Raw genomic sequence first — 54,436 nt, 5'->3', positions numbered from 1 at the left:
CGACCAGGAAAAGATCGACTGGGTCAAGACGCACAAGACCCACCGCCGTGGCCGCATCGAGGACTATGTCGCCGCGTTCCCCAAGGCGACCTTCGTGGCGGGCAAGACGCCGTGGGGCGTGCCCTGCGACGTGGCGCTGCCTTGCGCGACGCAGAACGAGCTGCTCGGCGACGATGCGCGCGCGCTGATCGCCAATGGCTGCAAGGCCGTGGCCGAGGGCGCGAACATGCCGACCGACCTCGATGGCGTTCATGTGTTCAAGGCGGCGAAGATCCTCTACGCGCCGGGCAAGGCCTCGAACGCGGGCGGCGTTGCCGTCTCCGGCCTCGAGATGAGCCAGAACTCCGAACGTCGCTCGTGGAAGGAGGAGGAACTGCAGCAGATGCTCAAGGACATCATGGCCGGCATCCACAAGTCATGCCTCGCCTATGGCGATCAGGGCGGCGGCTACATCGACTATGTGAAGGGCGCGAACATCGCCGGCTTCAAGAAGGTGGCCGACGCCATGCTGGCCTTCGGCGTGGTCTGAGGCTTCTGATTGGTGGCAGGGGTCCGGCTAGATGCCGGACCCGCCTTGTGATCGTCCAAGGCGCTCTGCTGCCCCACCGATAAGCTTGTGAACGGGGGAAACGTCGACCAGAGCATAGCCCGAGGGACCGTGGCTGACGATCTGGAGATGGGGCTTCAACTTCGTGCGAAGGCCTGAAACGAGCACCTGCAATGACTTGATGCTGATCTGCCGGTGGCTCGACTTGCTGCTCGTGGCCAGTTGCTGGCTGCGCACGGGTGAACCTTTTGCGGATACCAGCATGGCAAGGAGCCGGGCTTCGCGCCCGAGCAATGGCTGTGCGGCGTAATGCTGCAGGTGCAATTCGGCGAGTTCGCCCAGCGTCTCCTCCTGCTGGCGTGTCACGATGCGCCCCAGAATGGCGTGGATGCGGGCGAGGCCCTCTGGCGGGGCGATATCCGCTCCGAACACGTCGTCGAAACCGGTGTTGAGGATCTGCGCACGCGCCGTCGGGCGTGCTTCGCGCACCAGCGCGATCTTCGCCTTGGTCTTGAGCAGATCCCGGTAGATGCGCATGAACTTGCGGATCCGGATCGGATCCGAACCGACCACGAACAGGGCGTTGTAGAACTCGCGGCTGTCATCGATGTAGGCGGTGTAGTCGTCGGATATCCGGAAGAGCTGTCCGGTCGTGACGATTTCGCGGGCCACCACCGCCTCGGGGGGCGGGCCGGCGTTTCCGAAGTAGAGGATGCGCGCGCAAACCGCATTCTTGCGCGCCCTGCCGCTCGTCGTCCGGCTTGCGCTGGCACTGGATTCGGCAGCGTCACCGCGCCTGGCGGAGGACGGCACCCTGGATGGAGGCATGATGCATTAACTTTCGATATATTCTTATTAGTATCTTTATAGATATAGCGACTCGGTTGCAACGGACCTTGATGGTTAACGGCACAAGGTGCGCCTGAGCCGCGCCGATTCGTGCTGCGGCACCGACTGCGTGCCAATTCTGTGGCGTTTCCCGGCCCCGCTGACTGGTCGCCAGGCCGGTCGAGGCAAGCGATGATCAGCGATGTGGACAATCACCGTTGGTCTGAAGCCGAATGAAAACGCATGAGGCATAAGTGGTTGCGGGAACTTGCTTCCGGAATGGCAGGAAATTTTCGTTCCCCCCTTGTTCTCATGGAACACAACGAGTACATAACCCTTGTTGACGGCTCGTGTCAGCCAACTCTAGCAAGGGACAAGAAGCCATGGCGGCTCAGCTCAAGCTCATCGAGGAAGGTAAGATCAAGGACATGGATCGTCAGAAGGCGCTCGACGCGGCCCTTGCACAGATTGACCGTGCGTTCGGCAAGGGATCGGCCATGCGGCTTGGTTCCAAGGAAGCGATGCAGGTGGAGGCGATCTCCACCGGTTCGCTCGGGCTCGACATCGCGCTGGGCGTGGGCGGCTTGCCGCGCGGCCGCGTGATCGAGGTTTACGGACCGGAAAGCTCAGGGAAAACCACGCTCGCGCTGCATGTGATTGCCCAGGCACAGAAGACCGGCGGCACCGCTGCGTTCATCGATGCCGAGCACGCGCTCGATCCGGTCTATGCCAAGAAGCTGGGCGTCGACATCGACAACCTGATCGTCTCGCAGCCCGACACGGGTGAACAGGCGCTCGAGATCACCGACACGCTGGTCCGGTCAAACGCGATCGACGTGCTGGTGGTGGACTCAGTGGCCGCGCTGGTGCCCCGTGCGGAAATCGAGGGCGAGATGGGCGACAGCCACGTCGGCCTGCAGGCCCGCCTGATGAGCCAGTCGCTGCGCAAGCTGACCGGTTCTATCAGCCGCTCGCGCTGCATGGTGATTTTCATCAACCAGCTGCGAATGAAGATCGGCGTGATGTACGGCAATCCCGAGACGACGACGGGCGGCAACGCGCTCAAGTTCTACGCCTCGGTCCGCCTCGACATCCGCCGCACCGGGCAGATCAAGGATCGTGACGAGATCGTTGGCAACGCCACGCGCGTCAAGGTCGTCAAGAACAAGGTCGCCCCGCCGTTCAAGCAGGTCGAGTTCGACATCATGTATGGCGAGGGCATCTCCAAGATCGGCGAGATCCTCGATCTGGGCGTCAAGGCCGGCATCGTCGAGAAGTCGGGCGCGTGGTTCAGCTACGACTCGATCCGCATCGGCCAGGGGCGTGAGAACGCCAAGAACTTCCTGCGCGAGAATCCCGAGATTTGCGACCGGTTGGAAGCTGCGATTCGCGGCCGCACCGATCAGGTTGCCGAAGGTCTGATGGTTGGTCCGGACGCGGACGACGACATCTGATCTTCAAGGCGGCGGGCAGCCTCCACCCACCGGCGCAAGCCGGGCCCGCCAGCCAGACAAAGAGCCCGCGCGTTCCCCGGCAGGATCGCGCGGGCTTTTTGTTTGCGCGTCGGAACTTGCGGATTAACCTTCCGCTTAAACCGTTCGGAGAATCGCCATGGGAATCATTGTCCATCATCTCAACAACAGCCGCTCGCAACGGATTCTCTGGCTGCTCGAGGAACTGGGCGTCGACTACGAGATCCGCCATTACCAGCGCGATGCGGTGACCAATCTTGCACCGCCGGAACTGAAGGCGGTGCACCCCTTGGGCAAATCGCCGCTGCTCGAGATCGACGGGCGCGTGATCGAGGAGTCCGGCGCGATCGTGCAGGTGCTGTGCGAGCGCTATGGCAAGGGCAACTGGCTGCCTGCGGAAGGCTCGGATGACGCGCTGCGCCATCTCGAACTGATGCACTTTGCCGAAGGGTCGGCGATGACGCCGGTTCTGCTGCAGATTTACGCCTCCCGTCTCGGCGAGGCCGCCGCGCCGCTCAAGCCGCGCATCGATGAACAGCTGGCAGCGCACTTCGGCTACATGGAGCAGATCCTGCGCCCCTCGGGCCACTTCATCGGTGATGGCTGGACCGGCGCCGACGTCATGCTCAGCTTCCCCGCCGAGATTGCCGTGATGCAGGGAGCGGGCGCCCACTTCCCCAAGCTCGCGGCCTTTGTCGCGGCCGTTCATGCGCGGCCGGCGTGGCAGCGGGCACGGGCCAAGGGTGGCGACTATTTCGGGATGTGAGCGATGACGGGTGCAAGCGAATGGCAGGGGACCGTCGGACGGAGCTGGGCGGAGGAATGGCGCAGAACCGACGTCAGCTTTTCCGGACTGACGCCGCGGCTGTTACAGGCCATCGGCGCCGAGGCCGGAGAGACGGTCGTCGACATCGGATGCGGCGCGGGGGAGGTGTCCATGGCCGTTGCCCGTGCCAGGCCTGCGGCAACCGTGACCGGCGTCGATATCTCGGCGGACCTTGTCGAAACAGCGCGTGGCCGGAACGACCTGCCGAACCTGTCGTTCGAAGTGGCCGACGCCTCGCAATGGCGACCGGCGACAAAGCCCGACCTCTATGTCTCCCGCCACGGCGTGATGTTCTTTCCCGATCCGCCTGCTGCTTTCGCCCATCTTGCCGCCATCGCCGCGCCCCGCGCCCGGATGGTGTTCTCGTGCTTTCGCAAGGCGGCGGAGAATGACTGGGCGGCGGCGATCGCAGGCCTGCTGCCCCGCTCGGATGGTCCACCACCAACGCCCGGTGCGCCGGGGCCGTTCGCTTTCGCGCTGCCCGATCACGTGCGCCGGTGCCTCAAGGGGTGGCGTGACGTGGAGTTCACGCCGGTCGACTTCCGCTACATTGCAGGTCGAGGGCCCGATGCAGTGGGGGAGGCGATGGCGCTGTTCCGCCGAATCGGCCCGGCGGCGGCTGCGCTGCGCACCCTGCCCGAGACGGAGCGGGATGGCGTGGCACGGCGCCTGCGCGAACTCGTTGAATCGCGGGTAGACGGGGACGAGGTGGCCTTCCCGGCGGCGGCGTGGCTGGTTAGCGCCACGTCCGATCACAATGATGGATGAAACGTGCTTGTAGCGCGCCGAACGCTCGCCTAATCGGCCTTTCATGACTTCGACGAACGAAATCCGCCGCTCCTTCCTCGAATACTTCGGCTCGCAGGGGCACGACGTGGTGCAGTCCGCGCCGCTGGTGCCCTATAACGACCCGACGCTGATGTTCACGAACGCCGGAATGGTGCCGTTCAAGAACGTGTTCACCGGTCTGGAGACGCGCGCGACCCCACGCGCCACCTCGTCGCAGAAGTGCGTCCGTGCGGGCGGCAAGCACAACGATCTCGACAATGTCGGCTACACCGCGCGGCATCACACATTCTTCGAGATGCTCGGCAACTTCTCGTTCGGCGATTACTTCAAGGAGCAGGCGATCACACATGCGTGGACGCTGCTGACGCGCGAATGGGGCCTGCCCAAGGACAAGCTGCTCGCCACGGTCTACCACACCGACGACGAGGCGTTCGAGCTGTGGAAGAAGATTGCGGGCCTGCCGGAAGACCGCATCATCCGGATCGCAACGAAGGACAACTTCTGGGCGATGGGCGATGACGGCCCGTGCGGTCCCTGCTCGGAAATCTTCTTCGACCACGGCGATCACATCTGGGGTGGCCCTCCGGGATCGCCGGAAGAGGATGGCGACCGCTTCATCGAGATCTGGAACCTCGTGTTCATGCAGTTCGAGCAGACTGCGGGCGAGATCACCGGCAGCCTGCCCCGCCCAAGCATCGACACCGGCATGGGCCTTGAGCGTATCGCCGCGGTGCTGCAGGGCGAGCACGACAACTACGACACCGACACCTTCAAGGCGCTGATCGCAGCGTCCGAAAGCCTGACCTCGGTCAAGGCCGAAGGCGAGCAGCGCGCCAGCCATCGCGTGATTGCCGATCACTTGCGGTCGACCAGCTTCCTGCTGGCCGATGGCGTGCTGCCTTCGAACGAAGGGCGCGGCTACGTTCTTCGTCGCATCATGCGCCGCGCGATGCGTCATGCCCACCTGCTCGGCGCGAAGGACCCGCTGATGCACCGCTTGGTGCCCGCGCTGGTTGCCGAGATGGGCGCTGCCTATCCGGAACTCGGCCGTGCGCAGCCGCTGATCGAGGAAACCCTGCTGCGCGAGGAAGTGCAGTTCCGCCGCACGCTGTCGAACGGCATCAAGCTGCTCGACGAAGCGACCGCCGCGCTGGGCGAGGGCGATGCACTGCCGGGCGAGACCGCGTTCAAGCTCTACGACACCTACGGCTTCCCGTACGACCTGACCGAGGACGCCCTGCGCGCGCGCGGCATCGCCGTGGACCGCGAGGGCTTCGATGCGGCGATGGCGCAGCAGAAGGCGGCAGCGCGCGCGGCTTGGAAGGGTTCCGGCCAGGCTGCGGACAGCGAAGTGTGGTTCGACATTGCCGAACGCGTCGGTGCGACCGAGTTCACCGGCTACACTGCCACCACCGGCGAGGCGCAGGTCGTCGCGCTGGTCAAGGATGGCAAGGAAGTCGAGAGTGCCGCTGCGGGCGATGATGTTACCGTGATCGTCAACCAGACGCCGTTCTACGGCGAAAGCGGCGGCCAGACCGGCGACGCAGGGACGATCACCGGTGCCGATGGCCTCAAGCTGGCGGTGAGCGACACCGCCAAGCCGCTTGGCCGCCTGCACGCGCACAATGCCAAGGTCGAGGCCGGGGCGATCAAGGTTGGTGACGTGGTGAAGCTCGATATCGATGTCGAACGCCGCGACGCGATCCGTGCCAATCACTCGGCCACGCACCTGCTGCACGCGGCGCTGCGGAACCGGCTTGGCGGTCACGTGACGCAGAAGGGCTCGCTGGTTGCGGCCGACCGGCTGCGCTTCGACTTCTCGCAGCCGACTGCGCTGACGGCGGAGGACATCGCCGCGATCGAGGCGGAAGTGAACGCCGAAATCCGCGCTAACGAAGCGGTGACGACGCGCCTGATGAGCCCCGACGATGCGATCGAGGCGGGCGCGATGGCGCTGTTCGGCGAGAAGTATGGTGACGAAGTGCGCGTGCTGTCGATGGGCCGCGCGACCGACAAGCACTACTCGGTCGAACTGTGCGGCGGCACCCACGTGCGCGCATTGGGCGATATCGGCGTGTTCCGCATCGTCAGCGAAAGCGCGGTCTCTTCGGGCGTGCGCCGCATCGAGGCGCTGACCGGCGAGGGTGCGCGGCAGTGGTTCGTGGCGCGCGAAGAAGCGCTCAAGCACACTGCAGCGATCCTGCGCACGACGCCGGAAGACGTCGAGGCACGTGTCTCAGCGCTGATGGAAGAGCGCAAGAAGCTCGAACGCGAACTGGCCGAGGCGAAGAAGGCGCTGGCGCTCGGCGGCGGTGGGGCAAAGGCCGAGAACGCCGACGAGGAAGTCGGCGGCGTGAAGTTCTCAGGGCAAGTGCTCGACGGGCTGGATCCCAAGGAACTGCGCGGGCTGCTCGATCAGGCCAAGCAGCGTCTCGGTTCGGGCGTGGCGGTGATCGTGGCGGTGAACGAAGGCAAGGCCTCGATTGCCGCGGCGGTGACCGAGGATCTGGCCGGAAAGGTCAGCGCGGTCGATCTGGTGCGCGCGGGCGTCGAAGCGCTGGGCGGCAAGGGTGGCGGTGGCCGTCCGGACATGGCGCAGGGGGGAGGTCCGGACGGCGCCAAGGCTGCCGATGCCATTGCTGCGGCGAAGGCCGTCCTCGCCGCCTGACGCTTACTGCCTGCGACCGCTCGTGCCGCGCGTTTCCGGTTCGGAGCCGCGCGGCAGGTCCTTTTCGCGCATTGTCGCGTCGGTTTGTTGCGGCTTGCTGATCGGACCCTTGTTCGGCTGATCGTCCTGCGTGGCCGGGTTAAGATCGGGCTTGTTGGTGCGGTGGGTCATCGTTGCTCTCCTTGGCGGCTTAACGCCGGAGAGACCGCGCCGTTGCGGCCTGTCAGGCAGAGCGTTCGCGCAATGAGCCGGACTTCAGGCGCGGTTTTTCCTCGAGGCCACCTTCTTCCATGATCTGTTCGCGGAACTCGTCGCGCTTTTCGTGGATCGAGGCGATGACGAGACCCATCGGGAAGCCGAGATCGACCAGCACGGCTTCGGACAGCTGTAGCGAGCTTTCCAGCGTCTCGGGCACGGCGTGGCTGGCGCCGGCCTTGTAGAGTTCGGCAGCGTGGGCGGCGTCGCGGGCGCGGACGATGATCGGCAGGTCCGGGTGGGTGGCCCGCAACTTCTTGACCATGCGCAGGATCAGGACGGGTTCGTCCATGGTCAGGATCATGGCCTTGGCATCGTCGAGACCGAGGCGGGCGATCGCCGCTTCGCTGTCGACATTGCCGAACAGGACGGGACGGCCTTCCTGGCGCGCGCTTTTGACGATGCGCGGGTCGCTGTCGATGCCGAGCCAAGGCGCACCGTGGACGGTGAGCATGTCTGCTACCAGACGCCCGACACGGCCGAAGCCCATCACGACGACGCGTTCGCCCTCAGGTTCTTCCACGGGCACTGCCTGTCCAGCGTCGGCGGACGTCTTGGCGACGCGCTGGCCCCAGGTTTCACCGAGCTTGGCCAGCAGCGGCGTGATGGTCAGGCCGATGGCCGTGACGATCTGCCAGAACTGCGCGGTCTCGCGGTTGATCAGCGAGGCCTCGGCGGCGGTGGTCAGCACGATCAGCGTGGTTTCCGAGGGGCTGGCCATGAGGATGCCGGCCTCCAGCGCCGTGGCGCGTTCCTTGCCCATGGCGCGCAGGGCGAACATGGTGACGAGCGCCTTGAGCACAACGACGCCGATCACGGCGAGGGCCAGCGGGCCGATCTGCGCCCAGACAACGCGCAAGTCGATGCCCATGCCGATGGTGATCAGGAAGACACCGAGGGCGAGACCCTTGAACGGCTTGGTGATCGATTCGACCTCGGTGTGGTACTCGGTCTCGGCGATGAGCAGGCCCGCCAGCAGTGCGCCCATGATCGGCGACAGGCCGACGAGCGAGGTGGAGAGCGCGGCGGCGATGACCACCAGCATGGTTGCGGCGAGGAACAGTTCCGGGCTCTTGGTCTGCGCCGCCTGTGCGAAGAGGCGGGGCAGGAGCAACCGTCCGCCGACGAGCAGGACGGCAACGACGATGCCGCCATAGAGCAGCGTCTCGCCAAGCGTCGGGCCATCGGAGTGCGCGGCGACCGGACCCATCGCGCCGAGGATGAAGATGATCGGGACGAGGGCGATGTCCTCGAAAAGCAGCATCGAGAGCGCGGCGCGTCCGACCGGACCGTGGGTGCCGGCGATCGGCAGGACCAGCGCGGTGGAGGACAAGGCGAGGGCGAGGCCAAGGCCGAACGCACCGCTTATCTGCAGGCCGGTGAAAAGCAGGACGCCCGAAAGCAGGAACGCCGAGACGCCGAGTTCCATTGCGCCGAGGCCGAACACCAAGCGGCGCATGTCCCACAGGCGGTTGAACGAGAGTTCGAGGCCGATCTCGAACAGCAGCAGGATGATACCGAATTCCGCAAAGGGCGCGATCGCTGCGGGATCTGATATCGTGATGTGGTAGAGCCACGGGTACTGCGGCACCAGCGAGCCGAGGCCGAACGGGCCCACGACAAGGCCCACCAGAATGAAGCCGATGATCGGGGTGATGCGGAACCGGGCGAAGGCCGGGATGACGATGCCGGCGGCACCGAGGATTACGAGAGCATCGGAAAGTGCGGTAGTCGGTTCGAGATTGCCTGCCATTCCCAAAGGTTAGGGGAGGGGGGCAGTGGTGTCACCCGTTTCCGCGTGTCGAACTGTTGTTTAAACCACGGCGCCCCTACGACTTCGTCATTGCGAGCGAAGCGAAGCAATCCAGAGCGGTTTGCGGTGACGCTCTGGATTGCTTCGTCGACTGCGTCTCCTCGCAATGACGATGGCAGGGCTGCGCTGCGCAAGACACATTCACCAAAGCAAAGGCGATTATATACCTTGCAAACACGGTCGGATTCTGGCATAAACTCCCCATAAGGAGTTAAGCCAGTGTCCGTTCTCTCGAAGCCCTATTTCCACAGCGAAGAAGCCGCTTTTGCCTATCTGGAAAGCGTCGTGTGGGCTGACGGAACGGCTTGCCCGCACTGTGGCGGCGTTGACCGTATCACCAAGGTCAAGGCGAACCCTGCAAAGCGCATCCGTGAAGGTCTGTGGCGCTGTGGCGACTGCAAGAAGCAGTTCACTGTCAAGGTGGGCACTGTGTTCGAACACATGCGCCTTCCGCTCCACAAGGCTTTGCAGGCCGTCTATCTCATGACCAGCAGCAAGAAGGGCATCAGCGCCCACCAGCTGCACCGCGTTCTTGAGATTACCTACAAGTCGGCTTGGTTCCTCGCCCACCGTATCCGCGAAGCCATGCGTGACGGCGATCTGTCCGCATTCGGTGGCAACGGCGGTATCGTTGAAGTGGATGAGACTTTCATCGGCAAGCTGAAGGGCGTCGAAAAGAAGCGCGCCTTCCATCACAAGATGAAGGTTCTCGCACTGGTTGACCGTGACAGCGGCAAGGCTCGCACGATGGTTATCGACAACGTGAAAGCTGAAACCCTCATGCCTATCGTGATTGCCAACGTGTCGCGTGAAGCCCGCATCATGACTGACGAACACAGCGGCTATCGTGACGCTGGCAAGTGGTTTGCCGGTCATGGCACCACCAGCCACGGCAAGGGCGAATACGTGAACCTTCAGGATCGCACGATCCACAGCAACACCGTTGAAGGCTATTTCAGCATCTTCAAGCGCGGCATGAAGGGCATCTATCAGCACTGCGGCGAACAGCACCTGCATCGCTACCTTGCCGAGTATGAGTTCCGCTACAACAACCGTGAAGCGCTGGGCTGCAACGATAAGGATCGCGCTGGGAATGCTCTGCGTGGCATCGTCGGCAAGCGCCTCACCTATGGGGGGCCTGTTGCGGCAAACTGACTCTCGTTTGAGTCAGGTGGATGCGGTTCAGCTTGAGTTCGTATTTGATCGGTATAAGTAGGAGTTGGCCCCCGTAGTCCGAATACGGCCAGAGCGCCCGTGACGCAGTTTTCTGCGGATAGGCTACGGGGTAACCTTATCAACTCCCGCTAAAGTTCCAGACGGTCAGCTTTCGGGCGTTGATATGTGTGTCCGTGTGCCATGCTGGATGGCCTGATTTTTTGAGAATGTGGTCTGCAAGAGGGCCTTTCTCAGTCTTTTGCACAAAGCCATTTCTCTTGGCCGCGATGCCGCCGAGTATCACGTCTGCCATCTGAATGATGCCAGATGCATGTGAAGGCATTGACTGCAGGCTGCGGACGCAATTGGGACGCGTTTTATACTGATGGTAAGCCTTAGCGCACAGTTCGTTGCGCATCTCGCAAATATCCTTGGAGTCGCTTCCACCATCGAGGCGCACATGGATATGCCTGGTCTTCCCGTAGAACCGCGCAGGCCGGTGCAGGAGAAGTTGGAAATACATCCTGTTCACGCTTGTGTCGCGGTTCTGACCGGGCTTGGCTTTGTGCCGATACCCTTTGAACGGAGCGATGATCACATGAAATGCCGCATTGCCGTTCGTGACCAGTTCGAAGGCATAATCCACCAATGCCTCATAGCCAGTGCGGCTTGCCCCACCAGAGTATTCGGACCAGTGGAACTCACTCACACCGGCTAATTGCCGCAGTGTAGCGACTTTCTGCTCAATTTCCTGTATGCGATGCGACGAGACCGCAAAACCGCCTGCAACCATGAAATCATGGCCTTTGCTGCTAGCATCGCCGAAAAATGTGACAGGTGGTTGCAATGGATCGGAGACAATAATCGCCATGGGTAAGCAAACAGCAGATGCCAATACCAAGAGTCAACTCGACAAGTTCAAGGACGCAGCCCGCGAACTTGAAGCCGACGAGGATGAAGCCCGGTGGGAAGCGCGGCTAAAGAATGTCGCGAAGCACAAGCCCGCGCCGGAGACACCCGCCGACTCTTGAGGTATCATTCTACCTGTGGTATTATGATACCGCTATGCTAGATGATCGTAACGCGCTCTCTGAGCCATTCGACGGCGGGGCTTTGAATGCGGCGGAACTGGCCGCGCATAGTCGTTTCCAACACTACGACGCCATCGTCGTCGTCAATTGCGCCGATGCTAAAAAGACGGTCAAGGATTTGAGAGGCGCTGAGAGGCGTCTCAACAATCCAGTGTGACAAAAGGGGTTTGCACCAATCGGTCGCAGTCCGAAGGGCGTCACCAATGCGCTTATACGCCTCTTCGCTTTCGTTGCCACGAAGGTCGTAACTTACAACATACCAAGCCATTTCCGATAATCTCCGAATCGCTACTGGTCCGGAGAGTATCGTTCACGAAGCGTTCTTCAGCGAGTCCGCAGGCCGGTTTTTCCACCGTGTTTGCAATCTATACAATCGCCAAAGCAAAAGGGCCCCGGTGTGAACCGGAGCCCCCTGCTTGTTCGGTGGAAGATCCGGTGCTTACGCCCAGTTCTTCATTTCCGCTTCGAGGTTCTCGACGATGGCTTCGAAGAACTTCTCGGTGGTCATCCATGCCTGATCGGGGCCGATCAGCAGCGCGAGGTCCTTGGTCATCTTGCCGCTTTCGACGGTTTCGATGCAGACGCGCTCGAGCGTTTCGGCAAACTTCACGACTTCCGGGGTCTCGTCGAACTTGCCGCGGTACATGAGGCCGCGGGTCCATGCGAAGATCGAGGCGATCGGGTTGGTCGAGGTCTGCTTGCCCTGCTGGTGCTGGCGATAGTGACGGGTCACGGTGCCGTGGGCAGCTTCGGCCTCGATGGTCTTGCCGTCGGGCGACATCAGGACCGAGGTCATCAGGCCGAGCGAGCCGAAGCCCTGAGCGACGGTGTCGGACTGCACGTCACCGTCGTAGTTCTTGCAGGCCCAGACGAACTTGCCCGACCACTTGAGCGCCGAGGCGACCATGTCGTCGATCAGGCGGTGTTCGTAGCTGATGCCGGCGGCGGCGAACTTTTCCTTGAAGCCTTCGGTGTCGAACACTTCCTGGAACAGGTCCTTGAAGCGACCGTCGTAGGCCTTCATGATCGTGTTCTTGGTCGACAGGTAGACCGGCCAGCCCAGCGACAGCCCGTAGTTGAACGAAGCGCGCGCGAAGTCGCGGATCGAATCGTCGAGGTTGTACATCGCCATGGCGACGCCGCCCGAGGGGTAGTTGAACACTTCGCGGTCGATCGTCTCGCCGTTGTCGCCTTCCCAGACAAGGCGCAGCTTGCCGGGGCCGGGGACGACGAAATCGGTGGCGCGGTACTGGTCGCCGAAGGCGTGGCGGCCGACGACGATCGGGTCGGTCCAGCCCGGAACCAGGCGGGGCACGTTCTGGATCACGATCGGCTCGCGGAACACGACGCCGCCGAGGATGTTGCGGATCGTGCCGTTGGGCGACTTCCACATCGACTTGAGGTTGAATTCCTCGACGCGCTGCTCGTCAGGGGTGATCGTGGCGCACTTCACGCCGACGCCATACTGCTTGATCGCGTTGGCGGAATCGATTGTGATCTGGTCGTCGGTCTCGTCGCGCTTCTGGACCGAGAGGTCGTAGTACTTGAGGTCGATGTCGAGATAGGGAAGGATCAGGCGCTCGCGGATCCATTCCCAGATGATCCGGGTCATTTCGTCGCCGTCGAGTTCGACGACCGGGTTCTTCACCTTGATCTTCGCCATGTCCGTCCTGTCTTTCAAGCTGGGGAGAGAAATTGCGCTTTCCCTTAGCAGAGGCTTTTCGCGGCGCAAGGCGATGGGGCGATTCGCGCAATTTTTGCGAGGCGGCACTGGACATCGGCAGGTGCGCAATGCAGATATTTAAGTGACCGGTTAAAGCCGGGCGGAATTCCAGTTGGAGAGATGCAATGAGCGAGGCTGAAGTCCTTACAGAAGTCGATGGCAACGTGCTGATCGTCACGATCAACCGGCCCGATGCGAAGAACGCGATGAACAAGGCAGCGGCCGAGGGAATTTCGGCGGCGATGGACCGGCTCGATGCCGAGGCTGATCTGCGCTGCGCCATCCTTACCGGCGCGGGCGGCACGTTCTGCTCGGGCATGGATCTCAAGGGCTTCCTGCGCGGCGAATCGCCCTCGATTCCGGGGCGTGGCTTTGGCGGGCTGTCGGAATGGACGCCGAAGAAGCCGATCATCGCGGCTGTTGACGGTTACGCGCTGGCAGGCGGCATGGAACTGGCGCTGTCTTGCGACCTGATCGTGGCGAGTGCTTCTTCGAAGTTCGGCATTCCCGAAGCCAAGCGCGGCCTGGCGGCGGCGGCCGGCGGCCTGATCAAGCTGCCGCGCCAGATTCCGCCGCGCATCGCGATGGAACTGGCGCTGACCGGTGACTTCATCAGTGCCCAGCGCGCTTATGAACTCGGCTTCATCAACCAGATCGTCGAGGGTCCGTCGCTGGATGCGGCCAAGGCTCTGGCGGCGAAGGTTGCCGAGAACGGCCCGCTCGCACTGATCGCATCGAAGGGCATCATCCGCGATTCGCACGAATGGACCGAGGAAGAGATGTGGAAGAAGCAGCAGGCCTATATCGCCCCGGTGTTCACATCGAGCGACGCGCGCGAAGGCGCCGCTGCCTTTGCCGAGAAGCGCAAGCCGAACTGGCAGGGCAAGTAAACTGGAGCGGGCGGGGGCGCAGGTCGCTCCCGCCTCGCCCTACTGCTCAGGCAACAAAAAACCCCGCCAGTGGCGGGGTTTCTTATGCGATGGTGGGCGTAGCAAGGATTGAACTTGCGACCCCTACGATGTCAACATAGTGCTCTACCACTGAGCTATACGCCCGCACCATCTGCTTCCCCGAGCCCTGCGGCGAGCCGCTGTTTGCGTCGGGAAGCGCGCCATTAGCCCCCGGTCCGATTCATGGCAAGGGGGAAATTGAACTCCCTGTTGTCAGCGGCTCCCTGCGAACTGGGCATCCTCGAAAACGCGCTCCACTTCGAGCACGAGGTCCTTGAGATGGAAGGGCTTCGACAGGACACGCGCCTGCGGGGCCTCGCGATTTGCCTTGAGCGTGACGGCCGCAAAGCCGGTGATGAACATGACCTTCGTGCCCGGACTGATCTCGCTGCAACGCTGGGCGAGTTCGATGCCGTCCATCTCGGGCATGACGATGTCGGAGAGGAGCAGGTCGAAGTGCTCGCGCTCGAGCAGCGGGATCGCGGCGGTGCCACGATCGACGGCGGCTACGGAGTACCCTGCGTTCTCGAGCGCGCGGGTGAGATAGGTGCGCATCGCCTCTTCGTCTTCGGCGAGCAGGATCCGGATCATGGGCAACCTGTGTCTGTTCTGGGCTTCGGGAAGAGCCTTATACCCTTGGTCGGGTTAACAATCTGCCGACCTGGCCCGGTAACGATCGTCGCGCCGGTGACGTTCCGCGCCGTTCCGCTTCGCGCCGGACAGGAAGCGCCCGCCCTTGTCCGACGTTGCTTTGACTTGCATGCGAATCAGTTGCAGGTTTGCAGACATGCAGGATGACGGTGAGCACCACGGCGATTCGACGTCGGCGCAGGGGGGATCGGTTCCCGGCAATCCCGGCGTGCCGGCCTACAGCCTGACGACCACTGAACCCTCGCCGATCCCGGTGGTGATCGCCGTGCCCCATGCCGGGCGAGCCTATGCCAAATCGCTGCTCGACCGCATGCGCCACCCGGCTTTCGCGGCGCCCCGGCTGGAAGATCGCTACGCCGACCTGCTGGGGCAGGCGGTTTCGCGGCAGACCGGTGCGGCCCTGCTTGTCGCCCATGCGCCGCGCGCGATGCTGGATCTCAACCGGGCAAGCGATGACGTGGACTGGGAAATGGTCGGCGGCCCTCCGGCCGATGCCTCAGCCGCGCCGAGCGGCTTTGGCCGACGCGCGCGCAGCGGCCTTGGCCTCGTTCCGCGCCGGCTTCCCGGGCTGGGCGAACTGTGGAAGCGCAGGCTGGACCACAGCGAACTGGCCGAACGGATCAGCGCCATTCACCAGCCTTATCATGCCGCGCTCGGCACAACGCTCGAATCGATCCGCGACCGCTGGGGTGCGGCGCTGCTGATCGATCTGCACTCGATGCCGCCACTGGCTGCGCGGTCTCCGGGCGAACGTGCGCCGGAATTCGTGGTTGGCGACCGCTTCGGCGCTTCGTGCGACGGTGGCATCGTCGCCTCGGCCTTCGGCTTTTTCACCGAATCGGCGCGTCGTGTGGCCCACAATCGCCCCTATGCCGGCGGCTATGTTCTCGAACGCCACGCCCGCCGGGCAGAGGGACTGCACTGCATGCAGCTCGAGATTGACCGGACATGCTATCTCGACGCCCGCATGGCCGAGCCGGGGCCGGGCTTTGACGCGACGGTGGAGTTGCTGATCGGTCTGGTGCGCCGACTCGCCGTGGACGTGGCTGATATCGGCCGGACGTCCGACCGGGGCCGCTGGCGCGCGGCTGCCGAATAGCCCGCCAAGCTTCCGCAAACCCAAGAAAAAACCACCTGGAGCAAGCTCCAGGTGGCCAAGGTTCAGGGAGGAGGTGCACGTGAGTGCACCAGTTACGCCGGGCCATGAGGGGAGCCGCAACGCAACGATCTCAAGATAGGTGAGGGGATTAACCCCTGCAAGGCCTTTCGAGTGATTTTTGCAACACCCCAAGAAAAAACGCGACGAGCCGTTAGGTCTGCCGCGTTTTTCTGTTGACGTGTTGCCCGATTGCTCGGGCTTTGTGTCAGAATATTTACAGGATCACTCGGCCGGAATGGCAATTGCCGGGATCGGGCCTTTGCCGAGCTGAACCTGCGCACCGAAGATCTGGCTGATCAGCTCGAGCGAGAACAGGTGCGCATAGAGCAGCGGCAGAAGCCCGCTCTGCGCCCAGCCACGCAGCACGTCGCCGCGCACGTCACGCAGCTTTTCCTGATTGACCATCTGGAAGCCGCGGTAGACGAACGGCTGGTCATTGCCCTGCTGCTGGATGGCGACTTCGCCTTCCATGAGCAGGTCATGCTTCTTCAGCTCGTCGATGAAAGCCTGCGTGCGCTGACCGGCCTGTTCGAACTGCTCGCAGAAGCCAAGCGCGGCCTGCGTCGCTTCCGAAGGCTGGCCGTCGGTGAACAGCTCCTGCCCGTCAACCGAATCGCCGAGCAGGCCGGCGGACGGATCGAAGCACAGCGAAAGCTCTTCGCTGTTCGGGTTCAGCTTGGCGAGAAGGAACGGATAGCGGCGAACATAGGCCGGAATGTAGATCGGCTGGGTGACCTTGCCTTCTTCATCAACGAAGACATTGACGCCTTCGTTGAGGCCCATCAGTGCCAGCGGAACCGGATTGTCGCCCGAGGCGAAGATGATCGGATAATGGCGCGCAGCCTGAGGAAATTCCTCTGCCGTCAAAGGGATAGCGTGCTGACCGATGAGCCAGGGAGCCGCATCCGCGTTCTTGGCCTTCCACGTTGCATGGTCGCGGCTATTGAGCGGCATCAGATCGTTGTAGAACATCGGCAGGTTCGCTTGCGGCGCGCTGGCCATTGTGCATCTCTCCAAGAATCAGAACGTTCGCGCGGGCAAAACTCACTCTGGCCGCGACTTTGCGGGAATGGCGGTTCTTAGGGGCTGGCAGAAGGCCGCGCAAGCCGCGTCAGACAAGCTTTCCGGGGTTTAGCAGGCCTTTCGGATCCAGCGCCTGCTTGATCGCGCGCATGGTGGCGAGCATGGCCGGGTCGGCGAGTCGGGCGAGTTCATCGCGCTTGAGCCGCCCGATGCCGTGCTCGGCGGAGATCGAGCCGCCCCAGGCCGTTACCATGTCATGCACTTGCGCGCTGATCGCCTTGCCGTCTCCGGATTCCCATTCCGCGCGATCGGCACCTTCCGGCGCGATGACGTGGAAATGCACGTTGCCATCGCCGAGGTGTCCGAAACACACCGCGCGCGTGCCTGGCCAGTCGGCTTCGAGCCGGGGGACAGCAGCTTCGACGAAGGCCGGCATCTTCTCGACCGGGACGGAAATGTCATGCTGCATCGCCGGACCGAGGGCGCGCTCGGCGGGCGAGATGGTCTCGCGGATCAACCACAGGCGTTCGGCCTGGTCCTCGCTGGCGGCAATCGTGGCATCGGCAATCAGTCCGCGCTCGAAAGCGCTGGCGAGCAGTCTTTCGGCAATGTCCGGCAGTCTGTCAGCCGTCTCCGCATCGTCGGTGACCAGTTCGATCAGCGCGTGCCAGACATGCGGCCCGGCCAGCGGCGCGCGGGTATCGGGGAGATAGGCCTGCACCGCTTCAAGGCTGTGCTGGGGCAGGACCTCGAAGCCTTCGACCAGACCCGGCGCCATGTCTTCGGCCAGAAGCAGCAGGCTGCGCGCATCGTGGAGCGATGCCGTGCCTGCCCACATCACGCTGCGGCCCGCGATGCCCGGTGACAGGCGCAGCGTTGCAGCGGTGACGATGCCGAGCGTGCCTTCCGATCCGATCAGGACCTGCTTGAGGTCGAAGCCGCGGTTGTCCTTCTTGAGCGGGGTCAGCAGATCGAGCACCGAGCCGTCGGCCAGGACCGCCTCGATTCCCAGAACCAGCGCGCGCATTGAGCCATGGCGCAGCACTTGCGTACCACCGGCGTTTGTCGAGACCAGCCCGCCGATCGTGGCCGAACCCTTGCCGCCCAGCGTCAGAGGAAAGCGCAGGCCCTCCTTCTCCGCCGCTTCGTGCAGCACCTGCAGGATCACGCCGGCCTCGCAAGTTGCGGTGCGTCCGGCGACGTCGAGTGCGGTGATCCGGTTCATGCGGCGCAGCGACAGGACGATCTCGCGGCCTGTCTCGAAAGGCGTCGCCCCGCCGGACATGCCGCTGTTGCCGCCTTGCGGCACGATCGGCACGCCATGGCGCGCGCACAGCCTGACGAGGCCGGACACTTCCTCGGTGCTTGCCGGCGAGGCCAGCGCGAGGGCTGCGCCGGTATAGCGGCCGCGCCAGTCGGTCAGCCATGCGGCCATGTCGTCGGGATCGGTCGTCAGTCCCTTGGGCCCGAGCAGACGGGCCGCTTCTACAAGAAACGCTTCGCTCATCATCGCATCGGCTATTGCGACCCTGCCGAGAGGGCAATTCATTTTTGATTGCTGGCAGGTTAAGCAATGGTTCAACCCCGGAGACTAGGGGTAGGGGACGCGACAGGGCGCGGGATCAGGGGCGCCGGTTCGCCTGAGGGGCAGAAGAGAGTTCTTGCGCAAAAATGCCTAGTTTCTTCAATCTGCTGGCATCGATGGGCATGCTGCTGACCATTCCGGTTGCTGCGCCTGTCGCCGGGCCGGAAGGCGATGCGCAATGGGCGGCGGCCACGATTCCGGCAGGCTCGCCCCTGTTCGATGAAGATTTTGGCCAGGGGCCATACGCGTCCTTCATCCTCGATGGCCTTGCCGATCAGGGGTGGGACCAGATGCGGATCGAACAGCGCATGATCATCCGCATCGCGCCGCGCCTGCCCAGCCAGATGTATGCCCCGATGCCGGCCGCACCGCAGCCTCCGCGCTTCTACGAGCGCAAGACCGACAAGTGCCTGCCCATCACCAACATTGCGGGTGTGCAGATCGAATCGCAGGACCGCCTGCTGCTGATCACGCGCAGCCGCAAGCTGATCGGCGCGAGCCTCGACAAGTCCTGCCGTGCGCGCGATTTCTATTCCGGCTTCTACGTCGAGCGGAACGAGGACGGGCAGCTTTGCGCAGGGCGCGACACCATCCATTCGCGGGCCGGGGCGAACTGCGCGATCACCAGGATGCGCGAACTTGTTCCCGATGATGACTGAACCCGCCTCTCGCGCGCGGATTTCTTGACTTTTCGGGCCATATCGTCATAGCGCGCTGACAGTGCTGGCGGCGTCTTGCAATGCAAGCTGTCCAGCGGGCGCGATAGTGATTGCGCCGCCTCTAGTTCTCGGAAAAATGCCTGCATGAAGTTTGCCGATCTCGGCCTCTCGGATGAATTGCTCCAGTCGGTGCTCGATGCCGGCTATGATGAGCCCACTCCGATCCAGGCGCAGGCAATTCCCGCCGTCCTGATGATGAAGGACATCATCGGCATCGCCCAGACCGGCACCGGCAAGACCGCCGGGTTCGTGCTGCCGATGATCGATATTCTCGCCCATGGCCGCCGTCGCGCGCTGATGCCGCGCTCGCTGATTCTCGAACCGACGCGCGAACTCGCCGCGCAGGTGGCCGAGAACTTCGAGAAGTACGGCAAGAACCACGACTTGAAGATGGCGCTGCTGATCGGTGGCGTGCAGATGGGCGATCAGGTCAAGGCGCTGTCCGAAGGCGTCGACGTGCTGATCGCCACGCCCGGCCGGTTGATGGACCTGTTCGAGCGCGGCAAGATCCTGCTCACCGGCTGCGAGATGCTGGTGATCGACGAGGCTGACCGCATGCTCGACATGGGCTTCATCCCGGATATCGAGACGATCTGCTCGCGCCTGCCGACGACGCGCCAGACGCTGCTGTTCTCGGCAACGATGCCGCCGCCGATCAAGAAGCTGGCCGACAAGTTCCTGTCGAACCCCAAGTCGATCGAAGTGGCGCGCCCTGCCGCCACGAACACCAACATCGCCCAGTTTAAGGTCCGCTGCACCTCGCGCCAGAAGCGCGAAGTGCTGCGCCAGCTGCTGCGCACCGACAACGTCACCACCGCCATCGTCTTCGCCAACCGCAAGACGACCGTGCGCGAACTCGCCAAGTCGCTGCAGCGCCACGGCTTTGCCGCCGGTGAAATCCACGGCGACATGGACCAGAGCGCGCGCAACGCCGAACTGCAGAAGTTCAAGGACGGCGACATCTCGATCCTCTGCGCCTCGGACGTCGCCGCGCGCGGGCTCGATGTGAAGGGCGTGAGCCACGTCTTCAACTTCGACACGCCCTGGCACCCGGACGACTACGTCCACCGCATCGGCCGCACCGGCAGAGGTGGAGCAACGGGCCGCGCCTTCACGCTGGTGGCATCCGAAGATGCCGAGGCGATCGACAACGTCGAGAAGCTGCAGGGCACCAAGATCCCCGAGTTCAAGCTCGAGATCGCCGAGAAGGTAGAACGCAAGCCCCGCGAGGCCAAGCCGGAGCGGAGCGAGGAAGAGCCGAAGCGCGAAAGCCGCCGTGAGCGTCCCGCGCGCGAGGAACGCAAGCCCCGCACCGAACGCGAACCGCGTGCAGAAGCCCGCCCGGAACGCGCCCCGCGCCGCGAACAGCACAGCTACCGCGACCACTCCGAACCGCCGTCGAAGCCGGGCGAGTGGAACGGGCCGATTCCGGAATTTCTGGCGGTTTCGGCGCTTTAGGCGCTGGTATGATCACGCAAGGTCTAGAAAATCTGCTCGGATGGTCTTCGGTCCGAAGTCCAAAAAATGGACTTCGATATTTGTTGCCTGAAGGCCAACGACCAGACCCAAACCAAATGTTGGGTGGTTGACTTTATCCTTCAAGCTAAATTTGGCCTTCGGTTGAGCTGTCTGAAGCTTTGCGTCCTTCTTCCGCTGCTTTTTGCTACGACTGGCTGAGGTGTTGAAGCCTTTTGCACGCAACTCATCCTGCTCGTGCATGATTTCTTGAAGGTCGCTTGTGTCTCGTGGTGCCTCGGCATCATCCGGGTGCGACAGAGGGAATCTCGGCCCCTGAATGATGGTCAGGCCATCATTTCGATTACTCCGACGCCCCATCTGATGCCCTCCATGTGAGAGTTTAGCTGGCCACCTTCACAAAGCTGTCAATCACGCGCTTGCGGCCACCGCCCTCGAAATCGATCTCCAGCTTGTTGCCTTCCTGCTCGGCCACGGTGCCATAGCCGAACTTCTCGTGGAACACGCGCGCGCCCACGCCGATGTCGCTGCGTGGCTTGGCGGCGAAGCTGGCGGCGCTGCGGGTGGGTTCGGCGATGCGGCGGGGGGCGGGGTTGAAGGTTTGCGCGGCGGCGCGTTGCCAACCGGGGCCGCGCGAGGCCGCTCGGCCAGCGTTGGCTTGGGCGACGTGGGCGAAGGGATCGTCGCGCTCGCTCCAGTTGGCGCGCCACATCGATGCGCCGCCTGACAGCGTGGTTTCCTCCTCGATGTGATCGGCGGGCAGTTCACCGATGAAGCGCGAGGGGATCGAACTGGTCCACTGGCCATAGATCTGGCGATTGGCGGCGTGGAGGATCGTGCAGCGCCTGCGGGCGCGGGTGATCGCGACGTAGGCGAGGCGGCGCTCCTCCTCAAGCGAGGCGAGGCCACCTTCGTCCAGCGAGCGCTGCGAGGGGAACACGCCTTCTTCCCAACCGGGCAGGAACACGTTGTCGAATTCCAGCCCCTTGGCGGCGTGGATGGTCATGATCGTGACCTTGTCCTCGTCGGCGGCGTTCTCGTTGTCCATGACGAGGCTGACGTGTTCGAGGAAGTCCCCCAGCGTCTCGTATTCCTCCATCGCGCGAGCGAGTTCGGTGAGGTTTTCGAGCCGTCCGGCGGCTTCGGCGGTCTTTTCAGCCTGCAGCGCGGCGGTGTAGCCGCTTTCGTCGAGGATCGTGCGGGCAAGTTCTGCCGGAACCAGCTGCTTCGCCGCATCGCGCCACCGGGCGAAATCCCGCATAAGGGCGGCGAGCGTGTTGCGGGCGCGGGCTGGCAGTTCGTCGGTATCGAGGATTTCGACCGCCGCCAGCGAGAGCGGAATGCTCCGCGCCCGCGCATGGCGGTGCAGCTTCTCCAAGGTCTTGTCGCCAAGGCCGCGCTTGGGCGTGTTGTAGATCCGCTCGAAGGCGAGATCGTCCTGCGGGCTGGCGATCTGGCGCAGATAGGCCAGCGCATCGCGGATTTCGGCGCGCTCGTAGAAGCGGAAGCCGCCGACGATGCGGTAGCCCATGCCGATCTGGATGAAGCGGTCTTCGATCGTGCGCGTCTGGAACTGGGCGCGGACGAGGATGGCGATGCGATCGAGCGGTGCGCCTTCGCGCTCCAGTCGCTCGATCTCCTCGCCGATCCGCCGCGCTTCTTCAGGCGCGTCCCACACGCCGATCACGCGAACCTTGTCGCCGCCGTCGACCTCGGTCCACAGCGTCTTGCCGAGGCGTTCGGAGTTCTCCGCGATCAGGCCCGAGGCCGCGCCGAGGATGTGCGGGGTGGAGCGGTAGTTCTGTTCGAGGCGGATCACCTTGGCGCCCGGAAAATCCTTCTCGAACCGCAGGATATTGGCGACTTCCGCGCCGCGCCAGGAATAGATCGACTGGTCGTCGTCCCCCACCACGCAGATGTTCTTGCGGTTCTGGGCCAGCAGGCGCAGCCACAGGTACTGCACCGCGTTGGTGTCCTGATACTCGTCCACCATCACGTACTTGAAGCGCTGCTGCCAGGATTCCAGCACCTCGCGCTCACGCCGGAAGATGTTGAGCATGTGCATCAAGAGGTCGCCGAAATCGCAGGCGTTCAACTCGCGCAGGCGGTTCTGGTAGAGCGCGTAGAAGCGCTGGCCCTTGCCGTTGGCATAGGCCTCGTTCTCCAGCGCATCGAGATCGCCGGGGTTCAGGCCGCGGTTCTTCCACTTGTCGATCAGGCCGGCGAGCTGCTTGGCTGGCCAGCGCTTGTCGTCCACGCCCTCGGCCACGATCAGCTGCTTGAGCAGGCGCAACTGGTCGTCGGTGTCGATGATCGTGAAGTTGCTTTGCAGGCCGACGAGTTCGGCATGGCGGCGCAGCATCTTGGCGGCGATGGAATGGAACGTACCGAGCCACGGCATGCCTTCCACCGCCGGGCCGATCAGGTTGCCGACCCGCTCGCGCATTTCGCGCGCGGCCTTGTTGGTGAAGGTCACGCACAGGATCTCGCTCGGCCAGGCGAGCCGCTGGCGCAGCAGATTGGCGAGGCGTGCCGTGAGCGCGGCGGTCTTTCCGGTGCCTGCGCCCGCCAGCATCAGCACCGGCCCTTCGGTCGTCGTCACCGCCTCGCGCTGGGGCGGATTGAGGCTGTCGAGCCAGCTCTGATCTTGATTCGCAATCTGGGACACCGGGGAACGGTTAGAGAACATTCCCCGATGTCACAAGGGTGCGAGAGGACCGGCTTCAGTCCTCGTAGTTCTCGTAATAGTCCGCGTTGTAATCGGAATGCTCATGGTAGGCGGCGGCCTTGTTATCCCGCTCGTTATGCTGCTTGAGCTCTTCCTTCTCGTACCATTTGCCGACCTTCTCCGAGGATTTCGACACCACGACAGCCGTGCCTGCGCCGATCATCGCGCAGGAACCCAGCCAGAGCAGGCCCAGACAACCCAGGCCCATAAGCACGTTGCGAAGCAGGTCAGTCACAAATCCCCCGAATCAATACCCGCGATATCGATAGCGCCGCTGCGGTTAACGCCGCGCTTCTCCGGCGATCCTGTCTGGCGCCCGCCCCGTCTCAGGTCCGGGAACCGCAGCGTGAAGCAACGCTTGGCCTGAGACTTCGGGTGCAAAAGAAGAATTCAGGAGAATCCAGATGCGAAACCTTTTTGCCGCGAGCGCGCTTGCGCTTGCTGTCGCGTCGGCCCCGGCCATCGTCTCGGCCCAGTCGACCACACCGCCCGCGCCATCGAGCACCACGTCAACGCCGGACAGCACTTCGCCAACGGGGCAGGACACCACTGCTCCGACGACGGCCACGGGCACGTTCTCTCCCACCCCGGACCAGCAACTGGTGATCGATGCATGGGCCGCAGAGCAGAAGGCCAAGTACAGCGCGTGGCCACCGACCTACCAGGAATATTTCTGGACGCTCGATACCGACCAGCAGAAGGGCTGGTGGGCGCTGACCGACGAACAGAAGGCGCAGATCTATGCCATGACGCCGGAACAGCGCACGCAGGTCTGGCCGTCGATCGTGGCGCAGATTTCGGGCCGCGCAGTGCCGTCCTCGGGCGCTACTCCGGCCCAGCCCAATCCCGGCATGGGCGAGCCCGCGACGCCTGCTACCCCTGCCGAACCGGCAACGCCTCCCTCGCGCGGGATGAGCAGCATGGATAGCAGCACAACCGGCAACATGACGCAGCCGCCCGCATCGGCGATGAACAAGAAGTACCCGGTGTGCAGCAAGACGGTGACCGACAGCTGCCGCAATCGTGGCGGCGTCTGAATCAGTCAGACATATGTTGGTCGAGAAGGGCGCCGGGCAACTGGCGCCCTTTTCGCGTTGGCAGCAGTTGACCGGCGCGGACGGCGGGCCAAAGAGCATGTCTGCGACAACAGGGGGAGAGCGCGCCGATGGATCCGATTCGCCAGCATGGCCGCGTGCTCACCGCCAGCCTCGTCGGCACGGCGGTGGAGTTCTACGACTTCTACATCTACGCCACGGCCGCGGCGCTGGTGATCGGCCCGCTTTTCTTCCCGACCGAATCCGAAGCCGCGCAGACGCTACTGTCGTTCATGACCTTCGGCCTCGCCTTCTTCGCGCGACCGGTGGGCGCCATCGCGTTCGGCCACTTCGGAGACCGCATCGGCCGCAAGTCCACGCTCGTCGCCTCGCTCATGCTGATGGGCGGATCGACCTTCCTGATCGCCTTCCTGCCCACTTACGCGATGGTCGGCTGGGTCGCGCCGGCACTGCTGTGCCTGCTGCGCTTCGGACAGGGCCTCGGCCTTGGCGGAGAGTGGGGCGGAGCATCGCTGCTCGCCGTGGAGAACGCACCGAGAGGATGGGAGGCGCGCTTCGGCAGTGCACCGCAGCTGGGCGCGCCGCTGGGCTTCCTCTGTGCCAATGGGCTGTTCCTGCTCCTCGGCAAGGGGCTTTCGGATGCCGACTTCGCCGCTTGGGGCTGGCGCGTGCCGTTTCTGGCAAGCGCGCTGCTGGTCGGTCTCGGCCTGTGGGTGCGGCTCAAGATTGGCGAGACGCCCGCCTTTCGTGAGGCGCTGGAGAAGGCGGAGCCGCCCAAGGTGCCGGTGGGCTCGCTGTTCCGCAATCACCTCGGCGCGGTGCTGGCCGGGATCGCGGGCGTGGTCGCGTGTTTTGCGATCTTCTACCTCGCGACGACTTTCGCGCTGTCCTTCGCCACGACCAAGCTGGGCTATGCCAAGCAGGAGTTCCTGAGCGTCCAGCTGGGCGCCAACACGTTCCTGGCGCTCGGCATCCTGATCGCTGGTTACTGGGCGGACAAGGCCTCCGCACGGCGCGTGCTGGGCACGGGTGCGGCACTCACGATCATCGTGGGCATGCTGTTCGGGACCGGGCTTGGCTCGTCCTCGCTGCCGGTGGTCTTTGCCACGCTGGCGAGCGCGCTGTTCGTGATGGGCCTCGCCTACGGACCGCTCGGCGCCTGGCTGCCGACGCTCTACCCGGTGGAAGTGCGCTACACGGGCATTTCGGTGGCGTTCAACATGGGCGGGATCATCGGCGGCGCATTGGCCCCGTTCGCAGCGGCATGGCTCGCCGGGGTTGGGGGCACGGCATACGTTGGGCTGTTCCTGACGCTGGCTGGCGCGATGACTCTGGCAGGCGTGCAGTTCTCGCCGAAGCGGGCTGCCTAGGACTTCAACCGCATCAGCGTGATCAGCGCCTTGCCGACCTTGCGCTCTGCATCGACCTCGCACACGCGCACGTCGGGCACTTCCTTGGCCGCCGTCTCGAGGCAGATCCACGTCGCCTCGCCGATCCAGCCAAGCCGGGTAAGCCGGTCGATCGCCACCGCGCCCGCGCCGGTGCCATAGGGTGGATCGAGCATGACGAGGTCGAGCGGCTGCTTGACCGGGCCGAGGCTGAGTACGGATGAAGCGCGCACGTCGCACTGCGGGGCACAGCGCAAGGCGGCGATATTCGCGCGGATCGTGCGGATCGCGCCTGCATCCTGTTCCACGAAGATCGCGGACGCCGCGCCGCGCGACAGCGCCTCAAGGCCGAGCGCGCCCGAGCCTGCGAACAGGTCAGCCACGGTCAGGTCCTCGAAGCTGCCAAGGCGGCTGGCGAGCATCGAGAACAGCGTCTCGCGCGTACGGTCGGCGGTGGGGCGGGTGGTGTCGCCCTCGGGCGCGCGCAGGGGGCGTCCGCGCCATTCTCCAGCGATAATCCTCATTTCGTCTTCAGCGTCTTGCGGAAGCGTTCGACCATGACTTGCGGTATCTCCTCGACGGAGCCGCGCTGCAGGTCGGCCAGTTCGAACGGACCATAGCTGATGCGCAGCAGGCGCGAGACTTCTAGGCCGAGGTGTTCGAGCACGCGCCGCACTTCGCGGTTCTTGCCCTCGGTCAGGGTCAGTTCGATCCACTTGTTGCGATTGGCGCTGCGCTCTAGATTGGCGTTGATCGGGCCATAGCGGACGCCGTCGATCTCGACGCCTTCCATCAGTTCCTCGAGCCGCGCCTGCGTGATGTCCCCGAACGTGCGGGCGCGGTAGGTGCGGGGGATGCCGGTGGAGGGCAGCTCCAGCGCGCGCTTCAACTCGCCGTCGTTGGTCATCAGCAACAGCCCCTCGGTATTCACGTCGAGGCGGCCGACCGGCATGACGCGCGGGGCGTCCTTGGGCATGGCATTGCGCAGGGCGGTGTAGATCGTCGGGCGTCCGGTCGGGTCGCGCTCTGCCGTGATCAGGCCTGCAGGCTTGTGGAAGCGGAACAGGCGCGGCGCGGCAATCGGGCCGACCATCTTGCCATCGACGCTTACGCCCTTGAGGCTGGTGAGCAGCGTGGCGGGGGTGGTGACCACCTCGTCGCCGATCTTGACGCGGCCTTCCTCGATCATGCGCTCCACTTCGCGGCGGCTGGCTATGCCGGCGCGGGCGAGCAGCTTGGCGATGCGGTCGCCCTCGCGCTCGGACCCGTCGGCGTTGGGGGCGCGCTTGGCAGGAACCACCGGCTGCGACGTGCGGGGCGCGCCGCTGCGCATCGAGAAAGGCTTCTTTTCAGGTGTGCCGGGCCGAGGGCTGAACCGCTTCGGCCGATCGCCACCGTTTCTTGGGGGAAAAGTCATGGGGCAGCCCTTACGCGAGAACGTGCAATCCGTCACCCCGAGTCATCTACCTCTGGCGCCGATGGAATAGGCCGCTAGTCTGCCAGCAACATTTGAGGGAGCGACTGCACCAATGAGCACCGAGGCCAGTGACCGGAACCTGTGGGACTCGGTGCGCCCCTATCTCGAGAAGGAATCGCTGGCCGCATTCTTCCTCGGCGTATCCTCTGGCTTCCCCTACGCCATGATCGGCGCGACGCTGACGACGCGGCTGGCGCAGGACGGGATCGACAAGAAGACGGTGACTGCCTTCACGCTGGCGTTTCTCGTCTACAACCTCAAGATTTTCTGGGCCTGGCTGGTCGATGGCGTGCATCTGCCGCTGCTGGGGCGGTTGGGGCAGCGCGTTTCGTGGATGCTGCTGGCGGGGTCGATGGTAATGGCTGCGGTCGCCAATCTGGCGCTGGTCGATCCGGCGGCGGACATCGGCGCTACCGTGCTGGCGGCGGTGCTGGTCGGCGTGGCGGGCGCGACGTTTGACATCGTGATCGACGCCTACCGCATCGAGACGCTGAAACCCTACCAGCTCGGCACCGGCTCGGGCATGAGCCAGTACGGCTGGCGCATCGGCTCGGCTGGCGCTGGCGCGCTGGCGCTGTTCATGGCGGCGCGTTCGGGGTGGAGCGCGGCCTATCTCGCCTGTGCGTTGTTCGCCCTGCCGGCCATGTTCACGGCGCTGATCCTGGGTGAGCCCGAACGCCACCGCGAACCGACCACGCGCAAAGGGGTGGGCGAGGTGATCGCCTCGATCATCGGCCCGTTCGGCGAGTTCTTCCGCCGCCACGGCGCTTGGCTGGTGCTGCTGTTCATCCTCGTCCACAAGGTGGGCGACACGCTGGCGAACCTCACTTTCCGCCTGCTGTTCGACGACCTTGGCTTCACCAATGACGAGATCGCACTGTGGGACGTCGGCGTGGGGTTCTGGGCCTACCTGATCGGCGTGTTCATCGGCGGCGTGGCTTACGCGAAGATGGGCCTCAAGCGCTCGGTCCTGCTGGCGCTGGTGCTGATGGCGGTTTCCAACCTGTCGTTCGCGGCGCTTGCTGCAGCGGGCCATTCCAACCTCGGCATGGCGGGCGCGATCGGGTTCGAGAACATCGCTTCAGGCTATGGCGGCGTCGTCGTCGTCGCCTACTTCTCGGCGCTGTGCGACTTGCGCTACACGGCAGCGCAATATGCCCTGATCTCCGCTGCCGCCAGCATCGTCGGGCGCTTTGCCACGGGAACGACCGCGGGGGCGCTGATCGAGAGCATGGGCTACGTGAACTTCTACCTGCTCACCACCGTGCTGGCGCTGCCGGGCATCGTGCTGTTCTGGTGGATGAGCCGCAGCGGGCTGGTCGACGCGGCGATGGGCACTGCGGGCGAAGACGAAGGCTAGTCGGGAATCTCTTCATTCAGCCGCAGCACTTCGCCTGCCAGATAGAGCGAGCCGACGATCAAAACATCGCCCTCGGGCGGTAGCGCTGCCAGCGCCTCGGGCACGGTCGCAAAGCTGCCAACCGGAAGGCTCGTGAACGGCGCGAAGTCTGCAGGTTTGTGCGCATCGTGTCCCGGAGCAGGCACGACCGAAATCGACAGGGCCCGGTCCGCCAGCGGCTTGAGGATCGCCGAAGGGTCCTTGTTCGCCAGCATGCCCATGATCAGGTGTACCGGCGGCTGGCTTTCGAGATGCCGCGCGATGGCACGCCCGGCATCGGGGTTGTGCCCGCCATCGAGCCAGACGGTGCGCCCGCCTGCCAAGTCTGTCAGCGGACCATGCCCCAGACGCTGCAACCGCGCAGGCCAGCGTGCATCGACAATACCCTTGCCCACTGCGCCCAATGTCACCTGCACCGCCCGTTGGTGGCGGATCATCGCGACGGCCAGCGCTGCGTTCTCGGCCTGATGCGTGCCGGGCAGCGCGGGAAGGGGCAGCGGCAATTCGCCGTGCGCGTCGCGATAGAGGATGGAACCCGCGATCTCGGCATCCCAATCCCGCCCGCGCATGACCAACGGCGCGCCGATCCGTGCTGCCGTCTCGGCCACCGAATCCGCGGCAATCTGCGGATAGGCCATCGTCACCAGCGGCACGCCGGGCTTGGCGATGCTTGCCTTTTCGAACGCAATTCGAGCGAGCGGGTCGGTCGGCACGCCGTCTTCGGGTGCGAGCAGGAACGCTTCGTGGTCGAAGCCCAGCGTCGCGATACCGCACACCGCCGCAGTCGGCATCACGTTGGTCGCGTCGAGCCTGCCGCCGAGGCCGGTCTCGATAACGCAAGCATCGGCCGGGGTTCGGGCATAGGCGAGGAACGTGGCGACGGTCGTCACCTCGAAGAAGCTGGGCTCCAGCCCTTCGCCCGCGTCCAGCACTTCCTTGAGCAGCGCGGCGAGCAGCTCGTCCTCGATCAGCTTGCCGGCGATGCGGATGCGCTCGTTGTAGCGGACGAGATGCGGCTTGGTGGCGGAATGGACCGTCAGTCCTTCAGCCTCGAGAATGTACCGCAGGTAGCTGCAGGTCGAACCCTTGCCGTTGGTCCCGGCAACATGGAACACCGGCGGCAAGCGGTTCTGCGGATTGCCGACGCGTTCGCAAAGCTCGCGCACAGTATCGAGGCCGAGCCGCCCCGATGGCAGCGAAAGCGCGCCAAGCCGGTCAAGCTGCGCCTGAACCGCCTTGTTCTCGGAGATCGCGAAGTCCTTCATCGAAGGCTCCGATCAGGCCGCCGCCTTGCCCGCCATCAGGTAGTCGATCACTTGCGCCAGCGTGACCTTCAGGTCGCGGCGGTGCGTCACCATGTCGACCATGCCGTGCGCGTGGAGATATTCGGCGCGCTGGAAACCTTCGGGCAGCTTCTCGCGGATCGTGTCCTGGATGACGCGCTGTCCGGCAAAGCCGATCAGCGCACCCGGCTCGGCAATCTGCACGTCGCCGAGCATCGCATAGGACGCGGTGACGCCGCCGGTCGTCGGGTCGGTCAGCACCACGATATAGGGCAGGCCCGCTGCGTGAAGGCGTGCAATCGCAACGGTAGAACGCGGCATCTGCATCAGCGAGAGGATGCCTTCCTGCATGCGCGCACCACCTGCTGCGGTGACGGCGATGTAAGGGCACTTCTCCCTGATCGCACGCTCGGTGCCGGCGATGAAGGCGTTGCCCACGGCCATGCCCATCGAGCCGCCCATGAACGCGAATTCCTGCACACCGACGACGGCCTTCTGGCCCTCGATCCGCCCGAACGCATTGGTCAGCGCATCGGCGTGGGGGTTTGCTGCGCGGGCAGCCTTCAGGCGGTCGACGTACTTCTTGCTGTCGCGGAACTTGAGCGGGTCTTCCTTGACCTTCGGCGCGGGCAGCAGTTCGTAGCCAGCATCAAGCAGCTGGTCGAACCGTGCGTCGGCGCCAATGCGGCCGTGGTGGTCGCAATGCGGGCAGACCGAGAGGTTGTCCTCGTACTCCTTGGTGAACAGCATCTCGCTGCACGAAGGGCACTTGATCCACAGGTTGTCGGGGGTGTCCCGCTTCGGCGTGAAGGGGAGGGCGTTACGGACCTTGTTGAGCCAACTCATGCCCGAAAATCCTTACAATGCGCCCTTGCGGGCAGAGTGGACGGCAGCGGCCAGCGCGGCGGTCAATTCCTTCACCGGGCCAGCAGCATCCGCGCCGTGCTTGGCGACAAGGTCGACCAGCGCCGATCCGACGACGACGCCGTCGGCAACCTTGGCGATCGCCTCGGCCTGTTCGGGCGTGCGCACGCCGAAGCCGACGGCAACCGGGATCGCCGCCGAAGCCTTGATCCGCGCCACGGCTTCATCAATCGAGGCCTGCGCTGCTTGCTGCATGCCGGTGATCCCGGCGACCGAGACGTAATAGAGAAAGCCGGACGAGCCTTCGAGCACGGCGGGCAGCCGGGCATGGTCCGTCGTCGGCGTGGCGAGGCGGATCAGCGACACGCCTGCCGTGCGCAGGGCGGGCCCAAGCTCCGGGTCTTCCTCGGGCGGAATGTCGACGCAGATCACGCCATCGACGCCAGCCTTGACGCATTCGGCGGCGAACCAGTCGGCCCCACGGATCGTCATCGGATTGGCATAGCCCATCAGCACCAGCGGCACTTCGGGATGACGCGCGCGAAACTCGCTGGCGATGCGCAGGATGTCGGCAGTCTTGGTGCCCGCGCCGAGCGAGCGCAGGTTCGCCAGCTGGATGGCCGGACCATCGGCCATCGGATCGGTGAAGGGCATGCCCAGCTCGATCACGTCCGCACCACCTTCGACGAGCGCGTCGAGGATGGAGGCGGTGGCGTCAGGCGTCGGATCACCGCCGGTGACGAAGGTGACTAGCGCGGGGCGTCCCTTGGCGAAGGCGTTGGACAAACGGCTCACAGCGAAACCCCCAGGTGCTCCGCCACGGAAAAGATGTCCTTGTCGCCCCGTCCGCAGAGGTTGGCGAGGATGATCTGGTCCTTGCCCATCGTTGGCGCGACCTTCTTGACTGCCGCGATGGCGTGGGCAGGTTCGAGCGCGGGGATGATGCCTTCGGTGCGGCAGAGCAGCTGGAAGCCGTCGAGCGCCTCCTTGTCGGTCACCGAGGTGTAGTCCACGCGGCCGATTTCCTTGAGCCACGAGTGCTCAGGCCCGATGCCGGGATAGTCGAGGCCCGCCGAGATCGAGTGGCCTTCGGTGATCTGGCCGTCCTCGTCCTGCAGAAGATAGGTCTTGTTGCCGTGGAGGATGCCGGGGCGTCCGCCTGCCAGCGAAGCGGCGTGCTCCTTGTCCAGCCCATGCCCCGCCGCTTCGACACCGAGCATCTTGACGCTGGCATCGTCGAGGAACGGGTGGAACAGGCCGATGGCGTTCGATCCGCCCCCGATCGCGGCGACCAGCAGGTCGGGCAGGCGGCCGATGCGGTTGAGCATCTGCGCGCGCGCTTCCTTGCCGATCACGCTCTGGAAATCGCGGACCAGTTCCGGGTAGGGGTGCGGACCAGCGGCAGTGCCGATGATGTAGAACGTGTTGTGGACGTTCGCGACCCAGTCGCGCAGCGCCTCGTTCATCGCGTCCTTGAGCGTGCCCGCGCCCGCGGTCACCGGCACGACTTCCGCGCCGAGCAGCTTCATGCGGAACACGTTGGGCTTCTGCCGCTCCACGTCGGTTGCGCCCATGAAGATCACGCAAGGCAGGCCGAAGCGCGCGCAGACCGTGGCGGTGGCGACGCCGTGCTGGCCGGCGCCGGTCTCGGCGATGATCCGCGTCTTGCCCATGCGCATGGCGAGCAGGATCTGGCCGATGCAGTTGTTGATCTTGTGCGCGCCGGTGTGGTTCAGCTCGTCGCGCTTGAACCAGACCTGTGCGCCGCCCAGTTCCTCGGTGAGGCGGGGCGCAAAATAGAGCGGGCTCGGGCGGCCGACATAGTGTTCGAGCAGGTCGTCGAACTCGGCCTGGAATGCCGGGTCGGCCTTGGCCTTGCGATATTCCTGCTCGAGATCGAGGATCAGCGGCATCAGCGTTTCGGCGACATAGCGGCCACCGAACTGACCGAAATGGCCGCGTTCGTCGGGCTGGTTGCGGAAGCTGTTGGGAGTCTGCGCGTTCATGGCCCCGCGCTTGGCAGAGCGTTACGGGAAAGTCCAGATTTGCAATGCCTGCACCTTTGGGGCAGGGGCGGTGCAAGGCTCCGATGCTGCATTGCGGCAACCTGCACGATCCGTTCATGTGCGGGCAATCTCGGGCAGACTAGAGCGCTCTGGCAACGTCGTGAAGGCGGCTCCGAAAGGGGTCGCCTTTTGCCGTTATAATAATGGCCAAGTAAATCGCAAAAGTAACGGCTTTTGTTAGTCTGCCGAATGTTGCAGCTTTGTCACAACTCCTCTGCCATTTGAATTGTATGTGATTTTCGTCATTGTCAGCGAAATGGCACGGACCTACCTGATCCCTCGCCACCTTCACAGAAGGGGCCAAAAAGTCAGGAGTAAAATCTATGCGTCTGGTTCTTATCTCTCTCGCAGCCTCGCTTGTTGCTGCTACCCCGGCTCTCGCCAACGAAGCTCGCGTCGAAGCACGCGGCGGTGTTGCCTGGAGCAACGGTGACAGCGAAGCGATCGCTGGCGTTGCCGCTGGTTACGACTACGACCTCGGTTCGACCGCGTTCGTCGGCGCCGAAATCTCGGCCGACAAGATCCTTGACGGTGCGGCCAACCGCGTTGGCGTCGGCTTCAGCGGCCGCGTTGGTGCGAAGATCGCCGAAGTCGGCAAGCTCTACGCTGTGGGCGGTTACACCACCAAGTTCTGCGAACTCTGCGACGGCACCTGGACTGCAGGCGCTGGCTACCAGCACTCGTTCGGCAAGCTCTATGGCAAGGTCGAATACCGTCACTTCTTCGTGAAGGACAGCACGATCGACGTTGACGCTGTGGCCGTCGGCCTCGGCGTGAAGTTCTGATCGAACGCACGCGACAAGCGAAATGAAGCGGGCGGCCTCGGAAGAGGTCGCCTCTTTTTCGTTCAGGCGGTGCGGGCGTTGAAGCAGAACGTCCGGATGCGGTCCGCGTCCTTGACGCCGGGCGCGCTTTCCACGCCGGAAGACACGTCGACCAGCGTCGTCCCGGTCCCGCGCACGGCATCCGCCACGTTGGCAGGAGACAGGCCGCCAGCGAGGCCCCACGGCAGCGGCCCTTTGTACGCGCGCAGCAGGTCCCAGTCGAACGCAAGGCCAAGGCCCCCGGGCAGCGCCGCGCCCTTGGGCGTCTTGGCATCGAACAGGATAAAGTCGGCCACCCCGGCAAAGGCATCGGCCTGGGCCACATCGCCGGGTCCCGCCACGGAAATCACCTTCCACACCGGCTTGCCGAAACGGGCACGGATCGCGGCGGCGCGGCCTGCGTTTTCCTTGCCGTGCAACTGGATGGCGTCCAGCCTCGCCGCTGCCACGGCATCGCCCAGCGCGGCGTCGTCGGCATCGACGAACACGCCAACGCGCATGAGTTTGCCTTCGGCCTGTGCGGCAAGGGCAGGGGCATCCGCCAGTTTCAGAAAGCGCGGCGAGGGCGGGAAAAAGTTGAAGCCGACATGGCTCGCGCGCGCCTCTACAGTGGCGGCAAGCGCTTCGCGGGTGGTCACCCCGCAGATCTTGATCGAAGGTCCGGGCATCGGCGGCGCGTTACGGGGAACGCGCCGCTCGTGTCAATCAGGCCGCAAGTTGGGCGTCAGGGTGCCAGTTCGTAGCTGACGTTGACCGTGACGGTCATTTCCAGCTCGCCCGCGGCGACCGGCGATGCCTTCGGGGCAGAGGCCATTTCCGCGCGCGCGAACATGATCGGCGGCTGCGGCGGCGGGGCCCAGCCACCGTTTTCGCTGATCGAAAGAATGCGTACCACGCGCAGGCCGGCAGCCTTGGCGTAGAGATCGGCGCGCGCCCGCGCCTTGGTCATCGCCGCCACCCGCGCTTCGTCCAGCGCGCCCTCGGGGCTGTCGATCATGAAGCTCGGGCCGTTGACCTGGTTGGCCCCTGCCGAGACCAGCGTGTCGATCACCCTGCCATACTGGTCGAGCTTGCGCTGGCGGACCGAAACCTGATTGGTTGCCTGATAGCCGATGATCACCGGGTCCTGCTGCTCATAGGAGCCGTCGGGCAGGCGCTTGGGCTGGCCATAGACCGGGTTCACCGAAAGGTTGCTGGTCTGGATGTCGCGCTCGGCGATACCCGCCTTCTTCAGCGCTGCGATCACCGCGGTCATGCGCTGGGCATTCTCGGTCAGAGCCTCCGCCGCCGTCTTGCCCTGCGTGGTGACACCGGCATTGAACACGGCGAGGTCCGGGGGCCGGGCCACCTTGCCCTCGGCCGCAATGCTCAGCAGCGTGTTGCCGGCGGCGACCACCGGGCCAGCGGAAACGGTCTGGGCATGGGCGCTCGGCGCCATGGCTGCGCCAGCCAGCGCAGCAAGCGGCAGCGCGGCAAGAAGGGGTGCGGATCTGAAGAACTTCACGGGGCTGTCTCCTGTTGGTTGCAGCAAAACTTGCCCAGTCCAACTGTCGCACACCTGAACTGGTGCCCGTTCAAACGCGAAACGCGGGATTAATCCTTCGCGGTTATGTGATGTTCATGTTGGTGAGGGGGAATGGATGAAGCGTGCCCGACTGATTCTTGGTGTTGCGCTGGCGGGTCTGCTGGCCGGCTGCGCTGCCGAGCCCGACGAATATCCGCTGAGCCGCAAGCAGGCTTATGACAAGCTGCTCTCCGCCCGGATCGAATCCTCGGGCGACGGGCCGTTCTTCCGCTTGCGGACCACGATCACCGGCAATGGCGGCTCCGAAGTGACCTATGACGCGCTCGGCGACATGGCGCACCGCATCTGCCACATGCACCTGACCGAGCTTGAGCCCGAGCGGACCAAGGTCAAGGTGACCTGCGAGGGCGGCGGTGCGGGCGAAGGCGCGGCGGCGGGCATGGCCCACAACATGATCCGCAACCGCGTGATCGAACTGGTCGATGCCACGCTCAAGGACCGCCCGTTCGATCCCGAGCTTGCGGGAGGCGCGACGGCCTATCGCTGGCCGGGCGACGGGGTCGACGGCAGCTTCGCCGGAGCCGCCGGCAAGGCGCTCAAACAGGATGCGGAAATGCACCGCGACATGGCGGAAGCCGAGCAGGCCGCGCGCGAATCACAGGCCGAGGCACCGGGCGAATACGTGGATTCCGGAGCGGGCCTCGACCCAGCGCCCGAGCAGTAAAGGTCAGCCGAGCGCACGCTCGAGCACGACCATGCGGAACGGTACGGCCCTTTCATAGGGAAAGGGCCGCGTCTCGCCACTGCGCGCGTATCCCCGGCGCTCGTAGTAGGCGATCAGCTCGGGGCGTGCGTCGATCACGGTCATTTCCATGACCTTGGCGCCGAATTCTTCCGCCGCCATGTCCTCTGCATCGGCAATCAGCGCCCGCCCGAGGCCCTCTGCCTGCAGATCTGGATCGACGCAGAGCATCCCGAGATAGGCGCGGCCATCGCCGACGTCGGTGATCGTCACCGTGCCTGCGAGCGCACCCTCGATCTCAGCCACCAGAACGCGGCAATCGGGCGCAGCAATGTTGGCGGTAAGTTCCTCGTCGCTGGTCCGCTCGTCATCGAGCAGGTCCGCTTCGGAGGTCCACCCGCGCTTCGAGCTTTCGCCGCGATAGGCCTTCTCGACCAGCGCCCGCAGCGCCGGGACGTCCCCCGCCTTGGCCAACCGGAAGCGGATCATCGGATCAGAGCGTGGCTTCGATCGCGCGCGCGGCGGCAACCGGGTCATCGGCGCGGCTGATCGGGCGGCCGATCACCAGCACGCTCGCGCCCGCATCGCGCGCGGCGCGCGGCGTGACGGCGCGCTTCTGGTCGCCCAGCGTGGCATCGGCGGGGCGCAGGCCGGGCACGACGAAGAAGCCCTTCTTCCAGCGCTTGTGAATCGCGCCAACTTCATGGCCCGAGCAGACAATGCCGTCGAGCCCGGCTTCCTGGGCGAGGTCAGCAAGGCGCAGCGCCTGGTCGTAGGCCGAACCGCCCACGCCCATCGCCGCCATGTCGCCATCGTCCAGGCTGGTCAGTACGGTCACGGCGACGACCTTGCAGTTCTCGCCCGCCGCAGCCTTGGCATCTTCCATCATCGCGCGCCCGCCGCCAGCGTGGATCGTCACGATCGAGGGTTCGAGCACGTGGATCGACTGCATCGCGCCCGCGACGGTGTTCGGGATGTCATGCAGCTTGAGATCGAGGAAGATCGGCAGGCCTACCTTGGCCACTTCGTGCACGCCGTGATGGCCGTGCGCGCAGAAGAACTCGAGGCCCAGCTTCAGCCCGCCGACGTGGCCCTTGACCTTCTGGGCAAGCGCAATCGCGGCATCGAGGCGGGGCAGGTCGAGGGCAAGGTAGATCGGGTTGCTCACGGGGTCTCGCTCTTGAGTGTGTCTGCGCCGCGCGCAGCTTCGAGATTGGTCGAGGACAGCGAAGGCGCGGCCTTCGCGCCCAGCGATGCCTCGAGGTTGGCAATGCGCCGCAGCAGGCGCCAGCGCGTCGTCCGGTACAGCAGCCAGGTCGGCAAGAGGCCGAGCAGGAAGGCGAGGATCACCAGCGCAGGCAGGCGGGTCTCCAGCAGCAGGCCTTCCCAGATGCGTACTTCCACCGGCTGCCAGTTGGCAGCAGTGAACGCAGCGAGCACCGCCACGACGAGAACCCAGAAAACCGTGCGCAGCATTCGCATGCCTTTCGCTCCAAGAGCCACCCGTCCTGCCCGATTGATTAGGACAGGTTAAGTCTCTTGGCGAGTCCCGGCAACTCGGGCTCAGGCTTCCCCGAATACACGCGCGAAGATCGTGTCGATCGCCTTGAAGTGGTAGTCGAGGTTGAACTTCTCCTCGATCTGCTCTGCGCTCAGCACCGCAGCCACTTCCGGATCGGCCTTGAGCAGTTCCATCAGCGAAAGCTGGCCGTCCGATTCCCACACCTTCATCGCGTTGCGTTGCACCAGTCGGTACGAGGCATCACGTTCCAATCCGGCCTGGGTCAGCGCCAGCAGCACGCGCTGCGAGTGGACAAGGCCGCCCATCTTGTCGAGGTTCTTCTGCATCCGCTCGGGGTAGATCACCAGCTTGTCGACCACCGAAGTCAGGCGGGCGAGGGCGAAATCGAGCGTGATCGTGGCGTCCGGGCCGATGAAGCGCTCGACCGAGGAGTGCGAGATATCGCGCTCATGCCACAGCGCCACGTTCTCCAGCGCCGGAGTGACGGCCGAGCGGACCATGCGGGCAAGGCCGGTCAGGTTCTCGGTCAGCACGGGATTGCGCTTGTGCGGCATCGCCGACGAACCCTTCTGGCCCGGCGAGAAATACTCCTCGGCCTCGAGCACTTCGGTACGCTGCAGGTGGCGGATTTCGACGGCAAGGCGCTCGATCGACGAGGCGATCACGCCCAGCGTCGCAAAGAACATCGCGTGGCGATCGCGCGGGATCACCTGCGTCGAGACCGGCTCGACCTCGAGGCCCAGCTTCTCGGCGACATATTCCTCGACCGAGGGATCGATGTTGGCGAACGTGCCGACCGCGCCCGAAATCGCGCAAGTCGCCACTTCAGCCCGCGCAGCCACGAGGCGGGCACGGCAGCGCGTGAACTCGGCATAGGCCTCGGCCAGCTTCTTGCCGAAGGTGGTCGGCTCGGCATGGATGCCGTGGCTGCGGCCGATGGTCGGCGTGTACTTGTGCTCGAAGGCGCGGCGCTTGATCGCTTCGAGCAGCGCGTCGAGGTCGGCCAGCAGCAGGTCGGAGGCGCGCGCAAGCTGCACGCTCAGCGTCGTGTCGAGCACGTCCGAGCTGGTCATGCCCTGATGCATGAAGCGCGCTTCGGGGCCAACCTGCTGCGCCACCCAATCGAGGAAGGCGATCACGTCGTGCTTGGTCACGGCCTCGATCGCGTCGATCGCGGCGACGTCGATCGCGGGGTTCGTCGCCCACCAGTCCCACAGCGCCTTGGCGCCCGATGGCGGCACCACGCCCAGTTCACCGAGCTTCTCGGTGGCGTGCGCTTCGATCTCGAACCAGATGCGATAGCGGGCTTCGGGCTCCCAGATCGCGGTCATGGCGGGGCGGGCGTAACGGGGGACCATGTTCGACTCCGTGAATCTTGGCGCTGCAGGCTTTGCCGGGGCCGCTAGGGGCAAGGTGGCCGGAACGCAAGGGGCGAGGCTCTAAATCGGCCCGATCCGCTCCAGCATCCGCGCGATCACGATGTCGGCGGCAAGGCGGGTGAGGTGGGTGTTGTCGACATAGAGCGCGGTCCCTTGCCGGATGATGGCGCAATCGCGCGAACCGCACAGCACGCCTTGCGGATCGAAGAACGTCACGTCGCGTCGGCTCGCGGCATAGCGCGCCAGCAGCGGATTGATGCGGTATCCTTCAGCGCGCTTGATGGGGAAGCGCGTCGGGCAATGCGTGTTCAGATAGGCAAGGCAGCGCGGATATCCGCCTTCCATTTCCGGTCCTGCCGCTGCGGCCGTGGGCACGTTGCCAATCAGCACGATGCGCGTGTTCTTCGGCAGCGACGAGCGCAGACGGTCCAGAGCAGCCTCGAGCCGGGGCCACCCGGCGCTGGAGGTCGCGCCGAGCTGCCGGAAGTCCGGAGGCTGGAACAGCAGACGTTCCCAGCGCTGCGCGACGATCACAGTCGCGATGCCTCGCTCGCGAACCAGCTTTGTCAGTTCGGCATGGGCTCCGATGCAATCGGCCGATTTCTTGCTGGCATAGCTGTAACTGGTCACGCCCGGAAACGAGAAGCAACCCGCCTGCGTCAGCATCGCGCCTTCGCCGGAGTGCGCCGTCAGCGCATCGAAATACTGCCGCGCATGGCTGTCGCCGAACAGCACATAGCGTATGGGCGCGCCCGCAGGCAGGTGTTCCGTCGGCTCCGGCAGCGCAGCGGGAAAGGCCTGCAACGCATCGCGCTCCGTCGCGCTCGCTGGTTCCAGCCTGCGCAGATGGCCCGCCACGCCAAGGCCCAGCGCAATCGCCAGTCCGGCGATGCAGAACGCCACCAGTGACTTGCGCGAAGCCAGCATGCGCTGCTCACGCACCGGTCGTTCGATCAGGTGGAGCGAGGCAAAGCCAAGCGCCACGGACACGGCGATCACGCCGATCACCAGCCAGATCGGCGGTTGCCCGAGCCATTGATAGTGCAGCACGGCCAGCAGCGGGTTGTGCCACAGGTAGATGCCGTAGGACGCTCCGCCGATCGCCACCAGCGGGCGCAGCGAGAGCAGTCCGCCCACCGGATCCTGCTGTCCGGCATGGCGCAAAAGCAGCGCGGCTCCGGTGACCGGAAGCAGCAGTCGCCAGTCCGGCGCTGTCTCGGCATCGACCAGTCCCATGCCGCCGACGACAAGGGCCAATCCGATTGCAGCCAGCGCTCCGCTTTTCCCGCGCTCCGGCAGCGCGACGCAGGCCGCGCCGACCAGCAGTTCCCATGCCCGCGTCGGCAGCAGGTAGAACGCCAGCGCCTGATGGTGCTCACTCAAGGCCAGGCAAGCTACCAGCGAAACCGCACCAATTGTGCCGAACCACACTGCCATCCTGCCCCGTCCGAACCGCCACAGCAGGAGCACGAGCGCGGGGAACAGGATATAGAACTGCTCTTCGACCGAGAGGCTCCAGGTGTGGAGCAGCGGCTGGTAGCCCTCGTCGTCGTCGAAGTAGCCGGTTGCTCGCGCAAACAGCATGTTCGATGCGAACACGGCACTCGAACCCAGCCCTTGCGCAAACTTGCGGAAGTCCTCGGGGATCATCACCGCCCAAGCCATCGCCGCACTCGCCAGAAGCACCGGGATCAGCGCTGGCAGAATGCGGCGGGCGCGGCGCTCATAGAATCCGGCCAGAGAAAACCGGCCTTCGCCGAGGCCTGACAGGATCACCCCGGCGATCAGATAGCCGCTGATCACGAAGAACACGTCGACGCCGGCAAAACCGCCGCCAAATCCCGGCACGCCGGCGTGGAACAGCACCACCGGCAGCACGGCGAGCGCTCGCAATCCTTCGATTTCGCGTCTGTGCTGCAACTTGTGCCCGCCCGTCATACCCCGAGGCACGCTGGCCCTGCAGCAGGATGGCCAATGCGGCGCCCACAAGCAATCACCCCCGATTGCATCCTCGCCGGTCGCGCTATATCCGCAGCCATTCGGATTGCACGGAGAATGCACATGGCTCGCAAGGTTCTCGTCCTCGTCGCTCTTGGCTGCTCGCTGGCGCTCGCGGCCTGCAACACCGTTCAGGGCATCGGCCGCGATATCGAATCCGTCGGCAAGGCGGGCGAAAAGGCCATCTGAGCTTTGGGCTCAGGTGCTAGATCAGCCCTTGCGCCTTGAGCGAGGTGTAGCCTTCGCGCCCGATGACGATGTGGTCGTGGACGGTCATCCCCATCATGCGCGCGGCCTCGGTGATCTTGTGCGTCACCTGGATGTCGGCCCGGCTCGGCTTGGGGCTGCCGGACGGGTGATTGTGGACAAGGATCATCGCCGCTGCGCCCACGTCCAGCCCCTTCTTCACCACTTCGCGCGTGTAGATCGGGCTTTCGTCGAGCGTTCCGTCGCCCACCAGATGATCGAGAATCAGCATGTTCTGCGTGTTGAGATAGAGCACGCGCACCCGCTCGACATTGAGATGCGCCATGTCGATGTGCAGGTAATCCAGCAGCGCCTGCCAGTTTGACAGCACCGGTTGCTCGCGCACCACGGTCCTGGCCAGTCGCCGCGCGGCCAGCGCCACGATGCGTAGTGCCGCCGCGCTGGTCTCGCCCATGTTGGGGTGCAGCGCCAGCGCCTGCGGATCGGCATTGAGCACGCCGGCCAGACTGCCGAAACGCTGGATCAGCGAGCGGGCGATCGGCTTGGTGTCGATGCGCGGGCGCGCCACCATCAGCAGGTATTCAATCACCTCGTGATCGGCGAGCGCATCGTCGCCACCGGTCATCAGCCGCTTGCGCAGGCGGGCGCGATGGCCGCTGGCATCGCCGCCGTCGAAGGTCGCCTTGCCGCCGCTGCCGGGAATCTGTTCAGGAAAGAGTCCGGTTTGATCCGCCATTGATCCTGTCCGGGCACCACTTCGGCGCTCAGGCGTTCGCCGACTGGTACAAGCTGTTCGTACACGTGAGATGTACTTGCCGTGCATTGCCCAAGCCGGGGGAGTGCGCAAGAAGGGGGCCGATGGCAGATAGTTTCGAATTGGCGGAACCGGATACGCCGCCAGTCCCGGTGCGCTCGCGCAAGGGGTTGCGGCGCGTCGGCGTGTCCGTGCTGGTATTGGCCGTTGCCGGCCTCGGCGGCTTGTGGCTCGCACGCAATTCGATTGCCGACCGGATCATCGTCGGCCAGCTCAAATCCTATGGCCTGCCCGCCACTTACGAGATCGAGAGCATTGGCCCCGGCAGTCAGGTCCTGCGCAACGTTGTGGTGGGAGACCCGCGCCATCCGGACTTGACGATAGAGCGCGTCGAAGTCGGCATCCGCTATGGCCTTGGTGCGCCCTACCTTGGCTCGGTCAAGCTCGTGTCCCCGCGCATTTACGGTCAGTATCGCCAGGGACGGGTCAGCTTCGGCTCGCTCGACAGGGTGATCTACGCCCCGAAGACCGACAACGAGCCTTTCACTCTGCCAAAGCTCGACCTGCAGGTTGAGGACGGTCGCGGGTTAATCCTCACCGATTCGGGCAAGGTCGGCTTGTCGCTCGAAGGCAAGGGCGGCTTGCAGAATGGCTTTGCCGGAACGCTCGCGGCAGTGGCGCCCTCGCTGGTCGGTGGTGGCTGCAGCGCCACTGGCGCGCGCTTCGTTGGCAGGATTGCCGTGCGCGAAGAGCGCCCGTCGCTCACCGGGCCGCTGCGGCTGGATCGCATTGCCTGTGAAAACGGCACCGGCAGCGGCGCGCTGGTCGCAGACCTCGATGCCCGCGCCGACAAGGGCTTTGCCGGTCTTGCCGGTGCCGCCACGTTGCGGGGCAACAAGCTGGTAGCGCCGGGCGTCTCGGCCGAAACGCTGGCACTCGATACCCGGCTCGCCTTCCGCGATGGCGCCCTGACCGGTCGGGTCGATGCCAACGCCGGCGGCGTCAGCAGCGGCGGCGTGCGCTTCGGCCTCCTTGGCCTCGAAGGCTCGGTCCGCACCCGCGAGGCATTCCGCAAGGCCGAATTCCGCGGCACGATCGACGGGCAGGGCCTGCGCCAGGGCAGTGCGCTCGACAGCGCACTCGCGTCAGGGGAACGCAGCGCCAGCGGCACCCTGCTCGCCCCGATGCTCGCCCAATTGCGCGCCAGCCTGAAGCGCGAGGAACGCGGCAGCCGCCTCGGCGGCGAGATCGCGCTGCGCCGCAATGGCGAGGCGATGTCGGCGGTGATCCCGCAGGCGCGATTGACCGGCGGCAGCGGGCAGACGCTGCTGACACTGTCGCGCTTCCAGATGGCCAGCGGCACAAAGGGTGGCCCGCCGCTGCTCGCAGGCAGCTTTGCCACGGGCGGCGCAGGCATCCCGCGAATCGTCGGCCGGATGGAGCGGGGTCGGGCGGGGCAGGCCCTGTTCCGCCTGACCATGGCACCATGGCGCGCAGGCGGCGGTTCGCTCGCCATCCCTGAGATGATGATCGCGCAGATCGCCGACGGCTCGCTGGGCTTTTCCGGCACCACGCAGGTTTCCGGCGCGATTCCGGGCGGTTCCGTGCAGAACCTAGTCCTCCCTGTCAACGGAGCCTACGGCGCGCGCGGCGAACTCGCCCTGTGGCGCCACTGCGTCACCGCCCGCTTCGACAGGTTGGAACTCGGCCAGATGGCGGTGGATGGCAACGCGCTGCAATTCTGCCCGCCGGGCGGCAGCGCCATCGTCCGCAGCGGGGCGAGGGGGCTGCAGGTGGCGGCAGGGACACCCGGACTCGATCTCACCGGCAAGCTTGGCGACACCCAGCTTGCCCTGCGCACCGGGGCTGTTGGATTCGCCTGGCCGGGGGTGCTCAAGGCCTCGGCGGTGGAAGTCGCGCTGGGGCCACCTGCTACCGCCACGCATCTCACAGTTGCCAATCTTGACGCGAGAGTCGGGGGAGAGTTGGGGGGGAGTTACGGGGGAGTTGGAGCCAAGCTCGCCGCCGTTCCGCTCGATATCTCGAACGCCGCGGGTGAATGGCGCTATGTCGATGGAAAGCTTGTACTTTCGGGCACAGAGTTCGACCTGACCGACCGTCTGGACCCCGCCCGGTTCGAGAAGCTGCACTCCACTGGCGCAACGCTGACCCTCGCGGATAATCGCATTACCGCCAATGCCTTGCTGCGCGAAGCCAAGACGTCGCGCGAAGTCGCCGTGGTCAACGTCCGGCACGATCTCTCGACCGGAGTGGGCCGCGCCAACCTGTCCGTCGACAACCTCCTGTTCGACAAGGCTTTCCAGCCCGCGCAACTGACCCGGCTCGCCCTCGGCGTGGTCGCCAATGTCAACGGCAAGGTGACCGGTGACGGCGTCATCGACTGGACCGCGCGAGGGGTGACAAGCTCCGGCACGTTCGGCACCGAAAGCCTTGATCTCGCAGCAGCTTTCGGTCCGGTGAAGGGGCTGAAGGGCAAACTCGTTTTCACCGACCTGCTCGGTATGGTCACCGCCCCCCACCAGAAGCTGACTGTCGCCTCGATCAACCCCGGCATCGAGGTGACCGAGGGCGTGGTCGACATAAGTCTGCTTCCTGATCAAGTGCTTAGACTGCACGATGCGCGCTGGCCGTTCCTCGGCGGCACGCTCGTCCTCGAACCCACAGACCTGCGCCTCGGCCTCGCCGAAGCCCGCCGCTATACGTTGACGGTGATCGGCATCGATGCCGCCAAGTTCATCGAGAAGATGGAGCTGGGAAATCTTGCTGCAACAGGCACTTTCGACGGACAGTTCCCACTGGTTTTCGATGCCAACGGCGGCCGGATCGAGGAAGGGACGCTGGTCTCGCGCGCGCCGGGCGGCAACGTTTCATACATCGGCGCGCTGACCTACGAGAACATGGGCGCGATGGCCAATTTCGCGTTCGATGCGCTGAAATCTTTGGATTACAAGACGATGACCATCGCCATGCGCGGTGATCTCGAGGGCGAGATCGTCACCAACGTGCGCTTTGGCGGGGTCAAGCAAGGCGCCGGCACGAAGCGGAACTTCATCACCAAGCAGGTTGCCAACCTGCCGATCCAGTTCAACGTCAACATCCGCGCCCCGTTCTACCAGCTCATCACCTCGTTCAAGGCGATGTACGATCCCGCTTTCGTCAAGGATCCCAGGACCTTGGGCCTCGTCGATGCGCAAGGGCGACCGCTCTATCGCTCGGCAAACGGCGTCCGTCCCGGCGGCGTTCCGGTGATCGTACTGCCCGGAAGCCCCAACAACATTCAGCCTGCAGAAAGCGGAAAAATGCCATGAGGAAGGTGGAATTGACCCGATCCGCGAACCCTGCGACCAATAGGGCCATGGGGAAAAACGGATTTCAGTTGAGGCCGCGTCACCTGCTGGCGCTGCCGTTGATGGGGGCGCTGGCACTGGGCGGTTGCATTTCGGTGAAGGCACCGGACAAGCCGATCGTGATCGAGCTCAACATCAACATCAAGCAGGAGGTCGTGTACCGGCTCGCGCAGGATGCGAACGCCACGATCGAGAGCAACCCGGACATCTTCTGATGTCGGGGGCGTTTTGAGGATGAAGATTATGACCGTGTTTCCAATGCGCAGAAGCCTCGCCATGCTGGCTGCCACGGGCCTCGTGCTCGGCGCGATCGCCGTGCCCGCACTCGCGCAGAGCCGCGACCCGGCCTATGCCGCCGCCCGCGCTGCCGGTCAGGTCGGCGAGAAGTTGGACGGCTACCTTGGCTACGTCACGCCGCCCGCCCCGGCGCTGCGCGCGGTGGTCGAGGACATCAACATCAAGCGCAAGGCGGTCTATGCCGAGAAGGCGCAGGCCAACAAGGCGACTGTGGAAGAATACGCGCTCACCTCGGGCTGCCTGCTGATCGCCCAGACCAAGCCGGGCGAGAAGTACCAGGCGCCCGACGGTTCATGGCAGACGCGTGGTGCAGGCGCTCCGTTGCGTGATTCGCGCTGCCCGTAACGGAAAACTGCGCATACGAATCGCTGGCCGGTTTCAGCCACTTTCGCGCCCTTCCTCGCAGTTGCGGGGGAGGGCGTTCGCATTTGCGATGATACCTTGGGTCAGGCAGGGGATCAGACACGGTTCGTGACGGTTGACTCAAGAATACCCCCCGCCTAAGGGGGCGGCGCTCTCGGCGGTCATCCGTCGTTTGTGCTGCACTTTCGGTCGGGCGACTGATCAGGGGAACAGGCATGAATGACGAACCCGGCGAGACAAAGCCAATCGGCGAGGATGCGCGGATCGACGCGCTCGACAAGCGGCTCAAAGCCCTTCGCGAGCGGGAAGAGGAGCGCAACCGGCCAAAGGCGGGCGGGGAAACCGATGCGAATTACCGCATGGGCAACCGCGTGCTGGCGGAACTGATCGGCGGCCTCGTGGGCGGCGCGTTCATCGGCTGGGTCATTGACCAGTTTGCCGGGACGAGCCCCTGGGGCCTCTTGGTGATGCTGTTCATGGGGGTCGTCGTGGCATTCCGGAACATCATCCGAATTTCGAGCCGGCGCCCCGAATAGGGCGCTGTTGTTGTATTCGAGTGATACGGGGTTAAGCGCGTGGCCGAAGGCAAGGTCGATCCGGTTCACCAGTTCACGATCGAGACCCTTTTCGGGACCGATCACTGGTCTATTGGTGGTTACAATATCGCGTTCACCAACTCGTCGCTGTGGATGGCGATCACCACGGTCGTCCTGCTCGTGTTCGTCGCCGGTGGCGCCAAGCGCGAACTGGTTCCGGGCCGCTGGCAGATGGCGGTCGAAGGGCTGACCGGTTTCGTCGACAACCTGCTTCAGGCGAATATCGGCAAGGCCGGGCGCAAGTACCTGCCTTACGTGTTCTCGCTGTTCGGCTTTATCCTGTTCGCCAACATGCTCGGCCTGCTGCCGCTGGCCCTGGTCGGCGTGCATCCGTTCACGGCCACCAGCCACTTCACCGTCACCGGCGTGCTCGCGATCATGAGCTTTGCCATCGTGCTCGGCGTCGGCTTTGCCAAGCACGGCTTCCACTTCTTCTCCCTGTTCGTGCCGCACGGCACGCCCGTTCCGATGATCCCGATCATTTTCCCGATCGAGCTGATCTCGTTCATGGTGCGTCCGTTCAGCCTTGGCCTGCGTCTCTTCGTGGCGATGATGGCCGGGCACGTGCTGCTCGAAGTGCTCTCGGGCTTCGTCATCTCCGGCACCAATGCCGGGGTGGGGACCTTCTTCCTCGCCGCCGTTCCCAGCTTCGTGCTGATGATCGGCATCTGCGCGCTGGAACTCCTGGTGGCTGGCATTCAGGCTTACGTCTTTGCCCTGCTCACCTGCGTCTACCTGAACGACGCCGAGAACCTTCACTGATACCCGCAACATTTTCCCATACGGAATTGATAAAAGGAGTTTTTGACATGGACGCAGAAAGCGCAAAGCTGCTCGGTGCTGGTCTCGCCGCTGTTGGCGCCGGTCTCGCCTCGCTCGGCGTGGGCAACGTGTTTGCCAAGTTCCTCGAAGGCGCGCTGCGCAACCCCGGCGCCGCTGACGGCCAGCAGGGCCGCCTGTTCATCGGCTTCGCCGCCGCCGAACTTCTGGGCCTGCTCTCGTTCGTCGTCGCGATGATCCTGATCTTCGTTGCCTGAGGCAAACGAAGCTCACTGATTGTTGAAATGCTGGCCGGGGTCCGCCCCGGCCGCCTGACGCCCGGACACCCGCGATGCCTCAGATTGAACAGCTTGCCACCACCTATTCCAGCCAGGTCTTCTGGCTGCTGGTGTTCTTCGGCATCGTCTTCTTCGTGATCGGCCGGGGCATGCTGCCCAAGGTCGTCTCCACGATGGACGGCCGCGACAAGCAGATCGCCGACGACCTTGCCGCTGCCGAAGCCGCCCGGGCCGCCGCCGATGCCGAGGAAGAGGCATGGCGCGTCCAGGCGAACAAGCAACGCGCCGAAGCCCAAGCCGTGATCGCCGCTGCCAAGGCGGACGCGGCCAAGGCCACCGACGCCAAGCTCGCTACCGCCTCGGCTCGCATCGACGAGACCGTGACGGCTGCCGAAGCCCGCATTGCCGCTGCCCGCGCTGCCGCGCTGGGTGAAGTGGAAGGCGTTGCCGCCGAAGCCGCGCAGGATATCGCAAGCCGCCTTGCCGGCCTGTCGATCCCCGCTGCCGAAGCGCAGGCCGCCGTGAAGGGAGTTCTCGCAAATGGCTAACGCTGTAGAGACGACCGCTGTCGTCGAGCACGAAGCTGCTGGCGGCGAACACCACGTCGAACCTTCGGCACTCGGCCTCGGGCCCGGTGCATGGGTCGCCCTGTCGATGGCCATCTTCTTCGCGATCCTGGTCTCGAAGAAGGTCCCCGGCGCGATCGTCGGCGGTCTCGACAAGCAGATCGATGCGATCCGCAAGCAGCTCGATGAAGCCAAGGTGCTCCGCGCCGAAGCCGAGAAGCTGCGTGCCGAGTACGCGGCCAAGATCGCCAACGCCGAAAAGGACGCGGCAGCCATGGTCGAGCACGCCAAGAGCGAAGCCGCTGCCATCGTCGCCAAGGCCGAGGCGGACACCGCCGCCGTCATCGCCCGCCGCGAGAAGATGGCGTCGGACAAGATCGCCGCTGCCGAGCGCGCTGCGGTCGACGACCTGCGCGCCAAGGCTGCCGAGGCTGCTACTGCCGCCGCGCGCGACCTGATCGCGAAGAACCACTCTGCCGGTGCTGACAAGGCGCTGGTGGATGGCGCAATCGCCGGGCTTGTGAACTGATCGGCTTCTAGTCGCTTCAGGGCTTACAGAACACGAAGACCCCTTCCGGTGCGATCCGGGAGGGGTTTTTGTTTGTGCTAGAGATGGCGCTCGACATCCTGCTTTCCGTGCAGGATGCGGATGATTTCGACGCTGCCAGTCGTCATGCGGTAGTAGATGAAATGAGCGCCACTCCGTTGCTTGAAGACGGAACGGCGGGTGCTGGGCCTACCGATTTTGACACCATGGGCGATGTCTTCACAAACCTTCTGGATATCGTCGGTGTAGCTTTCGGCTTGGTCTATTCCCCAAAGATCGGCGGTATAGTCCCAGATCCTGTCAATGTCCGCGTAGGCTGCAGGTGTAAACCTGAGCGCCTTCATCGCGCCTCAAACTCACGCCGCTTTCTTGCCTTGAATTCGTCAAAATCGAACGGTTGCGGCTCTCCGGATTCTTCGCCTTCGATCAGTGCCTGCTCGAGCGCGGCCACCTTCCTCTCGTGGTCCTCGAGCAGCCTGAGGCCTGCCCGGACAACTTCGCTGGCCGAGCCGTAACGCCCGGTTTCGACCTGAGCGGAGATGAAGTCCGTGAAATGTTCGCTGAGGGTGACGGAGGTATTCCGGGGCATCTTGGTATCCACTTTTAGGGGTGTACCAAGATATAATACATTGCGTCCGAAGCTGCAACGGCACGTCAATGGCTTGGATTAAACGCGAAGAGCAAGGCGCCCAGCAGTGGTAATGCGAGCAATGCGAAGACGATGCCTGCAAGTGTGAGTGCGTCTTTGGAATCCTGTCGATCCCACCTCACGCCCGCGTGGAGCCCCTGATCACCAACCGCACCGGCACGCGACGCCCGGAACCTTCCGTCCCGTTGATCTTCGCCAGCAACTGTTCGACCAGCAGGGTGCCGGCCATCTGGAAGTCCGGTTCGATCGAGGTGAGGGGCGGGGTGGACCAGGCTCCGGCGCGGATGCCGTCGAAGCCGATGATGCCGACCTTGTCGGGGATCGAGTAACCGCGCGCGGTCAGTTCCTTGAGTGCGCCCAAGGCCATGTCGTCGCAGACGGCGAAGATGGCGTCGAATGGCGTGCCGCTCTCGGCCAGGGCAATAGCGGCGCGGCGCCCCTGTTCTTCGCGCGCGAGGCCGCTTTCGACTTGTTGCAGGACCGGTTCCAGCCCGGCTGAGCGCATGGCCTCGGCGTAACCCTCGTAGCGCTCCTGAAACTGGCGCTGGGGCGAGGTGGCCGAGCCGATGCACACGATCTGGCGGTAGCCGCGCACCAGCAGGTGCCGGGTGGCCAGCGTTGCGCCCGAAAGGTTGTCGCTGCGCACCCATGGCATGTCGTTGTCGGGCGAGCCCCAGCAGGTCCAGTGCGTGCCTTCCGGCATGTCGCGGAAATAGTCCCAGGCCTTGGTGTTGGTGGTCGTGCCTATGACGATCATGCCGTCGGCCTTGCGGCGCTCCTGGAAGTGGCCCCAGAAGTTTTCCGGTGCATCCTGGAACGAGACGAGGGTTTCGTAGCCCTTGGCCGAGGCGGCGGCGCAGGTGGAGCCGAGCAGCGAGAAGTAGAACGGGTTGATGTCCTTGCGGTCCTGCGCCTCGCGACAGATCATCACGACGGCCAGTGTTCCGGTGCGGCCCCGGCGCAGGCGGGCGGCGTTCTCGTCGACCTGGTAGTTCAGGCGGCGGGCGGCTTCCATCACGCGCTGGCGGGTGGGTTCACTGATCGAGGTGTCACCGGCGAGCGCACGGCTGACGGTCGACTGGCTGACGCCTGCCGCCTCGGCCACGTCGAACGACGTTACGCGGATGATCTTTCTCTCGCCGGCCATGTTACCCCCAAGTCAACTGTCGCTTTAGCAGGATCGGCGTCAGCGGAAAGTGTCCTTGGCCCTGCGCAGGGCGGCAAATGTCTCTTCCGGCGTGGTTCCGCCCCAGCGCGCGGCCATGTCGGCATCGTCGGCACGCAGGAAGGGATTTGCGGCGAGCTCGGAGGCGAGGGTGGTGGGCACGGTCCATTCGCCGCGCTGGCGCTTCTCGTCGACGTTCTGCGAATAGGCGCCGAGCGCCGCGTTGTCCGGATCGGCGAAGAGGGCGAAGCGGGCGTTGGACTGGGTGTACTCGTGCGCGCTGTAGAGCGTCGTTTCCGCGGGCAGCGCCTTGAGGCGCAGGAGGCTGGCCCAGAATTGCGGCGGGGTGCCTTCGAACATGCGGCCGCAGCCCAGCGGAAACAGTGCGTCGCCGACGAAGGCTACTGACGCGGCGGGCAGGTGATAGGCGCAGTGGCCCATGGTGTGGCCGCCGACGTCGATGACCGAGGCCGCAAAGCTGCCGAGCTGGACGGTATCGCCCTGGCCTACGGTGCGGTCGACCGCGGCGATCTTGCCGGCGTCGTCCTCGGGCGCGATCACGGTGCAGCCGGTTGCTGCCTTGATCGCCTCGTTCCCGCCCGCGTGGTCGGGGTGCCAGTGGGTGTTCCAGATCTGGGTGATGCGCCAGCCCTTGGCTTCCGCTTCGCGCAGGTAGGCATCGGCATCGGGCGTGTCGATGCAGGCGGTTTCGCCGCTGGAGGGATCGTGGACGAGGAAGCCGTAGTTGTCGGACAGGCAGGGGAACTGGTGGATCTGTAGCGTCATGGCTGCAGCTTAGCGCCGCCTTCCGGACAAAGCAAAAGCCCGCCCGGATTTCTCCGGACGGGCCCAGCTTGTTCAGAGCTTTGTTCAGTGCCTTGAAGGCGGTGAAGCTTACTGCTTCGCCTTCAGAGCGGCGCCGAGGATGTCGCCCAGCGAAGCGCCGGCATCCGACGAGCCGTACTGTTCCACGGCTTCCTTCTCTTCGGCCAGCTGACGGGCCTTGACCGAGAAGTTCGGCTTCTTCGAACGATCGAAGCCGGTGACCATGGCGTCGAGCTTTTGGCCGACCTGGAAGCGGTCCGGACGCTGTTCGTCGCGGTCGCGGCCGAGATCCGAGCGCTTGATGAAGCCGGTTGCGCCGTCTTCGCCAGCCTGCACTTCGAGGCCGCCATCGCGGACTTCGAGAACGGTGACGGTGACGACTTCGCCGCGACGCAGCGAACCAGCAGCAGCAGCCGAGGTGCCACCAGCAGCCGGAGCGCCCTTTTCAAGCTGCTTCATGCCGAGGCTGATGCGTTCCTTCTCGACATCGACGTCGAGAACCACGGCCGAGACCTGCTCGCCCTTGCGGTGCAGAGCCAGCGCGTCTTCGCCCGAGATGCCCCAAGCGATGTCCGACATGTGGACCATGCCGTCGACGTCGCCATCGAGGCCGATGAACAGGCCGAATTCGGTCGCGTTCTTGACTTCGCCTTCCACGGTCGAACCGACCGGGTGCTTCTCGGCAAAGGCTTCCCACGGGTTCTGCTGGGCCTGCTTGAGGCCGAGGCTGATGCGGCGCTTGTCGCTGTCGACTTCCAGAACCAGCACGTCGACTTCCTGCGAGGTCGAGACGATCTTGCCGGGGTGGACGTTCTTCTTGGTCCAGGACATTTCCGAAACGTGGACGAGGCCTTCGATGCCGGCTTCGAGTTCCACGAACGCACCGTATTCGGTGATGTTGGTGACGGTGCCCGAGAGCTTCGCACCGACCGGGTACTTGGCGGCAACGCCATCCCACGGATCGCTTTCAAGCTGCTTCATGCCGAGGCTGATGCGCTGCGTATCCTGGTTGATGCGGATGATCTGCACCTTGACGGTATCGCCGATGGCGATGACTTCCGACGGGTGGTTGACGCGCTTGTAGCTCATGTCGGTGACATGGAGCAGGCCGTCGATGCCGCCGAGGTCCACGAACGCACCGTAGTCGGTGATGTTCTTGACGACGCCGTCGATGATCTGGCCTTCCTTGAGGTTCTGGATCAGGCCCGAGCGCTGTTCGGCGCGGGTTTCTTCCAGCACCGCACGGCGCGAGACGACGATGTTGCCGCGGCGGCGGTCCATCTTGAGGATCTGGAACGGCTGCGGCATGTCCATCAGCGGGGTCACGTCGCGGACCGGGCGGATGTCTACCTGCGAGCCGGGGAGGAAGGCAACGGCGCCGTCGAGGTCGACAGTGAAGCCGCCCTTCACGCGGCCGAAGATCACGCCTTCAACGCGCTTGCCTTCGCCGAATTCGTTTTCGAGCTTGTCCCAGGCGGCTTCGCGGCGGGCGCGGTCGCGGCTGAGCATTGCTTCGCCGTCAGCGTTCTCGACGCGGTCGACGTAAACTTCGACTTCGTCGCCGACCTTGAGGCCGTGCGCCTGGCCGGGGGCGGCGAATTCGCGCAGGGCAACGCGGCCCTCGCTCTTCAGGCCCACGTCGATGACGGCCTTGTCGTTTTCGATGGCGGTGATGGTGCCCTTGACGACGCGGCCTTCGAAGCCACCGTTGGCGGCTCCGCCAAGCGATTCGTCAAGCAGCGCGGCGAAATCGTCGCGCGACGGGTTGGTAGCCATTATCCAAGCTTCCTGTTTCTAGGTATTCCGGCCAGGCGGTTGTTTCCGCCGGTCTTTCCTCCACGTACCGCCCCATGCGGGCCGTGGGCCAAAAAGGGCCGAACCGCCCCCGGAGCCGAATGCTGCCGAAGGCATCCGATCGGGCCAAGGCCGTCACGGACCGGCGGCGCATAGGCGCATGGGGCGGGAAAAGCAAGGAAAATGGGGGTGGTGGGTGCAGGATTAAGCAAAAGAACATGGAGCCAAAGCGTCACTCGCTTTATGGTAGAGGATCAACATCAGCTTTCCTGACTGCAAGTATCTCGGTCAATTTTTGCTTTCCCAACTCGGTGAGCGTCATAAACTCGTGAAGCCCACCATTGTTGACCGTTTGCGAAACAAATACGTTTATCAATCCCAATGCTGAAAGTTGGGTCTTAACTATAGCTGCATCATGATCAATAAGCGTATAAGTAATTTCTGATTTGTCTCGGTTTTTTTCTATATTTGTCAATGAAAGATCCTATTAGCCCGGTTGATTTTGAGGCTCCTATATTTACCGCAACCGCCACAAAGATCATACTCCAAGAAAATGAAAAAGACTTATCTTCACGAATTTGCTGGCCGCCTCTGTAAGGCTTACGGTAAAAGTTTAATCTTACCACGTCATTGAAGCCTGCTAAGTTCGTTAGCGATGGCTTGTTTGCATTCAGGGCTCGATTTAGCTTATCTTTCAAGCTCTCGTTATCATTCCTCAGATCATTAATCTGCTGAAGCAATGTTTCGCTGGCTGCCGTATCCCCTCTAACCCATCCAACGGCAGGGTAATCTGCGGTCGCTCGGACAATTGCCTTCACGACTAAAGATTCTAATTGCTCGCGGGTACTCCATTCACGGACTAACCGACCAGTCATCACCTTTGTCCGAAAATCAGTGAGGTTGCGCTGCATCCGATCTCCAGTGTCACTCTTTGAGATGGGAAGAGACGTCAAATCTCCATGCGGAAATGCGAGAACTACTTTTCCAGTATCAACTGCATAATCGTATTCTCTCTCTGTAAAGCTGACGCCTTCTTCGTCTAAAGAGCCATAACGACCACCCATTATCAAGATATAATAGTCACATTCATCAATTACTTTTTTAATGTATTCGAGTTGCTCTGTATCAGCTGCTGGAAAAAGGTAACTGCTCAGGTGGTTGGCACTGATGCCGATCAAGCGACGGCGAAGCGTCCATCGACGAGATCGCGGATTGCGCTGAGTGCGGACTGGCCAGAGAGGCGTGCAGTGCCTGTGACGGAACGGTA

Annotated in this window: 57 protein-coding genes and 1 tRNA gene (1 of these 58 cut by a window edge); 26 read left to right on the top strand and 32 right to left on the bottom strand. The window is 64.3% G+C overall.

Going from position 1 to position 54,436, the window contains the following annotated elements:
- On the top strand, positions 1-529 hold the end of the coding sequence (gene gdhA / locus I2488_RS17315) for an NADP-specific glutamate dehydrogenase (protein ID WP_196277054.1). It extends 827 nt beyond the left edge of the window; the window shows 529 of its 1,356 coding nt (coding positions 828-1,356); its start codon lies off the left edge, out of view; its stop codon occupies positions 527-529.
- Between the two features lie 27 nt (positions 530-556).
- Here the strand turns inward: gdhA and I2488_RS17310 are convergent, their stop codons facing one another.
- A complete protein-coding gene (locus I2488_RS17310; protein ID WP_196277053.1) occupies positions 557-1,375 on the bottom strand; it encodes a winged helix-turn-helix domain-containing protein in 819 nt (272 codons plus the stop codon).
- A gap of 383 nt (positions 1,376-1,758) precedes the next feature.
- On the opposite strand from I2488_RS17310, the gene recA reads away from it, so the two are divergent.
- From recA to alaS, 4 genes are all read left to right on the top strand, one after another.
- Positions 1,759-2,829 carry a recombinase RecA gene (recA, locus tag I2488_RS17305; RefSeq protein WP_196277052.1) on the top strand — a complete coding sequence of 357 codons (1,071 nt, stop codon included), beginning with the start codon at positions 1,759-1,761 and terminating at the stop codon, positions 2,827-2,829.
- Between the two features lie 157 nt (positions 2,830-2,986).
- Positions 2,987-3,613 (top strand): glutathione S-transferase family protein, encoded by a 627-nt coding sequence (locus I2488_RS17300; protein WP_196277051.1) that lies wholly within the window; start codon positions 2,987-2,989, stop codon positions 3,611-3,613.
- A gap of 3 nt (positions 3,614-3,616) precedes the next feature.
- Entirely contained in the window at positions 3,617-4,441 is an 825-nt protein-coding gene (locus tag I2488_RS17295; protein WP_196277050.1) for a class I SAM-dependent methyltransferase, read from the top strand.
- 43 nt (positions 4,442-4,484) lie between these two features.
- Positions 4,485-7,130 (top strand): alanine--tRNA ligase, encoded by a 2,646-nt coding sequence (alaS, locus tag I2488_RS17290; RefSeq protein ID WP_196277049.1) that lies wholly within the window; start codon positions 4,485-4,487, stop codon positions 7,128-7,130.
- A 3-nt stretch (positions 7,131-7,133) separates the two neighbouring features.
- On the opposite strand, the gene I2488_RS17285 is transcribed toward alaS, so the two are convergent.
- Together I2488_RS17285 and I2488_RS17280 are read right to left on the bottom strand one after the other, a co-directional pair.
- Positions 7,134-7,301, bottom strand: coding sequence for a hypothetical protein (locus tag I2488_RS17285; protein ID WP_196277048.1), 168 nt, complete (start codon positions 7,299-7,301; stop codon positions 7,134-7,136).
- Positions 7,302-7,353: 52 nt separating this feature from the next.
- Positions 7,354-9,138: a cation:proton antiporter domain-containing protein gene (locus I2488_RS17280; RefSeq protein ID WP_196277047.1), complete on the bottom strand. Its 1,785-nt coding sequence runs from the start codon at positions 9,136-9,138 to the stop codon at positions 7,354-7,356.
- A 279-nt stretch (positions 9,139-9,417) separates the two neighbouring features.
- Between I2488_RS17280 and I2488_RS17275 the strand changes: the two genes are divergently transcribed.
- Positions 9,418-10,353, top strand: a complete 936-nt coding sequence (locus tag I2488_RS17275; protein WP_196277046.1) for an IS1595 family transposase — start codon at positions 9,418-9,420, stop codon at positions 10,351-10,353.
- A 139-nt stretch (positions 10,354-10,492) separates the two neighbouring features.
- Here the strand turns inward: I2488_RS17275 and I2488_RS17270 are convergent, their stop codons facing one another.
- Complete coding sequence (locus I2488_RS17270) at positions 10,493-11,224, bottom strand: DUF3800 domain-containing protein (protein WP_196277045.1); 732 nt, start codon at positions 11,222-11,224, stop codon at positions 10,493-10,495.
- On the opposite strand from I2488_RS17270, the gene I2488_RS17265 reads away from it, so the two are divergent.
- Both I2488_RS17265 and I2488_RS17260 read left to right on the top strand, forming a co-directional pair.
- Positions 11,223-11,384: a hypothetical protein gene (locus I2488_RS17265; protein WP_196277044.1), complete on the top strand. Its 162-nt coding sequence runs from the start codon at positions 11,223-11,225 to the stop codon at positions 11,382-11,384. The genes I2488_RS17270 and I2488_RS17265 overlap by 2 nt on opposite strands.
- A 34-nt stretch (positions 11,385-11,418) precedes the next feature.
- Positions 11,419-11,601: a hypothetical protein gene (locus tag I2488_RS17260; protein WP_196277043.1), complete on the top strand. Its 183-nt coding sequence runs from the start codon at positions 11,419-11,421 to the stop codon at positions 11,599-11,601.
- A gap of 282 nt (positions 11,602-11,883) precedes the next feature.
- Here I2488_RS17260 and I2488_RS17255 read toward each other — a convergent pair whose 3' ends face one another.
- Positions 11,884-13,107: an NADP-dependent isocitrate dehydrogenase gene (locus I2488_RS17255; protein WP_196277042.1), complete on the bottom strand. Its 1,224-nt coding sequence runs from the start codon at positions 13,105-13,107 to the stop codon at positions 11,884-11,886.
- 185 nt (positions 13,108-13,292) lie between these two features.
- Here I2488_RS17255 and I2488_RS17250 point away from each other — a divergent pair, with 185 nt between their 5' ends.
- Positions 13,293-14,057, top strand: a complete 765-nt coding sequence (locus tag I2488_RS17250; protein WP_196277041.1) for a crotonase/enoyl-CoA hydratase family protein — start codon at positions 13,293-13,295, stop codon at positions 14,055-14,057.
- 90 nt (positions 14,058-14,147) lie between these two features.
- Here the strand turns inward: I2488_RS17250 and I2488_RS17245 are convergent.
- Positions 14,148-14,222 (bottom strand) — tRNA-Val (locus I2488_RS17245).
- A gap of 108 nt (positions 14,223-14,330) precedes the next feature.
- Entirely contained in the window at positions 14,331-14,708 is a 378-nt protein-coding gene (gene cpdR / locus I2488_RS17240; RefSeq protein ID WP_196277040.1) for a cell cycle two-component system response regulator CpdR, read from the bottom strand.
- Positions 14,709-14,904: 196 nt separating this feature from the next.
- Between cpdR and I2488_RS17235 the strand changes: the two genes are divergently transcribed.
- Positions 14,905-15,867, top strand: coding sequence for an N-formylglutamate amidohydrolase (locus tag I2488_RS17235; RefSeq protein WP_196277039.1), 963 nt, complete (start codon positions 14,905-14,907; stop codon positions 15,865-15,867).
- Positions 15,868-16,149: 282 nt separating this feature from the next.
- On the opposite strand, the gene I2488_RS17230 is transcribed toward I2488_RS17235, so the two are convergent.
- Positions 16,150-16,929, bottom strand: a complete 780-nt coding sequence (locus I2488_RS17230; RefSeq protein ID WP_196277038.1) for a SapC family protein — start codon at positions 16,927-16,929, stop codon at positions 16,150-16,152.
- Between the two features lie 109 nt (positions 16,930-17,038).
- Positions 17,039-18,457, bottom strand: coding sequence for an FAD-binding oxidoreductase (locus I2488_RS17225; RefSeq protein WP_196277037.1), 1,419 nt, complete (start codon positions 18,455-18,457; stop codon positions 17,039-17,041).
- A 164-nt stretch (positions 18,458-18,621) separates the two neighbouring features.
- On the opposite strand from I2488_RS17225, the gene I2488_RS17220 reads away from it, so the two are divergent.
- Both I2488_RS17220 and I2488_RS17215 read left to right on the top strand, forming a co-directional pair.
- Positions 18,622-19,194, top strand: a complete 573-nt coding sequence (locus I2488_RS17220; RefSeq protein ID WP_196277036.1) for a hypothetical protein — start codon at positions 18,622-18,624, stop codon at positions 19,192-19,194.
- A gap of 144 nt (positions 19,195-19,338) precedes the next feature.
- Positions 19,339-20,712, top strand: coding sequence for a DEAD/DEAH box helicase (locus tag I2488_RS17215; RefSeq protein WP_196277035.1), 1,374 nt, complete (start codon positions 19,339-19,341; stop codon positions 20,710-20,712).
- A 12-nt stretch (positions 20,713-20,724) separates the two neighbouring features.
- Here I2488_RS17215 and I2488_RS17210 read toward each other — a convergent pair whose 3' ends face one another.
- Genes I2488_RS17210 through I2488_RS17200 form a run of 3 tightly spaced genes read right to left on the bottom strand, consistent with a single transcriptional unit; the run spans position 20,725 to position 23,693 of the window.
- Positions 20,725-21,090 carry a hypothetical protein gene (locus I2488_RS17210; RefSeq protein WP_196277034.1) on the bottom strand — a complete coding sequence of 122 codons (366 nt, stop codon included), beginning with the start codon at positions 21,088-21,090 and terminating at the stop codon, positions 20,725-20,727.
- 22 nt (positions 21,091-21,112) lie between these two features.
- Positions 21,113-23,398 carry an ATP-dependent helicase gene (locus I2488_RS17205; RefSeq protein ID WP_343071106.1) on the bottom strand — a complete coding sequence of 762 codons (2,286 nt, stop codon included), beginning with the start codon at positions 23,396-23,398 and terminating at the stop codon, positions 21,113-21,115.
- Between the two features lie 55 nt (positions 23,399-23,453).
- Positions 23,454-23,693: a hypothetical protein gene (locus I2488_RS17200; protein ID WP_196277032.1), complete on the bottom strand. Its 240-nt coding sequence runs from the start codon at positions 23,691-23,693 to the stop codon at positions 23,454-23,456.
- Between the two features lie 169 nt (positions 23,694-23,862).
- Between I2488_RS17200 and I2488_RS17195 the strand changes: the two genes are divergently transcribed.
- Both I2488_RS17195 and I2488_RS17190 read left to right on the top strand, forming a co-directional pair.
- The gene (locus I2488_RS17195; protein ID WP_196277071.1) at positions 23,863-24,495 is read left to right on the top strand and encodes a hypothetical protein; all 633 of its coding nucleotides are present in this window, start codon (positions 23,863-23,865) and stop codon (positions 24,493-24,495) included.
- A gap of 128 nt (positions 24,496-24,623) precedes the next feature.
- Positions 24,624-25,883, top strand: a complete 1,260-nt coding sequence (locus I2488_RS17190; RefSeq protein ID WP_196277031.1) for an MFS transporter — start codon at positions 24,624-24,626, stop codon at positions 25,881-25,883.
- On the opposite strand, the gene rsmD is transcribed toward I2488_RS17190, so the two are convergent.
- A complete protein-coding gene (gene rsmD / locus I2488_RS17185; protein WP_039334304.1) occupies positions 25,880-26,425 on the bottom strand; it encodes a 16S rRNA (guanine(966)-N(2))-methyltransferase RsmD in 546 nt (181 codons plus the stop codon). The two genes, I2488_RS17190 and rsmD, sit on opposite strands and share 4 nt — an antisense overlap.
- Complete coding sequence (locus tag I2488_RS17180; RefSeq protein WP_246465743.1) at positions 26,422-27,234, bottom strand: pseudouridine synthase; 813 nt, start codon at positions 27,232-27,234, stop codon at positions 26,422-26,424. The genes rsmD and I2488_RS17180 overlap by 4 nt, the downstream gene beginning before the upstream one ends.
- Positions 27,235-27,430: 196 nt before the next feature.
- On the opposite strand from I2488_RS17180, the gene I2488_RS17175 reads away from it, so the two are divergent.
- Positions 27,431-28,738, top strand: a complete 1,308-nt coding sequence (locus I2488_RS17175; RefSeq protein WP_196277029.1) for an AmpG family muropeptide MFS transporter — start codon at positions 27,431-27,433, stop codon at positions 28,736-28,738.
- Here I2488_RS17175 and I2488_RS17170 read toward each other — a convergent pair.
- From I2488_RS17170 to trpB, 4 genes are read right to left on the bottom strand one after another with little or no spacing between them, the layout of a single operon-like run.
- Positions 28,735-30,042, bottom strand: coding sequence for a bifunctional folylpolyglutamate synthase/dihydrofolate synthase (locus I2488_RS17170; protein WP_196277028.1), 1,308 nt, complete (start codon positions 30,040-30,042; stop codon positions 28,735-28,737). The genes I2488_RS17175 and I2488_RS17170 overlap by 4 nt on opposite strands.
- Before the next feature lie 12 nt (positions 30,043-30,054).
- Complete coding sequence (accD, locus tag I2488_RS17165) at positions 30,055-30,906, bottom strand: acetyl-CoA carboxylase, carboxyltransferase subunit beta (protein ID WP_196277027.1); 852 nt, start codon at positions 30,904-30,906, stop codon at positions 30,055-30,057.
- Between the two features lie 12 nt (positions 30,907-30,918).
- On the bottom strand, positions 30,919-31,719 hold the full coding sequence (trpA, locus tag I2488_RS17160; RefSeq protein WP_196277026.1) for a tryptophan synthase subunit alpha: 801 nt from the start codon (positions 31,717-31,719) through the stop codon (positions 30,919-30,921).
- Entirely contained in the window at positions 31,716-32,930 is a 1,215-nt protein-coding gene (trpB, locus tag I2488_RS17155; protein ID WP_196277025.1) for a tryptophan synthase subunit beta, read from the bottom strand. Before trpB ends, trpA begins: the two co-directional genes overlap by 4 nt.
- A gap of 383 nt (positions 32,931-33,313) precedes the next feature.
- Between trpB and I2488_RS17150 the strand changes: the two genes are divergently transcribed.
- Positions 33,314-33,775: a hypothetical protein gene (locus I2488_RS17150; protein WP_196277024.1), complete on the top strand. Its 462-nt coding sequence runs from the start codon at positions 33,314-33,316 to the stop codon at positions 33,773-33,775.
- A 62-nt stretch (positions 33,776-33,837) separates the two neighbouring features.
- Here I2488_RS17150 and I2488_RS17145 read toward each other — a convergent pair whose 3' ends face one another.
- Entirely contained in the window at positions 33,838-34,482 is a 645-nt protein-coding gene (locus I2488_RS17145; RefSeq protein WP_196277023.1) for a phosphoribosylanthranilate isomerase, read from the bottom strand.
- A 56-nt stretch (positions 34,483-34,538) separates the two neighbouring features.
- A complete protein-coding gene (locus I2488_RS17140) occupies positions 34,539-35,252 on the bottom strand; it encodes an SIMPL domain-containing protein (protein ID WP_196277070.1) in 714 nt (237 codons plus the stop codon).
- Positions 35,253-35,454: 202 nt separating this feature from the next.
- Here I2488_RS17140 and I2488_RS17135 point away from each other — a divergent pair, with 202 nt between their 5' ends.
- Positions 35,455-36,063, top strand: a complete 609-nt coding sequence (locus tag I2488_RS17135; RefSeq protein ID WP_196277022.1) for a hypothetical protein — start codon at positions 35,455-35,457, stop codon at positions 36,061-36,063.
- 3 nt (positions 36,064-36,066) lie between these two features.
- On the opposite strand, the gene I2488_RS17130 is transcribed toward I2488_RS17135, so the two are convergent.
- The 5 genes from I2488_RS17130 to I2488_RS17110 form a co-directional block, all read right to left on the bottom strand.
- Positions 36,067-36,570, bottom strand: a complete 504-nt coding sequence (locus tag I2488_RS17130) for a GNAT family N-acetyltransferase (RefSeq protein WP_196277021.1) — start codon at positions 36,568-36,570, stop codon at positions 36,067-36,069.
- A gap of 4 nt (positions 36,571-36,574) precedes the next feature.
- On the bottom strand, positions 36,575-37,249 hold the full coding sequence (pyrF, locus tag I2488_RS17125; protein WP_196277020.1) for an orotidine-5'-phosphate decarboxylase: 675 nt from the start codon (positions 37,247-37,249) through the stop codon (positions 36,575-36,577).
- Positions 37,246-37,557, bottom strand: a complete 312-nt coding sequence (locus tag I2488_RS17120) for a DUF1049 domain-containing protein (RefSeq protein WP_246465742.1) — start codon at positions 37,555-37,557, stop codon at positions 37,246-37,248. Before I2488_RS17120 ends, pyrF begins: the two co-directional genes overlap by 4 nt.
- A gap of 87 nt (positions 37,558-37,644) precedes the next feature.
- Complete coding sequence (gene purB / locus I2488_RS17115; protein ID WP_196277018.1) at positions 37,645-38,961, bottom strand: adenylosuccinate lyase; 1,317 nt, start codon at positions 38,959-38,961, stop codon at positions 37,645-37,647.
- Positions 38,962-39,042: 81 nt separating this feature from the next.
- A complete protein-coding gene (locus tag I2488_RS17110) occupies positions 39,043-40,902 on the bottom strand; it encodes an acyltransferase family protein (protein ID WP_196277017.1) in 1,860 nt (619 codons plus the stop codon).
- A gap of 141 nt (positions 40,903-41,043) precedes the next feature.
- On the opposite strand from I2488_RS17110, the gene I2488_RS17105 reads away from it, so the two are divergent.
- Positions 41,044-41,169, top strand: a complete 126-nt coding sequence (locus I2488_RS17105; protein ID WP_082013356.1) for an entericidin A/B family lipoprotein — start codon at positions 41,044-41,046, stop codon at positions 41,167-41,169.
- A 16-nt stretch (positions 41,170-41,185) separates the two neighbouring features.
- Here I2488_RS17105 and radC read toward each other — a convergent pair whose 3' ends face one another.
- Positions 41,186-41,923 (bottom strand): RadC family protein, encoded by a 738-nt coding sequence (radC, locus tag I2488_RS17100; RefSeq protein ID WP_196277016.1) that lies wholly within the window; start codon positions 41,921-41,923, stop codon positions 41,186-41,188.
- A gap of 122 nt (positions 41,924-42,045) precedes the next feature.
- On the opposite strand from radC, the gene I2488_RS17095 reads away from it, so the two are divergent.
- The 8 genes from I2488_RS17095 to I2488_RS17060 all read left to right on the top strand — a co-directional run bounded on the left by I2488_RS17095 (position 42,046) and on the right by I2488_RS17060 (position 48,718).
- Positions 42,046-45,270, top strand: a complete 3,225-nt coding sequence (locus I2488_RS17095) for an intermembrane phospholipid transport YdbH family protein (RefSeq protein WP_196277015.1) — start codon at positions 42,046-42,048, stop codon at positions 45,268-45,270.
- Positions 45,267-45,524 (top strand): YnbE family lipoprotein, encoded by a 258-nt coding sequence (locus I2488_RS17090; protein WP_343071105.1) that lies wholly within the window; start codon positions 45,267-45,269, stop codon positions 45,522-45,524. The genes I2488_RS17095 and I2488_RS17090 overlap by 4 nt, the downstream gene beginning before the upstream one ends.
- Positions 45,525-45,552: 28 nt before the next feature.
- A complete protein-coding gene (locus I2488_RS17085) occupies positions 45,553-45,951 on the top strand; it encodes a YdbL family probable chaperone protein (RefSeq protein ID WP_246465741.1) in 399 nt (132 codons plus the stop codon).
- A 233-nt stretch (positions 45,952-46,184) separates the two neighbouring features.
- The gene (locus I2488_RS17080; RefSeq protein ID WP_196277014.1) at positions 46,185-46,505 is read left to right on the top strand and encodes an AtpZ/AtpI family protein; all 321 of its coding nucleotides are present in this window, start codon (positions 46,185-46,187) and stop codon (positions 46,503-46,505) included.
- 39 nt (positions 46,506-46,544) lie between these two features.
- Positions 46,545-47,327, top strand: coding sequence for a F0F1 ATP synthase subunit A (locus I2488_RS17075; protein ID WP_196277013.1), 783 nt, complete (start codon positions 46,545-46,547; stop codon positions 47,325-47,327).
- Positions 47,328-47,374: 47 nt separating this feature from the next.
- Positions 47,375-47,602: a F0F1 ATP synthase subunit C gene (locus tag I2488_RS17070; RefSeq protein WP_011444975.1), complete on the top strand. Its 228-nt coding sequence runs from the start codon at positions 47,375-47,377 to the stop codon at positions 47,600-47,602.
- A 74-nt stretch (positions 47,603-47,676) separates the two neighbouring features.
- Positions 47,677-48,171 carry a F0F1 ATP synthase subunit B family protein gene (locus tag I2488_RS17065; RefSeq protein ID WP_168903616.1) on the top strand — a complete coding sequence of 165 codons (495 nt, stop codon included), beginning with the start codon at positions 47,677-47,679 and terminating at the stop codon, positions 48,169-48,171.
- Positions 48,164-48,718, top strand: a complete 555-nt coding sequence (locus I2488_RS17060; protein WP_196277012.1) for a F0F1 ATP synthase subunit B family protein — start codon at positions 48,164-48,166, stop codon at positions 48,716-48,718. Before I2488_RS17065 ends, I2488_RS17060 begins: the two co-directional genes overlap by 8 nt.
- A gap of 77 nt (positions 48,719-48,795) precedes the next feature.
- Here I2488_RS17060 and I2488_RS17055 read toward each other — a convergent pair whose 3' ends face one another.
- The 6 genes from I2488_RS17055 to I2488_RS17030 form a co-directional block, all read right to left on the bottom strand.
- Positions 48,796-49,080 (bottom strand): type II toxin-antitoxin system RelE/ParE family toxin, encoded by a 285-nt coding sequence (locus tag I2488_RS17055; RefSeq protein ID WP_196277011.1) that lies wholly within the window; start codon positions 49,078-49,080, stop codon positions 48,796-48,798.
- Positions 49,077-49,337 (bottom strand): type II toxin-antitoxin system ParD family antitoxin, encoded by a 261-nt coding sequence (locus I2488_RS17050; RefSeq protein WP_343071104.1) that lies wholly within the window; start codon positions 49,335-49,337, stop codon positions 49,077-49,079. Before I2488_RS17050 ends, I2488_RS17055 begins: the two co-directional genes overlap by 4 nt.
- 166 nt (positions 49,338-49,503) lie before the next feature.
- Positions 49,504-50,532 (bottom strand): LacI family DNA-binding transcriptional regulator, encoded by a 1,029-nt coding sequence (locus I2488_RS17045; RefSeq protein WP_196277010.1) that lies wholly within the window; start codon positions 50,530-50,532, stop codon positions 49,504-49,506.
- A gap of 39 nt (positions 50,533-50,571) precedes the next feature.
- Positions 50,572-51,336, bottom strand: a complete 765-nt coding sequence (gloB, locus tag I2488_RS17040; RefSeq protein WP_196277009.1) for a hydroxyacylglutathione hydrolase — start codon at positions 51,334-51,336, stop codon at positions 50,572-50,574.
- Between the two features lie 108 nt (positions 51,337-51,444).
- Positions 51,445-53,151: a 30S ribosomal protein S1 gene (rpsA, locus tag I2488_RS17035; protein WP_196277008.1), complete on the bottom strand. Its 1,707-nt coding sequence runs from the start codon at positions 53,149-53,151 to the stop codon at positions 51,445-51,447.
- Between the two features lie 437 nt (positions 53,152-53,588).
- The gene (locus I2488_RS17030) at positions 53,589-54,347 is read right to left on the bottom strand and encodes a DUF4062 domain-containing protein (protein WP_196277007.1); all 759 of its coding nucleotides are present in this window, start codon (positions 54,345-54,347) and stop codon (positions 53,589-53,591) included.
- Between the last annotated feature and the right edge of the window lie 89 nt (positions 54,348-54,436).

Source organism: Novosphingobium jiangmenense, from assembly GCF_015694345.1.
Taxonomy (GTDB): domain Bacteria; phylum Pseudomonadota; class Alphaproteobacteria; order Sphingomonadales; family Sphingomonadaceae; genus Novosphingobium; species Novosphingobium jiangmenense.
The sequence above is the reverse complement of the archived record's forward strand: the minus strand, read 5'-3'. Positions and strand labels throughout refer to the sequence as shown.

What these genes read in the sequence shown, in the direction of transcription:
- I2488_RS17150 (WP_196277024.1), top strand. Translation starts at nt 33,314, where the DNA reads ATGCGTCTGGTTCTTATCTCTCTCGCAGCCTCGCTTGTTGCTGCTACC.
- I2488_RS17270 (WP_196277045.1), bottom strand. Translation starts at nt 11,224, where the DNA reads ATGGCGATTATTGTCTCCGATCCATTGCAACCACCTGTCACATTTTTC.
- I2488_RS17090 (WP_343071105.1), top strand. Translation starts at nt 45,267, where the DNA reads ATGAGGAAGGTGGAATTGACCCGATCCGCGAACCCTGCGACCAATAGG.
- I2488_RS17310 (WP_196277053.1), bottom strand. Translation starts at nt 1,375, where the DNA reads ATGCCTCCATCCAGGGTGCCGTCCTCCGCCAGGCGCGGTGACGCTGCC.
- I2488_RS17295 (WP_196277050.1), top strand. Translation starts at nt 3,617, where the DNA reads ATGACGGGTGCAAGCGAATGGCAGGGGACCGTCGGACGGAGCTGGGCG.
- I2488_RS17195 (WP_196277071.1), top strand. Translation starts at nt 23,863, where the DNA reads ATGCGAAACCTTTTTGCCGCGAGCGCGCTTGCGCTTGCTGTCGCGTCG.
- I2488_RS17085 (WP_246465741.1), top strand. Translation starts at nt 45,553, where the DNA reads ATGACCGTGTTTCCAATGCGCAGAAGCCTCGCCATGCTGGCTGCCACG.
- I2488_RS17220 (WP_196277036.1), top strand. Translation starts at nt 18,622, where the DNA reads ATGCCTAGTTTCTTCAATCTGCTGGCATCGATGGGCATGCTGCTGACC.
- I2488_RS17055 (WP_196277011.1), bottom strand. Translation starts at nt 49,080, where the DNA reads ATGAAGGCGCTCAGGTTTACACCTGCAGCCTACGCGGACATTGACAGG.
- I2488_RS17130 (WP_196277021.1), bottom strand. Translation starts at nt 36,570, where the DNA reads ATGATCCGCTTCCGGTTGGCCAAGGCGGGGGACGTCCCGGCGCTGCGG.
- recA (WP_196277052.1), top strand. Translation starts at nt 1,759, where the DNA reads ATGGCGGCTCAGCTCAAGCTCATCGAGGAAGGTAAGATCAAGGACATG.
- cpdR (WP_196277040.1), bottom strand. Translation starts at nt 14,708, where the DNA reads ATGATCCGGATCCTGCTCGCCGAAGACGAAGAGGCGATGCGCACCTAT.
- I2488_RS17140 (WP_196277070.1), bottom strand. Translation starts at nt 35,252, where the DNA reads ATGGCGCCGAGCGCCCATGCCCAGACCGTTTCCGCTGGCCCGGTGGTC.
- I2488_RS17230 (WP_196277038.1), bottom strand. Translation starts at nt 16,929, where the DNA reads ATGGCCAGCGCGCCGCAAGCGAACCTGCCGATGTTCTACAACGATCTG.
- I2488_RS17080 (WP_196277014.1), top strand. Translation starts at nt 46,185, where the DNA reads ATGAATGACGAACCCGGCGAGACAAAGCCAATCGGCGAGGATGCGCGG.
- I2488_RS17180 (WP_246465743.1), bottom strand. Translation starts at nt 27,234, where the DNA reads ATGCGCAGCGGCGCGCCCCGCACGTCGCAGCCGGTGGTTCCTGCCAAG.
- I2488_RS17285 (WP_196277048.1), bottom strand. Translation starts at nt 7,301, where the DNA reads ATGACCCACCGCACCAACAAGCCCGATCTTAACCCGGCCACGCAGGAC.
- I2488_RS17260 (WP_196277043.1), top strand. Translation starts at nt 11,419, where the DNA reads ATGCTAGATGATCGTAACGCGCTCTCTGAGCCATTCGACGGCGGGGCT.
- I2488_RS17095 (WP_196277015.1), top strand. Translation starts at nt 42,046, where the DNA reads ATGGCAGATAGTTTCGAATTGGCGGAACCGGATACGCCGCCAGTCCCG.
- rpsA (WP_196277008.1), bottom strand. Translation starts at nt 53,151, where the DNA reads ATGGCTACCAACCCGTCGCGCGACGATTTCGCCGCGCTGCTTGACGAA.
- I2488_RS17235 (WP_196277039.1), top strand. Translation starts at nt 14,905, where the DNA reads ATGCAGGATGACGGTGAGCACCACGGCGATTCGACGTCGGCGCAGGGG.
- I2488_RS17045 (WP_196277010.1), bottom strand. Translation starts at nt 50,532, where the DNA reads ATGGCCGGCGAGAGAAAGATCATCCGCGTAACGTCGTTCGACGTGGCC.
- I2488_RS17145 (WP_196277023.1), bottom strand. Translation starts at nt 34,482, where the DNA reads ATGCCCGGACCTTCGATCAAGATCTGCGGGGTGACCACCCGCGAAGCG.
- purB (WP_196277018.1), bottom strand. Translation starts at nt 38,961, where the DNA reads ATGGTCCCCCGTTACGCCCGCCCCGCCATGACCGCGATCTGGGAGCCC.
- I2488_RS17255 (WP_196277042.1), bottom strand. Translation starts at nt 13,107, where the DNA reads ATGGCGAAGATCAAGGTGAAGAACCCGGTCGTCGAACTCGACGGCGAC.
- accD (WP_196277027.1), bottom strand. Translation starts at nt 30,906, where the DNA reads ATGAGTTGGCTCAACAAGGTCCGTAACGCCCTCCCCTTCACGCCGAAG.
- I2488_RS17190 (WP_196277031.1), top strand. Translation starts at nt 24,624, where the DNA reads ATGGATCCGATTCGCCAGCATGGCCGCGTGCTCACCGCCAGCCTCGTC.
- alaS (WP_196277049.1), top strand. Translation starts at nt 4,485, where the DNA reads ATGACTTCGACGAACGAAATCCGCCGCTCCTTCCTCGAATACTTCGGC.
- I2488_RS17060 (WP_196277012.1), top strand. Translation starts at nt 48,164, where the DNA reads ATGGCTAACGCTGTAGAGACGACCGCTGTCGTCGAGCACGAAGCTGCT.
- I2488_RS17265 (WP_196277044.1), top strand. Translation starts at nt 11,223, where the DNA reads ATGGGTAAGCAAACAGCAGATGCCAATACCAAGAGTCAACTCGACAAG.
- radC (WP_196277016.1), bottom strand. Translation starts at nt 41,923, where the DNA reads ATGGCGGATCAAACCGGACTCTTTCCTGAACAGATTCCCGGCAGCGGC.
- I2488_RS17120 (WP_246465742.1), bottom strand. Translation starts at nt 37,557, where the DNA reads ATGCTGCGCACGGTTTTCTGGGTTCTCGTCGTGGCGGTGCTCGCTGCG.
- I2488_RS17170 (WP_196277028.1), bottom strand. Translation starts at nt 30,042, where the DNA reads ATGAAGGACTTCGCGATCTCCGAGAACAAGGCGGTTCAGGCGCAGCTT.
- I2488_RS17225 (WP_196277037.1), bottom strand. Translation starts at nt 18,457, where the DNA reads ATGAGCGAAGCGTTTCTTGTAGAAGCGGCCCGTCTGCTCGGGCCCAAG.
- gloB (WP_196277009.1), bottom strand. Translation starts at nt 51,336, where the DNA reads ATGACGCTACAGATCCACCAGTTCCCCTGCCTGTCCGACAACTACGGC.
- I2488_RS17105 (WP_082013356.1), top strand. Translation starts at nt 41,044, where the DNA reads ATGGCTCGCAAGGTTCTCGTCCTCGTCGCTCTTGGCTGCTCGCTGGCG.
- I2488_RS17250 (WP_196277041.1), top strand. Translation starts at nt 13,293, where the DNA reads ATGAGCGAGGCTGAAGTCCTTACAGAAGTCGATGGCAACGTGCTGATC.
- rsmD (WP_039334304.1), bottom strand. Translation starts at nt 26,425, where the DNA reads ATGAGGATTATCGCTGGAGAATGGCGCGGACGCCCCCTGCGCGCGCCC.
- I2488_RS17070 (WP_011444975.1), top strand. Translation starts at nt 47,375, where the DNA reads ATGGACGCAGAAAGCGCAAAGCTGCTCGGTGCTGGTCTCGCCGCTGTT.
- I2488_RS17065 (WP_168903616.1), top strand. Translation starts at nt 47,677, where the DNA reads ATGCCTCAGATTGAACAGCTTGCCACCACCTATTCCAGCCAGGTCTTC.
- I2488_RS17210 (WP_196277034.1), bottom strand. Translation starts at nt 21,090, where the DNA reads ATGGGGCGTCGGAGTAATCGAAATGATGGCCTGACCATCATTCAGGGG.
- I2488_RS17175 (WP_196277029.1), top strand. Translation starts at nt 27,431, where the DNA reads ATGAGCACCGAGGCCAGTGACCGGAACCTGTGGGACTCGGTGCGCCCC.
- I2488_RS17215 (WP_196277035.1), top strand. Translation starts at nt 19,339, where the DNA reads ATGAAGTTTGCCGATCTCGGCCTCTCGGATGAATTGCTCCAGTCGGTG.
- I2488_RS17280 (WP_196277047.1), bottom strand. Translation starts at nt 9,138, where the DNA reads ATGGCAGGCAATCTCGAACCGACTACCGCACTTTCCGATGCTCTCGTA.
- I2488_RS17135 (WP_196277022.1), top strand. Translation starts at nt 35,455, where the DNA reads ATGAAGCGTGCCCGACTGATTCTTGGTGTTGCGCTGGCGGGTCTGCTG.
- I2488_RS17300 (WP_196277051.1), top strand. Translation starts at nt 2,987, where the DNA reads ATGGGAATCATTGTCCATCATCTCAACAACAGCCGCTCGCAACGGATT.
- trpB (WP_196277025.1), bottom strand. Translation starts at nt 32,930, where the DNA reads ATGAACGCGCAGACTCCCAACAGCTTCCGCAACCAGCCCGACGAACGC.